We start from the raw sequence: 55,662 nt of genomic DNA, 5'->3' as shown, positions 1-55,662 counted from the left end.
CGGTGCCGGTCGCCATGTGCAGGGAGCCGTTCGCGCGGGCCTCGGCGATCTGCTGGAGGCTGAAGTTCCCGGCGACCACGTAGAGGCCGATCACCGCGGCCAGCATGATCAGGCCGCCGGCGAGGTTGTAGAGGAGGAACTTCACCGCGGCGTACGACCGCTGGGTGGCCGCGGTCTCCTCGCCGTGCTCGTGGGCACGGTCCCCGAAGCCGCCGATGAGGAAGTACATCGGGATGAGCATGGCTTCGAAGAAGATGTAGAAGAGGAAGACGTCGGTGGCCTCGAAGGAGATGATCACCATCGCCTCGACCGCCAGGATCAGCGCGAAGAAGCCCTGCGTGGGCCGCCAGCGGCGGCTGCCGGTCTCCAGCGGGTCGGCGTCGTGCCAGCCGGCGAGGATGATGAACGGCATCAGCAGGGCGGTCAGCGCGAGCAGCGCCACCCCGATGCCGTCGACGCCCAGCTCGTACCTGACCCCGAAGTCCGCGATCCAGGCGTGGTTCTCGGTGAGTTGGTAGCGGGCGCCGTCCGGGTCGAAGCGGACCAGGACGGTGACCGCCAGGGCGAGCGTGGCGAGCGAGACGACCAGCGCCAGCCACTTGGCGGCGGTGCGCCGGGCGGCCGGTACGGCGGCCGTGGCGACGGCCCCGAGGGCCGGGAGCACCGCCGTCGCTGTCAGCAGGGGAAAGGACATCGGTATCAGACCGCCCTCATCAGCAGGGTCGCGGCGACCAGGAGCGCCGCACCGCCGAACATCGAGACCGCGTAGGAGCGGGCGAAGCCGTTCTGGAGCCGGCGCAGTCGTCCGGAGAGGCCGCCGAACCCGGCCGCGGTGCCGTTGACGACGCCGTCGACCAGGGTGTGGTCGACGTACACCAGGGAGCGCGTCAGATGCTCGCCGCCGCGCACCAGGACCACGTGGTTGAAGTCGTCCTGGAGCAGGTCGCGGCGGGCCGCGCGGGTGAGCAGCGAGCCGCGCGGGGCGACCGCCGGGACGGACTTGCGGCCGTACTGGGCCCAGGCGATGGCGACCCCGACGACGAGGCAGACCATGGTCGCCCCGGTGACGGTCGCCGCGCTGAGCGGGGAGTCGCCCTCGCTGTGGCCCGTGACGGGCTCCAGCCAGTGCAGGAACCGGTCGCCGATGCTGAAGAAGCCTCCGCCGAAGACGGAGCCGACGGCCAGCACGATCATGGGGATGGTCATGACCTTCGGGGACTCGTGCGGGTGCGGCTCGGTGTGCTCGCCGTCCGTCTCGGCGGCGGGCTCGGCGCTCGGCCCCTGCGGGGAGCGGGTGGGCCGGTTCCGCCAGCGCTCCTCGCCGAAGAACGTCATCAGCATCACGCGCGTCATGTAGAACGCGGTGATGGCCGCGCCCAGCAGGGCCGCGCCGCCGAGGATCCAGCCCTCGGTGCCGCCCTTGGCGAACGCCGCCTCGATGATCTTGTCCTTGGAGAAGAAGCCGGACAGGCCCGGGAAGCCGATGATGGCGAGGTAGCCGAGGCCGAAGGTGACGAACGTGACCGGCATGTACTTGCGCAGGCCGCCGTAGCGGCGCATGTCGACCTCGTCGTTCATGCCGTGCATCACGGAACCCGCGCCGAGGAACAGCCCGGCCTTGAAGAAGCCGTGCGTCACCAGGTGCATGATCGCGAAGACGTAGCCGATGGGGCCGAGACCGGCGGCCAGGACCATGTAGCCGATCTGCGACATGGTGGAGCCGGCCAGCGCCTTCTTGATGTCGTCCTTGGCGCAACCGACGATCGCACCGAAGAGCAGCGTGACCGCGCCCACCACGGTGACGGCCAGCTGGGCGTCGGGGGCGGCGTTGAAGACGGCGGCGGAGCGGACGATCAGGTAGACGCCCGCGGTCACCATCGTCGCGGCGTGGATCAGGGCCGAGACCGGGGTCGGGCCCTCCATGGCGTCCCCGAGCCAGGACTGGAGCGGCACCTGGGCGGACTTGCCGCAGGCGGCGAGGAGCAGCATCAGGCCGATCGCGGTGAGCCTGCCCTCGGAGGCGTCACCGGTGTGGGTGAGGACCGGGCCGAAGGCGAAGCTGCCGAACGTGGTGAACATCAGCATGATCGCGATCGACAGGCCCATGTCGCCGACGCGGTTGACCAGGAAGGCCTTCTTCGCGGCCGTGGCGGCGCTGGGCTTGTGCTGCCAGAAGCCGATCAGCAGGTACGAGGCGAGACCGACGCCTTCCCAGCCGACGTACAGCAGCAGGTAGTTGTCGGCGAGGACGAGCAGCAGCATCGCCGCGAGGAACAGGTTCAGGTAGCCGAAGAAGCGGCGGCGGCGCTCGTCGTGCTCCATGTACCCGACCGAGTACAGGTGGATCAGTGAGCCGACGCCCGTGATCAGCAGGACGAACGTCATGGACAGCTGGTCGAGGCGGAAGGTGACGTCCGCCTGGAAGCCGGCCACCGGGATCCAGGTGAACAGGTGCTTGACCAGGGTGCGGTGTTCGGCGTTCCGGCCGAGCAGGTCGGCGAAGAGGATCAGGCCGAACACGAAGGAGGCGGTCGACAGCAGCGTGCCGACCCAGTGGCCGACGCGGTCCAGGCGCCGGCCGCCGACCAGGAGGACGGCCGCTCCGAGCAGGGGCGCCGCGATGAGCGGCGCGATCAGGTTCTCCACGATTCTTCCGACCCCTTACAGCTTCATCAGGCTGGCGTCGTCGACCGAGGCCGAGTGGCGGGTACGGAACAGCGACACGATGATCGCGAGGCCCACCACGACCTCCGCGGCGGCGACGACCATCGTGAAGAAGGCGATGATCTGGCCGTCGAGGTTGCCGTGCATCCGGGAGAAGGTGACGAACGCGAGGTTGCAGGCGTTCAGCATCAGCTCGACGCACATGAAGACCACGATGGCGTTGCGCCGGATGAGGACGCCGGTCGCGCCGATCGTGAACAGCAGGGCGGCGAGGTAGAGGTAGTTGACCGGGTTCACTTCGACGCCTCCTCGGGCCGCTTGAACGTCTCCGGCTCGACCGCCCGGCGCTCCAGGCGCTCCTCGGCGCGCTGCTCCAGCGCCCGCAGGTCGTTGAGCGCCTCGGTGGACACGTCGCGGATCTGGCCCCGGTCGCGCAGCGTCTTGCTGACCGTCAGCTCGGCGGGGGTGCCGTCGGGCAGCAGGCCCGCGATGTCCACGGCGTTGTGCCGGGCGTAGACACCGGGGGCGGGCAGCGGCGGGACGTGGCGGCCCTCGCGGACGCGCTGTTCGGCCAGTTCGCGCTGGGTCTTGGCGCGCTCGGTGCGCTCGCGGTGGGTGAGCACCATGGCGCCGACGGCGGCCGTGATCAGCAGCGCGCCGGTGATCTCGAAGGCGAAGACGTACTTGGTGAAGATGAGGGCCGCCAGACCCTCGACGTTGCCGTTGGCGTTGGCCTGGCCGATGCCGTCGAAGTCCTTCAGGGAGGCGTTCGCGATGCCGGCGAACAGCAGGACGCCGAAGCCGACGCCGCACAGCAGGGCCAGCCAGCGCTGGCCCCTGATGGTCTCCTTCAGGGAGTCCGCGGCCGTGACGCCGACGAGCATCACCACGAACAGGAACAGCATCATGATCGCGCCGGTGTAGACGACGATCTGCACGATCCCGAGGAAGTAGGCGCCGTTGGCGAGGTAGAACACCGCCAGGACGATCATGGTGCCGGCGAGGCAGAGCGCGCTGTGCACGGCCTTCCTCATGAAGACGGTGCACAGGGCGCCGATCACCGCGATCGTGCCGAGGACCCAGAACTGGAAGGCCTCACCGGTGGAGGTGGTGTAGGCGGCGAGGGCCGGCGCGTTCATCGGCCGATCACCTCCTCCGAGGCCGGCTCGTCCTCGCCGGTGGTGGCGGCCGCCTCCTGCGGGGCCTCGCCCTTGGAGACGGCGGTCTGCCGGACGGTGCCGGGCGCGGCCTGGGTCACCAGCCCGCGGTAGTAGTCCTGCTCGTCGGTGCCCGGGAAGATCGCGTGCGGTGTGTCGACCATGCCCTCTTCGAGGCCGGCGAGCAGCTGCTCCTTGGTGTAGATGAGGTTGGCGCGGCTGGAGTCCGCCAGCTCGAACTCGTTCGTCATCGTCAGCGCGCGCGTGGGGCACGCCTCGATGCACAGCCCGCACAGGATGCAGCGGGCGTAGTTGATCTGGTAGACGCGGCCGTACCGCTCGCCCGGCGAGTAGCGCTCCTCGTCGGTGTTGTCGGCGCCCTCCACGTAGATGGCGTCGGCGGGGCAGGCCCAGGCGCACAGCTCGCAGCCGACGCACTTCTCCAGGCCGTCCGGATGGCGGTTGAGCTGGTGCCGTCCGTGGAACCGCGGAGCCGTGGTCTTCTTCTGCTCCGGGTACTGCTCGGTCAGCCGCTTCTTGAACATGGCCTTGAAGGTCACGCCGAAGCCGGCCACGGGGTTCTGGAAGCCGGGCTTGATCTGCCCGGACTCCTGAGGCTCCTCAGCCATCGGACGACTCCTTTCCATCCGAAGTTCCGTCACTGACAGTGTCCGGCCCGCCACTGACAATCAGCTCCCGCTCGCGGCGGGGGCGGCGCCTCGGCGCCGCCGGCAGCTCCTGCCCGGGCAGCGGCGGCACGGGGAACCCGCCCGCCATCGGGTCGAAGTCCGGCTGCCGGGCGGCGGGCTGCTCGGCCGCCCTCCCCTTCTCGCGGAACAGGTCGGCGACGAAGGAGATCAGCAGCAGGGCGAGAACGCCGCCGCCGACGTAGAGGGCGATGTCGGCGAAGTCGTAGTTCTCGTTGCGCAGGGCGCGGACGGTCGCGACCAGCATCAGCCAGGTCACGGAGACCGGGATGAGGACCTTCCAGCCGAGCTTCATCAGCTGGTCGTAGCGGACGCGGGGGAGCGTGCCGCGCAGCCAGATGAAGAAGAACAGCAGCAGCTGCACCTTGATGACGAACCAGAGCAGCGGCCACCAGCCGTGGTTGGCGCCTTCCCAGAAGCCGCTGACCGGCCAGGGGGCGCGCCAGCCGCCGAGGAACAGGGTGGTCGACACGGCCGAGACGGTCACCATGTTGACGTACTCGGCGAGCATGAACATCGCGAACTTGATCGACGAGTACTCGGTGTTGAAGCCGCCGACCAGGTCGCCCTCGGACTCCGGCATGTCGAAGGGGGCGCGGTTGGTCTCGCCGACCATCGTGACGATGTACAGGATGAAGGAGACCGGCAGCAGCAGGATGTACCAGCGGTCGTGCTGCTGCTCGACGATCGTGGACGTCGACATCGACCCCGAGTAGAGGAACACGGAGGCGAACGCGGCGCCCATGGCGATCTCGTAGGAGATCATCTGCGCGCAGGAGCGCAGGCCGCCCAGGAGCGGATAGGTGGATCCGGAGCTCCAGCCCGCCAGCACGATGCCGTAGATGCCGACGGAGGCGACCGCGAGGATGTAGAGCATCGCGATCGGCAGGTCGGTGAGCTGCATGGTGGTGCGGTGGCCGAAGATCGAGATCTCGTTGCCGGCCGGTCCGAACGGGATCACCGCGATCGCCATGAAGGCCGGGATGGCCGCGACGATCGGCGCGAGGACGTAGACCGCCTTGTCCGCGCGCTTGACGACGAGGTCTTCCTTGAGCATCAGCTTCACGCCGTCGGCGAGCGACTGGAGCATGCCCCAGGGGCCGTGCCGGTTGGGGCCGATGCGCAACTGCATCCAGGCGACGACCTTGCGCTCCCAGACGATGGAGAACAGCACGGTCACCATCAGGAAGGCGAAGCAGAACACCGCCTTGACGACGACCAGCCACCAGGGGTCGCGGCCGAACAGCGAGAGGTCTTCAGCGGCGAGGTACACGCTCATGCCTCCACCTCCTTGGGCTCCTTGGGGGCCTCCTCGGCGACTGCCGCCGGGCCGATGCGGACGAGGGAGCCGGGCCGCGCCCCGGTGTCGGAGGCGACGCCGGTGCCCGCGGAGTTCAGCGGGAGCCAGACGACCCGGTCGGGCATGTCGGTCACCGCCAGCGGCAGTTCGACCGTGCCGGCGGGACCGCTGACGGCCAGGGTGCCGCCGTCCGGGACGCCCGCCTCGGCGGCCGTGGCGGCGGACACGCGCGCGCGTGCGGCGTGCCGGGTCCCGGCGAGCGCCTCGTCGCCCTCCTGGAGGACGCCCTGGTCGAGCAGGAGCCGGTGTCCGGCGAGTACGGCCTCGCCCGCGGCCGGGCGGGGCAGTGCGCCCGCGGACTCCATGGGCCCGGAGGCGCGGGGGCCGTCCCAGGGGCCGAGCCGGTCGATCTCCGCGCGCGTGGTGCGCAGATCCGGCAGCCCCAGGTGGACGTCCATGGCGTCGGCGAGCATCTGGAGCACGCGGGTGTCGGTCGGCGGGAGCCGGCGGGTCATCTGGTCCGGCTTGAGCGCGGCCTCGAAGGAGCGCGCGCGCCCTTCCCAGTTGAGGAAGGTGCCCGCCTTCTCGGCGACCGCGGCGACCGGCAGGACGACGTCGGCGCGGTCGGTGACCTCGCCGGGCCGCAGCTCCAGCGAGACCAGGAAGCCGACCCTGTCCAGGGCCTCCCGCGCGCGTGCCGGGTCGGGCAGGTCGGCGACCTCCACCCCGGCGACGACCAGCGCGGAGAGTGCACCGTCCGCGGCGGCCTCGACGATTCCCCGGGTGTCGCGGCCGTGGCCCGCCGGGAGTCCGGCGACGCCCCAGGCGGCGGCGACCTCCGCACGCGCGCGCGGGTCGGTCGCCGGGCGGCCTCCGGGCAGCAGCGTGGGCAGCGCGCCCGCCTCGACGGCGCCGCGCTCACCGGCCCTGCGGGGGATCCACACCAGCTGGGCGCCGGTCGCGGTGGCGGCGCGCACGGCGGCGGTGAGGCCGCCCGCGACTCCGGCCAGCCGCTCGCCGACGATGATGACGGCGCCTTCGGCACGCAGGGCCTCGGCGGCGTGCGTGCCCGGCTCCTCCAGGCCGACGCCGCCGGCGAGGGCGTCCAGCCACTCGGTCTCGGTGCCGGGAGCGGCCGGCAGCAGTGTGCCGCCGGTCTTCTCCAGGCCCCGGGTGGCGTGCGTGGCCAGGGCGAACACCCGCTGCTTGTGCTTGCGCCAGGCCTTGCGAAGCCGCAGGAAGACGCCGGGGGCCTCCTCCTCCGACTCGAAGCCGACCAGCAGGACGGCGGGCGCCTTCTCCAGGGAGGTGTACGTCACGCCCGTACCTCCCCCAGACTCCGTCCGGGGGGACCCCCAGACGTCACGGCCGTGGCCGGCCACCCGGGCCGCCAGGAACTCGGCCTCCTCGGCGCTGTGCACGCGCGCGCGGAAGTCGATGTCGTTGGTGTCCAGCGCCACGCGCGCGAACTTGCCGTACGCGTAGGCGTCCTCGACGGTGAGCCGGCCGCCGACGAGGACCCCGGTCCGGGCGCGGGCGGCGGTCAGTCCGCGGGCGGCCGCCTCCAGCGCCTCGGGCCAGGAGGCGGGCTCCAGGACGCCGTCGGCGTTGCGCACGAGCGGGGTGTCGAGGCGGTCCTTGAGCTGCGCGTACCGGAACCCGAAGCGGCCCTTGTCGCAGATCCACTCCTCGTTGACCTCGGGGTCGTCGGCGGCGAGCCGCCGCATGACCTTGCCGCGCCGGTGGTCGGTGCGGGTGGCGCAGCCGCCGGCGCAGTGTTCGCACACCGACGGCGAGGAGACGAGGTCGAAGGGGCGGGAGCGGAAGCGGTAGGCGGCCGAGGTGAGCGCGCCGACCGGGCAGATCTGGATGGTGTTGCCGGAGAAGTACGACTCGAACGGGTCGCCCTCGCCGGTGCCGACCTGCTGGAGCGCGCCCCGCTCGATCAGCTCGATCATGGGATCGCCGGCGACCTGGTTGGAGAACCGGGTGCAGCGGGCGCACAGCACGCACCGCTCGCGGTCCAGCAGCACCTGCGGGGAGATCGCGACGGGCTTCTCGTACGTGCGCTTGCGGCCCTCGAAGCGGGACTCGGCATTGCCGTGCGACATAGCCTGGTTCTGCAACGGGCACTCGCCGCCCTTGTCGCAGACCGGGCAGTCCAGCGGGTGGTTGATGAGCAGCAGCTCCATCACGCCGTGCTGGGCCTTCTCGGCGACCGGGGAGGTGAGGTGGGTTTTCACGACCATGCCGTCCGTGCACGTGATCGTGCAGGACGCCATCGGCTTGCGCTGGCCCTCGACCTCGACGATGCACTGGCGGCAGGCGCCGGCCGGGTCGAGGAGGGGGTGGTCGCAGAAGCGGGGGATCTCGATGCCGAGCTGTTCGGCGGCGCGGATCACCAGGGTGCCCTTGGGCACGCTGATCTCGACGCCGTCGATCGTCAGCGTGACGAGGTTCTCCGGCGGGACCGCCGCCTCTCCCCCTCCCGCGGGGGCGCTCGTGGTCACGGTCATGCGTTCACCTCCGGGCGGTCCGCCCAGGCCGTCGACTTGGCCGGGTCGAAGGGGCAGCCCCGGCCCGTGATGTGCTGCTCGTACTCCTCGCGGAAGTACTTCAGCGAGGAGAAGATCGGGGACGCGGCGCCGTCGCCCAGGGCGCAGAAGGACTTGCCGTTGATGTTGTCGGCGATGTCGGCGAGCTTGTCGAGGTCGGACATGACGCCCTTGCCGGCCTCGATGTCGCGGAGCAACTGCACCAGCCAGTAGGTGCCTTCGCGACAGGGGGTGCACTTGCCGCAGGACTCGTGGGCGTAGAACTCGGTCCAGCGGGTGACGGCCCGCACCACGCAGGTGGTCTCGTCGAAGCACTGGAGCGCCTTGGTGCCGAGCATGGAGCCGGCGGCGCCGACGCCCTCGTAGTCCAGGGGCACGTCGAGGTGGTCGGCGGTGAACATCGGCGTCGAGGAGCCGCCCGGGGTCCAGAACTTCAGGCGGTGGCCCGCCCGCATGCCGCCGCTCATGTCGAGGAGCTGGCGCAGGGTGATGCCGAGCGGCGCCTCGTACTGGCCGGGGCTCGTGACGTGGCCGCTGAGCGAGTACAGCGTGAAGCCCGGGGACTTCTCGCTGCCCATCGACCTGAACCAGTCCTTGCCGTTCTTCAGGATCGCGGGAACCGACGCGATCGACTCGACGTTGTTCACCACAGTGGGGCAGGCGTAGAGGCCCTCCACGGCGGGGAAGGGGGGACGGAGCCGCGGTTGACCACGGCGGCCTTCGAGCGAGTCGAGCAGTGCGGTCTCCTCACCGCAGATGTACGCGCCCGCGCCGGCGTGCACGGTGAGCTGGAGGTCGAGGCCGCTGCCCAGGATGTTCTCGCCGAGATAGCCCGCCTCGTAGGCCTCGCGCACGGCCTCGTGCAACCGCCGCAGGACGGGGACGACCTCACCCCGCAGATAGATGAAGGCGTGCGACGACCTGATGGCGTAGCACGCGATCACGATGCCCTCGATGAGGCTGTGCGGATTCGCGAAGAGGAGCGGGATGTCCTTGCAGGTGCCCGGTTCCGATTCGTCGGCGTTGACAACCAGATAGTGCGGTTTTCCATCCCCCTGGGGAATGAACTGCCACTTCATTCCGGTCGGGAATCCCGCGCCGCCCCGGCCGCGCAGCCCGGAGTCCTTGACGTACGCGATCAGGTCGTCCGGTGACATGGCGAGCGCCTTGCGGAGCCCCTCGTACCCTTCGTGCCTCCGGTAGACCTCCAGGGACCAGGACCGGTCCTCGTCCCAGAAGGCCGACAGCACGGGTGCGAGCAGCTTCTCGGGGCTGGAGTCCTTGAGTTCGGCTGCCACGGTCATCACTCCCCCTCCTTCGCGGTGGGCCCCGCGGGGTGCGAGGGATCGGAGGCCGAGGTCTCCTGCGGCGCGTCGTGGGAGCTGAGGTGTTCGGCCGGCGACGGCTCGTGCACCCGGTCCTGCCCTTCCCCCTGCGGACCTCCGCGCGGATGGACCACGCGCGCGGGTGCGGTCTCTCCCTTGGCCAGGCGGAGGCCCACCAGCGACGCGGGTCCCGCGCTGCCGCCCTCCTCGACGGCCGCGGGCCGCTCGTCGGGGAAGCCGGCCAGGATGCGCGCGGTCTCCTTGAAGGTGCACAGCCGGGCCCCGCGCGTGGGCTGGACGGGCTGTCCCGCGCGCAGGTCGTCGACCAGGCGCCTGGCGCTCGCCGGGGTCTGGTTGTCGAAGAACTCCCAGTTGACCATCACGACCGGCGCGTAGTCGCAGGCCGCGTTGCACTCGATGTGCTCCAGGGTGACCTTGCCGTCGTCGGTGGTCTCGCCGTTGCCGACGCCCAGGTGCTCCTGGAGGGTCTCGAAGATGGCGTCGCCGCCCATCACCGCGCAGAGCGTGTTGGTGCACACGCCGACCTGGTAGTCGCCGGAGGGCCGCCGCCGGTACATGGTGTAGAAGGTGGCGACCGCGGTGACCTCGGCCGTGGTCAGGCCGAGCACGTCCGCGCAGAACCGCATGCCGGTGCGCGTGACATGGCCTTCCTCGGCCTGCACGAGGTGGAGCAGCGGGAGGAGGGCGGACCGGGAGTCCGGGTAGCGCGCGATCACTTCCCGGGCGTCCGCCTCCAGCCGGGCCCGGACGTCGTCCGGGTAGGCGGGTGCGGGCAGTTCGGGCATGCCCAGGCTGATGCCCCGCTCCGAAGACGAGGTGGTCACCGGTCGACGCCTCCCATCACGGGGTCGATGGACGCGACGGCGACGATGACGTCGGCGACCTGGCCGCCCTCGCACATCGCCGCCATGGCCTGAAGGTTGGTGAAGGACGGGTCGCGGAAGTGGACCCGGTAGGGGCGGGTGCCGCCGTCGGAGACGGCGTGCACGCCGAGTTCGCCCTTGGGTGACTCGACGGCCGCGTACGCCTGTCCCGGCGGGACGCGGAAGCCCTCGGTGACCAGCTTGAAGTGGTGGATCAGGGCCTCCATGGAGGTGCCCATGATCTTCTTGATGTGGTCGAGGGAGTTGCCGAGTCCGTCGGGTCCCAGGGCCAGCTGGGCGGGCCAGGCGATCTTCTTGTCGGCGACCATGACCGGGCCGGGCTGGAGCCGGTCGAGGCACTGCTCGACGATCCTGAGCGACTGGCGCATCTCCTCCAGGCGGACCAGGAAGCGGCCGTAGGCGTCGCAGCTGTCGGCGGTGGGGACGTCGAAGTCGTACGTCTCGTAGCCGCAGTACGGCTGGGTCTTGCGCAGGTCGTGCGGGAGGCCGGTGGAACGCAGGATGGGGCCGGTGGCGCCGAGGGCCATGCAGCCGGCCAGGTCGAGGTAGCCGATGTCCTGCATACGGGCCTTGAAGATGGGGTTCCCGGTGGCGAGCTTGTCGTACTCCGGGAGGTTCTTCTTCATCTTCTTCACGAACTCGCGGATCTGGTCCACCGCGCCGGGCGGCAGGTCCTGGGCGAGTCCGCCGGGCCGGATGTACGCGTGGTTCATGCGCAGGCCCGTGACCAGCTCGTAGATGTCGAGGATCATTTCCCGATCACGGAATCCGTAGATCATGATCGTGGTGGCGCCCAGCTCCATGCCGCCGGTGGCGATGCACACCAGGTGGGAGGAGATCCGGTTCAGCTCCATCAGGAGCACCCGGATGATCTCGGCGCGGTCGGTGATCTGGTCCTCGATGCCGAGGAGCTTCTCGACGGCGAGACAGTAGGCGGTCTCGTTGAAGAAGGACGTCAGGTAGTCCATGCGCGTGACGAAGGTGGTGCCCTGCGTCCACGTGCGGTACTCGAGGTTCTTCTCGATGCCGGTGTGGAGGTAGCCGATGCCGCAGCGGGCCTCGGTGACCGTCTCGCCCTCGATCTCCAGGATCAGGCGGAGCACCCCGTGGGTGGACGGGTGCTGGGGCCCCATGTTGACGACGATGCGTTCGTCGTCGGCGCGGGCCGCGGACTGGACGACCTCGTCCCAGTCGCCACCGGTGACCGTGTAGACGGTGCCCTCGGTGGTCTCGCGTGCGGACGCGGCCGACGCGGCGGATGCTGACTGCCTGCTCACGAGTACGACCTCCGCTGGTCCGGAGCCGGGATCTGGGCGCCCTTGTACTCGACGGGGATGCCGCCGAGGGGGTAGTCCTTGCGCTGCGGGTGGCCCTGCCAGTCGTCCGGCATCATGATCCGCGTCAGGGCCGGGTGACCGTCGAAGACGATGCCGAAGAAGTCGTACGTCTCGCGCTCGTGCCAGTCGTTGGTCGGGTAGACGGCGACCAGGGAGGGGACGCGTGGGTCGCTGTCGGGGGCGCTGACTTCGAGGCGGATCAGCCGGTTGTGGGTGATCGAGCGCAGGTGGTAGACGGCGTGCAGCTCGCGGCCCCTGTCGTGCGGGTAGTGGACGCCGCTGACGCCGGTGCACAGCTCGAAGCGCAGGGCCGGGTCGTCGCGCAGGGTGCGGGCGACGGCGAGCAGGTGCGCGCGTTCGATGTGGAAGGTCAGTTCGTCGCGGTCGACGACCGTCTTCTCGATGACGTTCTCGGGGACGAGGCCCTGTTCCTCCAGGGCGCCCTCCAGTTCGTCGGCGACCTCGTCGAACCAACCGCCGTAGGGGCGGGTCGCCGGTCCGGGGAGCCGGACCGAGCGGACGAGGCCGCCGTAGCCGGAGGTGTCGCCGCCGCCCGCGGCGCCGAACATGCCGCGCTGGACGCGGATCTCCTCGCCGCCCTGGCCGCGCTGGCCGGGGAGGTTGGAGGCGGCGAGGTCCTTCTCGGGGTTGACCCCGTTCGCGGGGCGGTCGGCCCCGTTCGCGGAGCCCTTCGCCCCGCTCGCGCCGTTGGTGCCGTTCGCGTCGGTCACCGCAGCAGCCCCTTCATCTCGATCGTGGGCAGGGCCTTGAGCGCCGCCTCCTCCGCCTCGCGGGCCGCTTCCTCGGCGTTCACGCCGAGCTTGGAGGACTGGATCTTCTGGTGGAGCTTGAGGATGGCGTCCATGAGCATCTCGGGCCGGGGCGGGCAGCCGGGGAGATAGATGTCGACCGGGACGATGTGGTCGACGCCCTGGACGATCGCGTAGTTGTTGAACATGCCGCCCGAGGAGGCGCAGACACCCATGGAGATCACCCACTTGGGGCTGGGCATCTGGTCGTAGACCTGCCGCAGGACGGGCGCCATCTTCTGGCTGACCCGGCCGGCGACGATCATCAGGTCGGCCTGGCGCGGCGAGCCGCGGAAGACCTCCATGCCGAAGCGGGCGAGGTCGTAGCGGCCGGCGCCGGTGGTCATCATCTCGATGGCGCAGCAGGCGAGGCCGAAGGTCGCCGGGAAGACGGACGCCTTGCGCACCCAGCCCGCGGCCTGCTCGACGGTGGTGAGCAGGAAACCGCTCGGCAGCTTTTCTTCGAGTCCCATGTCGTTAAAGGCCCCTCAGTCCCATTCCAGGCCGCCGCGCCGCCATACGTACGCGTACGCGACGAAGACGGTGAGCACGAAGAGCAGCATCTCCACGAGCCCGAAGATCCCCAGGGAGTCGAAGGTGACGGCCCAGGGGTAGAGGAAGACGATCTCGATGTCGAAGACGATGAAGAGCATCGCCGTCAGGTAGTACTTGATGGGGAAGCGCCCGCCGCCGGCCGGCGTGGGGGTCGGCTCGATGCCGCACTCGTATGCCTCGAGCTTGGCGCGGTTGTACCGCTTCGGACCGATCAGCGTGGCCATGACCACGGAGAAGATCGCAAAGCCTGCCCCGAGGGCTCCCAGTACGAGGATGGGCGCATAAGCGTTCACCGCTCCTCGCTCCTCTCAGTCGGCGCTGACTGCTGGCGGTAGGGGCTCACATCCGCCTCACCGGTCCCACGAGCCCCGCTCATCCCGGCGAAGATCGAGAACATGTGAAGCAGGTCACAAGCCCAACTGCTCCGCATCTTATGCCTGCCGCTCTGTGATCTGCGACACGGGGTATTGCACAAGCTTTGTGATCTCCACCACCTGACGAAGGATCATGAAGTCGGATGATGGGTGATCTTCACACAGGAAGCGTTCAGTTGATCACCAGAAGTGACAATCCCGCCCGTCATCGCAGGCCGGAAGGGTCGTCTCAATATCAAGAAACTTCCCTCGCATGCAAATTCGTGCTGGACGCAAGGGCCTGGTAGTGGGAGCCGTTCACATGCCGAGGGGGCGGCCGGAGCGGATGTGAACGCACTCGGAGCGCGTGCGCGCGTTCACGATCTCCGCACGCGCGGGACGCCGGGGTTCCGGTAACCGTTCCGTGACCTCCGCCACATCGATGAGAAGCCGATGAGAACCGGGCTTGGCCAACGACCGCAACCAGTGGTAAGCGGGGGGCAATCCGGACGTAATGATCAAAGACCGTGATCAAGGGCTTGATCACGACCGTCCGCAATGTCCGTTACGGCGTCAATAAGGAGCGACACGCCCGGGATTCCGATACTCGGCTGAACAAGTGTGGCGCAGGACACGTTTCTTGAAGATATGAAGGAGCCCCTGGTACCGGTTGTTCTCATGTCCCACACCGCTCACATACGCAGCCACCGGAAGCCCCGCCGGAACGCGCCGGCCCTCGCCGTGCGGGCCGGAGTCGCCGGTGGCGTCCTCGGCACCCTGGCAGTCGCCGGGGCGGCTGGTTCGGCGAACGCTGCCGAGCCGGTGACGCAGACCCTCGAACTGCCCACCCTGACGGCCGACCTGGCCGCCCAGGCGGCCCAGTCCGCGGACGCCACCGAGCAGGCCGCCGCGAACTACCAGCTGCAAGCAGAGCGTGACGCGGCCGCCGCGAAGGCCGCGAAGCAGGCGGAGGCCGACCTCGCCGAGGCCAAGAAGAAGGCGGCCGAGGCCAAGAAGAAGGCCGAGCAGGAGGCCCGCAAGGAGGCCGCCGCCCGCGCCTCGCGCGCCGCCGAGCGGACCACGCTGTCCACCACGGCGGACTCCACGTCCGCCTCCACCACCTCCACGGCGCCCTCCACCTCGACGTCCACCGGCAGCTCCACCGCCACCGGTTCGGTCGCCTCGATCGTGAACTTCGTGAAGGCACAGGTCGGCAAGGCGTACGTCCCCGGCGCCACCGGCCCCTCCGCCTACGACTGCTCCGGCCTGGTGCAGACGGCCTTCAAGCAGGTCAACATCAGCCTGCCGCGCGTCTCCCAGGACCAGTCCACCGCCGGCACCCAGGTCTCGCTGAACAACCTCCAGCCGGGCGACATCCTGTACTGGGGCAGCGCGGGCAGCGCGTACCACGTGGCGGTGTACGTCGGCGGCGGTATGTTCGTCGGCGCGCAGAACTCCTCCACCGGCGTCGTGGAGCGTCCGCTGTCGTACGACCCGCCCACGGGCGCGGTGCGGGTGCTCTGAGAGCCACCGCGCACCTCTCACGCGTGTAGGGCCGCTGCCGCTCGGGGGCAGCGGCCCTCGCGCTTTCCCGGCGCCCCGCGAAACGCCCCCGCCCCCGACGGGGGGCACGCCTCGGGACCGCCTTGGTAATGCCGCGTTAGCAGGCATACTGAGAAGACTTCGAGCGGATGATCGAGTGGAGCGAGGGCGGCAGGCTCGACATCGTGTACGCGTGGGCATCCACGCGCCTGCAACGAGACATCGCCGGCAGATCGCACAGCGGACGCGCGCCGCCGTCGAACGGGCGGCACCGCTCTGTGGATCGAGCGCGGCCCCTGAATCTGGTGGGCGGCGTGGTCTCGACTACCAGCATCACCAGCAATGACCAAGGCTTTCTCGGTCTCCAGACCGGCGCCGGCGGATGGGCGAGCTACCTCGATCACCGCGTCGTCTTCCACACCCGGCAGGCCACGGCGATCGATCGGTTCGACATCGCCCGGGCCTGGTCGCCTACGCACAGTCTGTGGAAGACGACGACATCGGCATCGAGGTCGGCACGGAGACCTCGGGAGTCCTGCGGGATCGGCTCTACCGCCGGTACGACCAGCCACGCATACGCGAACTGGACGGCACGCCAGAACACCTACCAGACCAGCCCGTCGGCCTTGCGCCTGCGGGCGGGTGCACCTTTGTCGTCACGCCGCAGCGACAAGCTCGCGAGCGCGCTCGTTGAAGTCCGCGACGAGTCGATGGGTACCGTAGGGCTGCATCCGCCGCTGCAAGTCCTGCACCGCCTCGACGCAGCGCGAGCTCTTCACCTGACGCGACAGGGACAACGTCCGCAAACCGGCGGAGTGCGCGGCCTCCAGGTCCCGGCGCTGCAAATGCGAGACCGCGAGCGCAGCCTGCGACATCGCCCCCCGCCGCGCGCGCCGCTGCCTGCGCGCATGGTCGATGGACTGGCGCGCGTATTCTGCGGCGTTCGCCGGATCGTCGATGTCCCGGAACGTGTTCGCGTGTTCGCCGTGCAAATACGCGGGGTCGATGAACGTCGCCCACTCCGGTTCCTTCTCCGGGCGTACTCGACTGAACGCGGTCTCCGATTGGGCCACGGCATGAGCTGCCGCGGTCTTGTCGCCGAGCTTGGCGAGTGCCCGCGCTTCCAGTGCCCACAAGTCGGCCAGACAAGCAGGCGAGCCCCCGTTACCGAGACCGGCGCGGCCGGCCTGCGCGAGCCGGCGCCCTTCCTCCGGGTGGCCGAGCAACGTCGCTTGATCGGCCATGCCGGCAAGCACGTGCGCGCCGAGCGCGGCGTTCGTCGACTCCTCGGCAAGTCGTAGCGACTGGATGAGGTATCGCTGCGCCGTTCCGTGCTCGCCGTTGTCGTACGCCATCCATCCCAGCAAGTACGTCTGCTCGGCCGCCGCCTCGCACAGCGCCCGCCGCACTTCCTCGGTATAAGTACGGCGCAGCAGCGGATAGACATGCTGGTTCATGTACTCGGCGAGGATGAGTCGGCCTGAGCCGCCGCCTTGTAGAACGTCCATCTTCTGGAACTCACTGAACATGTTCCGGACCGCCGTCACGTCCTCAAGACGCACCCGCGGCCCCGGTTCCGGCTGCTGGTCAAGCGTGTTGAGCAGCCAGTCGCGGGATGGCCCGACGGCCGCCACAGCGGCGAACGGCGCTGCGGCCAAGAAGTTGCGACGGTCCACGTCCGCCCTCCCCAAGTCGGTCACTGCTTCCACGGTAACCGCGAAGGACGAGCTGTAAATGAGCAAGCGTTCGACTGTCTGACCCTCACCGAGCCCGAGATCTTACGTTGTGACCCGGTATGCGAAGTGCGCCGAGAAGACGTCGGCGAGGATCTCGGGCACGGGCGGGCGCGGCTGATCGCCGGCCAGCCAACGCCGTACGGTCGTCGCGTCCGGCGTGATGTGCGCCTGTCCCCGCGTCTGAGCTGCGGATTTCACGCGACGCGCGAGTTCCTTGCGACTCATGCCTGACCGCGTGAGCCAGTGTTCGAGATCCTCGTTCGGATTCTTCATGGCGAACCCTTACCCCTCGGTCATGAGTGGTAGCTGAGTGACACCTTCCGCCACCCCTGCTGACGGTACCGCTCTGCACGCTGCCGCGGTTGCCTGTACGACGAACCAAGCACCAAGCGGCGGGAGTTCAGCAATGGCGCACGACGTCGACGTCGATACCGCGCGTGACGCCGACCAGGCTCGGCCGAGGGCGCGGGAGGAACGGGGCTCATCCCCATTGGCCTGCGCTACAGCGCCGCATCGCGCAGCGACAGGAGGTGCCTCGTGCCCGAGATGACACGCTGGTTCCCCTGCGATGCCCGCGCCGTTCCGCAGGCCCGTACGTTCGCGCGGGCCACGCTCAAGGCGTGGTTTATCACGGCCTCGGACCAGGTCGACGACGTTCTGCTCGGTGTCTCCGAACCCGCCACCAACGCCTCGACCAACTCGTGCTGTGCACCACGCTCGCGAAGGACCAGGCCTCCCTTTCGACGTCTTCGGCACCCGCCGCATCATCGCCCACCCCTGCGGGCGGGGGTCGACACCGCCGCGCTTCCGCTTCCAGATGGAGGACTCATGCCCGAACTGATCGCCAGCCCGTTCCTCGACGAGTACCTCGTCTTACGTCCCGGCGACGACAACAGCGTGCAGATTCCGTTCGCTCGGTACCTGGAATTGAGCAAGGTCGCGAGCACGGGCGCCGAGGCGCCGCACTGGCTCATCGACGGCGCACGCCAGGCATGGGGGCTCGAACTCCCCGCACGACGCTCCCTGCGCGACAGCGTCCTTGTGCGCGCCCCCTCCCCGTATGGCATGGCCCGCGCGTCTTACGAGATCAACAAGGGCTGCGACTACGACTGCCCGCACTGCTACCTCGGATTGAAGCGGTTCGAGGGGATGCCTTGGGCGGACAAGGTCCGGCTGCTCGACATCATGCATGACGCTGGCGTGCTGTGGCTTCAGATCACGGGCGGCGAGCCACTGATCGACCGCGATTTCCCCGAGGCGTACTCGTACGCCTATGACCTCGGCATCATGCTGACGATCTCCACCAACGGATCACAGCTCCACAAGCCGAAGATCCTGGAGACCCTCACCGAACGCCCGCCCCATCACCTGTCCCTCAGCGTCTATGGCGCGGCGGAGGAAACCTACGACGGATTCACCCGCAACCGAGGAGCGTTCGGCCGCTTCATCCGTGGACTCGACGCCGCCCGCGAGGCTGGTCTGCGCTTGCAGTTGAACATCGTCATCACCAAGGACAACGCAGACGAGTTCGCCGCCATGGAACAGCTCGCCGAGCGGTACGGCCAGGTGTTCGTGTTCACCAACATGTCGCCCACCATCCAGGGCGACGCGACCCCGATCCCCGAACAGGCCGCCAAGTACCTCCGTAAACGGAAGCCGTTCACCGGCTGCAACGCCGGACACACGTTCTTTCACGCCGACCCGTTCGGCCACGCGTCCATATGCAAGATCGGCCGCGACCCACACATCCCGCTGATGCAGGAAGGCATCGAGGGACTCAAACGCCTCGGCGGCATCGCCGACGGCCTACAGCTTCGCACCGGGGGCTGCGCCGGCTGCACGTTCGGCCAGAAAGACGCCGACGGCAATCCGGGCGGCTGCACCACCTGCCGCCCCATGGCCAAGCTCTACCAGGAGGCGAAGGCACCACGAAATATGTACTGCCAGCATCCCGACCCCGAACCAGTGAGGTGAACCATGGCAACCGTCATCGAGCCCCGCACCACGGAACAGGCCCCGCCCGCCGCCCCGGGCCCCGTCCTCGTCGCGATCTCCCCCCGGCCGACCGCCACCCCCGCACCGCTCCCGGTCGCGATCACGTCCCGGCCGATCGCTGACGACGAGTTCCGGATCACCAAGGAGATCGGCACGTTCTCCGAGAGCCTCGGCTGCTCGTGCCAGGCCGACGACGACCAGCCTTACTAAAAACCGCACTCACCATGGGGCCGCCCCCGCCCGCGTAGGGTCGGGGGCGGCTCGCCCGTCCACCCCCAGGAACCCGACATGCCAGTAGACCGCATCCACTGGGATGACCTACCGCTCGCCGCACGCGCCGCCGTCGAGCAGCACACCGGCCCGGTAGTGCGCGCCCAGACCGCCGACGCGGGCGCCAATTCCGGCATCGCCGCCACTGTTCAGACCGCTGACGCGACCTTGTTCGTCAAGGGCGTGCCCACCGATCACCCCCAGGCTCGGACACAGCAGCGCGAGGCCACGATCAACCCCTACCTACCGCCGTCGTGTCCCCGGCTGCTGTGGCACGTCCAAGCCGCCGGCTGGGACCTGATCGGTTACGAGCGCATCGCCGGTCGCCACGCCGACTACACCCCTGGTTCGTCCGACCTGCCGCTCGTCGCCCGTGCGCTGGTGGAGCTACAGAACACCCCGTGCCCTGACATCGAGCTCAAGCGCGCCGAGGACAGATGGAGCGGATACGCAGGCCCTGCCGGCGTCGAGCGACTCGTCGGCGACACCTTGCTTCACACGGACCTCGCGCCGCACAACATGCTCATCACGACGCGTGCGCACCTCATCGACTGGGCATGGCCGACCCGCGGAGCGGCATGGATCGACCCTGCTGTCCTCATCCTGCGCCTGATGGAAGCCGGACACTCCGCGCCTTCGGCGGACGCGTGGGCGCGCGATCGCTTCCCCTCGTGGGCAACGGCGCCCGACGCGTCGGTGCGGGTGTTCTCCGAGGCGAACGCCCACGCGTGGAACGAGATCGCCAGCACCGATCCCCAGACGTGGAAAAAGAACATGTCCCGCCTGGCCCACGATTGGCTGGACTACTGGCAGTCAGGCAAGTAGAGCCGCGCTGGTCGCTGCCCTCCCCCGACCGGTTGACAACGAACGATCCCCGTTGCGGCACAGGATGCACGTACCCCTTGTCGCGCAGGTGCGCCACGGCCGCGCGGGCGGTGTCCCCAGCGACGCCGAAGCGCTGCACGAGCGCGGATTCCGATGGGGTGCGACGACCCGACCGGGATCTCGCCCCGTTCGATGCCCTGCTCGGCCCCACGCGGCCCGGACGCCACAGCGTCGCATACCTCTTCCCCACCCCGCCGCGCCCCGCCTCGCGACCGTCACACAACGAGCGGCCCCTACCGCCGCACGTCGTCGAGCGGCTACGTCCGCTCGACGACGAGCAGGTCGCCCTCGTTCGCCCGAGCGTGACCGTCTAAGCCTGTCTCGACTGCGCTCCCCAGGCCGCCCCGGGGCCGCTCCGGGGCCGCCGGGACGAGCTGACCCTTCGATAGCGGACCCTGAAACGCCGAATCCGCCCGGCGGTTGCTCACGCCTTCGGGGCCACCTTGCTCAGGCCGTTGATGATGCGGTCCATCGCGTCGCCGCCCGTGGGGTCGGTGAGGTTCGCGAGGAGCTTGAGGGTGAACTTCATCAGCATCGGGTGGGTCAGACCGCGCTGGGCGGCGATCTGCATGACCTTCGGGTTGCCGATGAGCTTCACGAAGGCGCGGCCGAGCGTGTAGTAGCCGCCGTAGGTGTCCTTGAGGACGCGCGGGTAGCGCTGGAGGGCGATCTCGCGCTGGGCGGGCGTGGCGCGCGCGTGGGCCTGCACGATGACGTCGGCGGCGAGCTGGCCGGACTCCATGGCGTAGGCGATGCCCTCGCCGTTGAACGGGTTCACCAGGCCGCCGGCGTCGCCGACGAGCAGCAGCCCGCGCGTGTAGTGCGGCTGGCGGTTGAAGGCCATCGGGAGCGCGGCGCCGCGGATCGGGCCGGTCATGTTCTCCGGTGTGTAGCCCCAGTCCTCGGGCATGGAGGCGCACCACGCCTTGAGGATCTCGCGCCAGTCCAGCTCCTTGAAGGCCGCGGAGGTGTTCAGCACCCCGAGGCCGACGTTCGACGTACCGTCCCCCATGCCGAAGATCCAGCCGTAGCCGGGCAGCAGGCGGTCCTGGGGGCCGCGGCGGTCCCACAGTTCGAGCCAGGACTCCAGGTAGTCGTCGTCGTGGCGGGGGCTCTCGAAGTAGGTGCGGACCGCGACGCCCATGGGGCGGTCCTCGCGCCGGTGCAGGCCCATGGCGAGGGACAGCCGGGTGGAGTTGCCGTCGGCGGCGACGACGAGCGGCGCGTGGAAGGTGACTTCGCGCTTCTCCTCGCCGAGCTTGGCGGTGACGCCGGTGATGCGGCCGGTGCGGTCGTCGACGACGGGGCCGGAGACGTTGCAGCGCTCGAACAGGCGGGCGCCGGCCTTCTGGGCGTTGCGGGCGAGCTGCTCGTCGAAGTCGTCGCGCTTGCGCACCAGTCCGTAGTTCGGGTACGCGGCCAGGTCCGGCCAGTCGAGCTGGAGGCGGACGCCGCCGCCGATGATCCGCAGGCCCTTGTTGCGCAGCCAGCCGGCCTCTTCGGAGATGTCGATCCCCATGGCGACGAGCTGCTTGACCGCGCGCGGGGTGAGGCCGTCGCCGCACACCTTCTCGCGCGGGAATTCGGTCTTCTCCAGGAGCAGGACGTCGAGACCGGCCTTGGCGAGGTGGTACGCGGTCGTGGAGCCGGCCGGCCCCGCGCCCACGACGATCACGTCGGCGGTGTTCTCGGAGAGGGGCTCGCTGGCGACGGTCACGACGGGATCTCCCCAAGGTCGAAATCTGTGTGCCGACCGGCACTGGACATGGGCAGTCTATTCAGCAGAATTGATCACCCGGCTGAAGGGCTGCCCTGTGAAGAGACCTCTCCCCGCGGTACGGCTGCGCGTTCCCACGCACGAGGACGCGGTCGCCTGGCACCGGATCTTCGCCGACCCGGAGGTCATGGAGTTCCACGGCGGCCGGCCGGCGGCGCTGTCGGACTACGAGGAACTCACCGCGCGCCAGCGGCGGCACGACGCCGAGCGCGGCTTCTGCCTGTGGACCCTGCTGGACGGGTCCGGGGAGGTCGTCGGCTTCACCGGGGCGCAGCCGTGGCGGCCGGACTGGGGGCCGGTGGGCGAGATCGAGATCGGCTGGCGGCTCGGGCGGGCGCACTGGGGCCGGGGGTACGCCACCGCGGCGGCGCGGGAGGCCGTGGCGCGGGTGCGGGCGGCCGGGGTGCCCGGAGTGGTGGCGATGGTCCGGGAGGGCAACGCGCGGTCGATGGCGGTGGCCAGGCGGCTCGGCATGGAGCGGGCGGAGAGCTACCCGCACCCCACGCTGGGCGGGTCCGCGCTCTGCTTCCGGCTCAACGTCGGTGACTCTGTGTAGCCATCTGTCACGGAAAGACACCGACGCCTTCCGGGTGGGCCGCGCCGGAGTTACCCTTCCTGTACCGCTGGGGGTGACATCTGTGCGTATAACACCCAAAACACCCGAAGTGCGTGTCCCGCGTCTGGTCGGTCTGATGGCCGTGGACGCGCGCGCGACGGCCCAGGCGTGGGGTCTGCTGCTCCGGGCGCCGGACCGGCCGGACTTCCACCTCGCCGTCGTCGACTACGTCGTACGCCAGTACCCACAGCCCGGTACCGAGGTGCCGCGGGAGTCGGTGGTGTCCGTGTGGTTCGACTTCGGCGACGGCGAGGGCGGCGGGGGCGTGCGCGAGCCGCGCGTCCCCGGGCCGCCGCGCGGAGGAGTGCGGCGGGAGCTGGAGCAGCCCGAGGACCCGCGCCCGGTGGGCGGTCTCAGCACTCCGTGAGCCGCGCTCCCGGCTCTCCGTGGAACCGCGCCCCTCAGCTCTCCTTGAAGCCCCGGTGCAGCGCGACCACGCCGCCGGTGAGGTTCCGCCACGCCACCTTCGACCAGCCCGCCCCGCGCAGCCGTTCGGCCAGTCCGGGCTGGTCGGGCCAGGCCCGGATGGACTCGGCGAGGTAGACGTACGCGTCCGGGTTGGAGGACACCGCGCGCGCGACCGGCGGCAGCGCCCGCATCAGGTACTCGGTGTAGACGGTGCGGAACGGCGTCCAGGTCGGGTGGGAGAACTCGCAGATCACCACGCGCCCGCCGGGGCGGGTGACCCGGTACATCTCCCGCAGGGCCGCGTCCGTGTCCTGCACGTTGCGCAGCCCGAAGGAGATGGTCACCGCGTCGAAGGTGTCGTCCTTGAAGGGCAGCCGGGTCGCGTCGCCCGCCGTGAACGGCATCCAGGTGTGCCGCTTCTTGCCGACCTGGAGCATGCCGAGGGAGAAGTCGCAGGGGACGACGTACGCGCCCGTCCGCGCGAAGGGCAGCGAGGAGGTGGCCGTGCCGGCGGCGAGGTCCAGGACCTTCTGCGCGGGGCGCGCGTCGACCGCCCGCGCCACCTCCTTGCGCCAGCGCCGGTCCTGGCCGAGTGACAGCACGTCGTTCGTCAGGTCGTACCGTTCCGCCACGTCGTCGAACATCGAGGCGACTTCGTGCGGCTGCTTGTTCAGGGAGGCGCGGGTCACCCGCCCATTCTTGCAGCCCGGTCTCCCGGCGGGGCCCCCGGCTCCCCGCGCCGCCCAGACCCCTGAGGCCCGCTCAGCGGCGCCGGAAGACCAGCCGTCCGGCCACCACCGTCGCCACGCACGTCGCCGTCCCGCGCTCCAGCAGTTCGGCCTCGTCGGTCACGTCGAAGACCGCGAAGCGGGCCGCGGAGCCCGGTTCACGCGGCGGCGGCTGTTCGGGGGGCGGGCCGGCGGCCAGGGGGTCGAGGGAGGGGGTGCCGCCGGGCCGGCCCAGGCGGCCCACGATGCCCAGCCCGGTGCGGCGCACGGCGTCGCGCACCGCGCGGTTGCGCAGGGGCTCGCAGGCCGCCGCGACCGTGCCGTGGGCGAGCATGCGCTGCACCCCGCGCCGGGCGCTCGCGCCCCAGCGGGCGTCGTCGAGGGCGAGCGCGGTGAGCGCGTCGCCGGTCAGCGGCTCGGTGCCGAGGGCGTCGGCCTCCCGGGGGTCCGGGTGGTAGGTCTCCTCCAGCAGTTCGGTGCCGTGGAGGTTGACGAACCCGGGCGTGAGGATGCCGGGCCAGGCGCGCACGCGGGCGTGCGGGTGCGCGGCGGCCAGTTCCTCCAGGGGGCCGACGGCCTCGGTCCACTCGCCCTTGACGAGGAGTGCGTGGCCCCGGGAGTCCGCGTGGATCGTCAGCACGGCGGCCCTAGTTCGACGCGAGCAGCTTCAGTTCGGGGTGGGCGGTGCCGCCGTCGATGGCGGTGGAGGAGATGTGCGAGACCACGCGGTCGTCGACGGGGTCCTGGGCCGGGTCCTCGTGGACGACGAGGTGCTCGTACGTCGTGGAGCGCTGCGCCGGGACCCGGTCCGCCCGGCGGATCAGGTCGATGATCTCCAGCCGGTTGGAGCGGTGCTTGGCGCCGGCCGAGGAGACCACGTTCTCCTCCAGCATGATCGAGCCCAGGTCGTCCGCGCCGTAGTGCAGGGAGAGCTGGCCGACCTCCTTGCCGGTGGTGAGCCAGGAGCCCTGGATGTGCCGGACGTTGTCGAGGAAGAGGCGGGCGATGGCGATCATCCGGAGGTACTCGAAGATCGTGGCCTGCGTACGGCCCTTCAGGTGGTTGTTCTCGGGCTGGTAGGTGTACGGGATGAAGGCGCGGAAGCCGCCCGTGCGGTCCTGTACGTCCCGGATCATCCGCAGGTGCTCGATGCGCTCGGCGTTGGTCTCGCCGGTGCCCATGAGCATGGTGGAGGTGGACTCCACGCCCAGCCGGTGCGCGGTCTCCATGATCTCCAGCCAGCGCTCGCCGCTCTCCTTCAGGGGCGCGATGGCCTTGCGGGGGCGCTCGGGCAGGAGTTCGGCGCCGGCGCCGGCGAAGGAGTCCAGACCCGCCTCGTGGATGCGGGTGATGGCCTCCTCGACCGAGACCCCGCTGATCCGGGCCATGTGCTCGACCTCGGAGGCACCCAGCGAGTGGATGACCAGCTGCGGGAAGGCGTCCTTGATGGCCTTGAAGTGCTTCTCGTAGTACTCGACGCCGTAGTCCGGGTGGTGGCCGCCCTGGAACATGATCTGGGTGCCGCCCAGTTCGACGGTCTCCGCGCAGCGGCGCAGGATGTCGTCGAGGTCGCGGGTCCAGCCCTTGTCCTTGTCCTTGGGGGCCGCGTAGAAGGCGCAGAACTTGCACGCCGTGACGCACACGTTCGTGTAGTTGATGTTCCGCTCGATGATGTACGTGGCGATGTGCTCGATGCCCGCGTACTTGCGCCGGCGTACGGCGTCGGCGGCGGCGCCCAGGGCGTGCAGGGGCGCGTCGCGGTAGAGGTCGAGCGCCTCTTCGGGAGTGATGCGTCCGCCCGCCGCGGCTCGGTCGAGCACGGACTGGAGGTCGGCCTTCTCGGTCACCGGGCGTCCCTTTCGTCAAGTTCGTCAAGCACTGGGGGCAGACCGAACCAGCCTACGCCAGCCGTTTCGGGCGAAAGACCTCAGGCCGCGTAGGCGCCGGCCAGCAGCCCGGCGAGGGTCCCGGCGAGGAGGAACGGGCCGAAGGGCACGGCCGTCTTGCGGTCCGCCCGCCGGGCGAGGACGAGGGCGCCGCCGTAGAGCGCGCCGAGCAGGAACGCGGCGAAGGTGCCGAGCAGCACGGTGGGCCAGCCGTACCAGCCGAGTACGGCGCCCGCGCCGACGGCCAGTTTCACGTCCCCGAAGCCCATGCCGCCCGGGTTGACGAGGTACAGCACCCAGTAGCCGGCGCCGAGCGCGAGGGCGGCGCCGAGGGCGGTCGGCCAGTGGCCGGCGTGTTCGGGGAGCAGGGCGGCGAGGCCGAGCAGGGCGAGGGCGCCCGCGGCGAGCGGGAGGGTCAGCGGGTCGGGCAGCCGCCGCACCCGGATGTCCACGGCGGCGAGCAGGACGCCGACGGGCGCGAGCGGCAGCCAGACCGCGAGTTCGGGCCGGGTGCCGGTGGCGGCGGCGAGGAGGGCGCAGACGAGGGCGGTCGCGGCGGCGAGCAGGACGGCGGAGGGACGGTACGGCGCCGGGGGGACGCCCGGGAGGGACTCCCCGAGGTCCCGCGCGCCACGCAAGTCCGGTGAGCCCGGCGCGTCCTGTGCGCCCGGCGCGTCCTGTGCGTCCTGGGGGCCCCGTGCGCCATGTGCGCCCCGGCCCGCCCCCGCGCCCGTGCCCGCGCACGCCGCGCACCCCGCCCAGCCCAGCCACCCGCGGACCGGGTGGCCGTCGGGGCACCGGTCGCGCCAGGGCTCGCCGGACGGGACGGCGAAGCGGTAGGCGGCGCGCGGCAGCAGGGCGCCCGCCAGCGCGCCCCACACCGCCGCGACGAGCACCACCAGCCCCGTGGTCACCCCGCCCACGCTCCCCACCCCCGTCGCCCCGTCACCCCGTTGCCCCGTCGCCCCGTCACCGTCTCCTCGACGGCCGCGACCCGCCGTCCCCGGTGTGCCTACCCGTTCCGGACGGCGGACACCGTACGGCGGGCACCGCGCGGGCCGTGCCCTCCGCCGACCGCCGCCGACCCCGCCGACCGTCGCAGACCGCCGGGAGCGGTCAGGGCCGCAGCAGTTCCACCCGGACGTCGGCCGGGAAGCCCGTCGTCGGGCCGACCCGGCGGGCGAACTCGGCGACGGCCTCCAGCTGCGGGGCGCCGAAGCTGAAGTCGAGGGTGGTGAAGTACCGGGCCAGGGTGTCCTCGTCGAACGCCTCCCAGCGGGCGGCCTGTTCGGCGACCTTGGTGACCTCTTCGAGGGAGAGGTCGCGGGAGGCGAGGAACGCCTCGTGGACCTGGCGGGTGATGACCGGCTCGCGCTCGGCGTAGTCCCGGCGGGCCGCCCAGACCGCGAAGACGAACGGCAGGCCGGTCCACTCCTTCCAGAGCGCGCCGAGGTCGTGCACCTCCAGGCCGTAGCGCGGGCCGTCGAGGAGGTTGGCGCGCAGGGCGGCGTCACCGATCAGGACGGCCGCCTCCGCCTCCTGCATCATCAGGCTGAGGTCGGGCGGGCAGGTGTAGTAGTCCGGCCGGACGCCGTACCGCTCGGCGAGCAGCAGCTGGGCGAGGCGGACCGAGGTGCGGGAGGTGGAGCCGAGGGCGACCCGGGCACCGTCGAGCCGGTCGAGGGGCACCTGGGAGACGATCACACAGGACATCACCGGGCCGTCGCAGCCGACGGCGATGTCCGGGAAGGCGACGAGGTCGTCGGCGTTGCGGAGGAATTCGACCAGGGTGACGGGGCCGATGTCGAGGTCACCGCGCACGAGCTGCTCGCTGAGCTTCTCCGGGGTGTCCTTGGTCAGCTCGAAGTCCAGAAGCGTGCCGGTTCTCGCGAGGCCCCAGTACAGGGGCAGGCAGTTCAGGAACTGGATGTGGCCGACGCGCGGCCGGGTGCGAGAATTGTCCACATCGCGAGACTAGCCCCCTCGCGGTACGGTCCCAGGACCGGCCCCGCCCCCGAACGGGCTAACGGATGTTCAAACATCCGGGTGAAGTGATCTTGACCCCTATTGCTTTCGGCTGCCCGCGTGCTAGGCTCGCCGCAAGTTGCAGTTTGGTTTCCCTTGCAGTACAGAGCCTGCGGAGCATGTGACCGCGGGCTCTCGTCGTTTTCAGACATATGCAGTTGTGCAGCACCGTTTCACACTTGCAGGTTCTGGAGCAGGGCAACCCTTTGTGAGCCCAAGGAGGGCTTATATGGCTACCGGAACCGTTAAGTGGTTCAACGCCGAAAAGGGCTTTGGCTTCATCGCCCAGGAAGGCGGCGGCCCCGACGTCTTCGTTCACTACTCCGCGATCAACGCCACCGGCTTCCGCTCCCTCGAGGAGAACCAGCAGGTGTCCTTCGACGTGACCCAGGGCCCGAAGGGTCCGCAGGCGGAGAACGTCACCCCCGTCTGATCACTGCCTGATCGCAGAACCTGAGAGCAGTACCCAAGGAGCCCCGCGCCGCACGGCGACGGGGCTCCTGCCTTTCCCCGCCCCCGCCGTCAGACGTGCTGCATGACCAGCACGAGCCTGGTCCCGGCGGCCAGCGCCTCGTACGAGTGAGGCACGTCACCCCGGTACGACATGTAGTCCCCCGGCCCCAGCTCGGCGGTCCCCCCGTGCGGCCCCGCCCGCACCGCGCCCTCGCTCACCACGACGTGCTCCACGGTGCCCGGGATGTGGGGCGCGGAGTCCCGCACGGTGCCGGGCTCCAGCCAGACGACGTACAGATCGCGGCGGACCCCAGGCGGGCAGGCGGAAAGCAGCGACGCCAGATAGTCGGCCCGCTCGGAGTGGACCGCGGGCCCCCGGCCCGCCCGGATCACCTGGACCGCCGGCGCGGGCGGCTCGACGAGCGCGCTGAAGGGCACGCCGAGCGCCACCGCGAGCGCCCAGATCGTCTCCATGCTCGGGTTGCCGCCCGCCGCCTCCAGCTGGGACAGCGTGGACTTGGCGACACCGGCGCGCTTGGCCAGCTCGGACAGGGACAGGCCGGCACGGCCGCGCTCCCGCTTCAGGGACGCGGCGATCCACTCCATGGGCAGCCGGGCGGGGGCGGGCTCGGACATGTCGTTCGCTCCATCGGTACGTTTGTTCGTCTTGACGAACAAGTGGTCGCTGTTCATTCTAGAGAACATGCGTTCGGCACAGCGAACAACCAGCGCGGCCGGGGACCGTTCCCTGCTCCGCGACAGCTCGCTCGTCTGGCTGGCCGGCGGCATCGTCGGCGTCTCCTTCGGCGCCGTGTCCGTCGCGGGCGGACTCCCGGTGTGGGTACCGGTGCTGATGTCCCTGGTGGTGTACGCCGGATCGGCCCAGTTCAGCGCGGTCGGCGTACTCCTCGCCGGGGGCGGTCCGGCCGCGGCCGTGGCCACCGGGCTGCTGCTCAACACACGGACGGCGGCCTTCAGCCTGGCCGTGGCCGAGATCATCGGCTCCGGCCGCGCCGCCCGCTTCCTGGGCGCGCACCTGGTCACCGACGAGACGGTCGCCTTCGCCCTCGCCCAGCCCGAGCCGGCCCTGCGGCGGCGCGCGTTCTGGATATCCGGGCTCGGCCTGTTCGCCGTGTGGAACACCGGCGTGCTGGCCGGCGCCCTCGCGGGCAGCGCGCTCGGCGACACCACCCGCTACGGCCTGGACGCCGCCTTCCCGGCCGTCCTGGTCGCCCTGGTCCTGCCCGCCCTGCGCGCGGACGCGGCGGTACGGCGGTGCGCCCTGCTCGGCGCCGCGCTCGCCCTGGCGGTCACGCCCGCCGTGCCGGCCGGGGTCCCGGTGCTGCTCGCCCTCGCCGGGCTCCTCCTCCACCGCCGTCCGGCCGCTCCGGGGGCCGCCGCGTGAACGCGACCGTCGCCGTGATCCTCGCCCTGGCCGTGGGGACGTACGCCTTCCGGCTGGTCGGCCCGGTCCTGCACGGCCGGGTCACGGTCCCGCCCCGGGTCCAGGAGCTGGCCTCGGCGGGCGCGGTGGTCCTGCTGGTCGCCCTGCTGGCCACGGGTGCCCTGACCGAGTCCGGCGGCTTCGCGGGCTGGGCCCGCCCCGCCGGGGTCCTGGTCGGCGCGGCCCTGGCCTGGCGCCGGGCCCCGTTCGCCGTGGTGGTCCTGGCCGCGGCGGCCACAACGGGACTGCTGCGGCTGGCCGGGGTGGGCTAGGGCCGCCCGTCCGGGAGCCGTCCGGGGGCGGGCGGATGATTCTTCTTAATACAGCTACAGATAAGCCCTACCGATACCTGAACAAGGTGTTTGTCCGGCTAATCCTTCACCCGTTCGCCGCGCATCCATCATCGAATGGCGCAAGTTATCCGCAGCATGACGAAGCAATCGCGGGGGCGGGCAGTCGAATCTCTCTCCGAACGACCGTATTCGACTGCACGGCGACCGATGCGGCTCGGTTCCCACACATACCTGCCCGCTCAGAACAGCGCCGGTCGCGGCAAGGGGGTCCTGGCGAAGGGCGGCCTCCTCGTCACCCTCGAGGTGACCGAGGAGATCCTCCAGGAATTCATGGATGCGATGAACTGCCTGGAGCGACACGCATCGAAACGCTGGGCCGGCTCGGACACGCGGCTCTGCGGCGCACCGGCGGAATGAGCGGACCGGTCATGCATCCCGATTACCTGGGATATTACCCAGATCCCCCCATCGAGTACCCCGGCGTCCGGCAGGACGGCGAGGAGCGCCACCGGGCGCCCGCCGACGCCTTCCGCTACCCGCCCCTCATCCCGCCGGACTCGGCCTGGGACCCCGCGGAAGAGCTGGCCTTCATGCTGCGCGACGCCGTCGAGCAGCAGCCGAGGGTCCCGGCCGCGCACGACGAGGAGCCGCCCGCGGCGCCGGACGGCGACAGTCATCGCGACGCCCTGGTGGAAATCACCGCGGAGCTTCCCCCGATGCAGGCGGCTCACCGGGGACATCGCAAAGTCCGAACCCGGCGGCATACGAACATGATTCGTGTCGCCAGCTATTCGTCCGCGGCAATAGTGACCGTCATCGCCTCCGCCGTCAGCATCTTCGGCGGACTGATCGCCTATGACCCGCTGCGATTCATCGCGGCATCACGCGCGCACACCGGCGCGGTCTCCTGGTGGCCCCTTCTGGTGTTCGGTCCCTGGCTGGTGGCGTCGCTCTCCATTCTGCGGGCATCGTTGCACCAGCGCCGGGCCTTCCATTCCTGGTCGGTACTGCTGATCTTCTCGGCCATCGCCATGACGCTGTGCGTCGCGCAGGCGCCGAGAAATATGATCGACACCGCCGCCGCGGCCCTGCCGAGTTTCGCCTCCCTGGCCTGTTTCCAGCAGGTGGTGCGCCAGATCACCCTCACCAGGCCGCCCCGGAGGTCGCTGCCCCGGCACCGGATGCAGGCCGCGGAGCCCCCCGTCGGCGGGGCGAGGCACGGTGTGCCGTCGGCCGGTGGCCCGCCGGACCGGGCGAGGGCGGTTTGAGACCGGCGGAGTCCGCCGTCCCTTCGTGCCGGCCCCTCCCCGACGTGGCCGTGCTCCGGCCCCGCCAGCAGATGGCGATCGAATGCGCCCTGTGCGCCCGCCCGCTCGGCACCAGCGGGCGGGTGCTGGGCGAGGTACGGCACCGGGGGCTGCCGTTCCGGCTCTGGGCCTGCGCCACCGGCTGCCCGGCGGCGGAGCCGGCCTTCACCACCTCCCTGGATCGTCCGATGTGACGGGGAACGGGTGACGCGAAGGGTCAGACCGCGTTCCGCCAGACCGTCAGGTCTCCCTGGACGAAGGCAAGGTCGGGCAGCGCGGTCGACTTGGTCTGGATCACGAACAGCGCGATGTCGCCCGACGGGTGCTTGATGCAGATCTCGCTGCCGGCCGCCGCCGCGGCCAGTTTCCACGTGTGGTACTTGCCGCTCCCGAGCATCAGACGGCACTCGTCCAGCGTCGTGCCGTGCCCGCCCATGATCTGGACGAACGCGCTCGCGTCGCTCTTCAGCTCGCAGCCGACGGACTCGCAACCGAAGCGGATGTCGCCCTTGCCGTTCCTGGGCTTGCCCCACGGGTCCTCGATGCTCAGCGGGTTCCGCGCGTCCACCGTCAGAGGGGCGTACACGTCGGCCCGTGGCCGCGTCGGCGTCGCCGAGGGGGACCGCTCCGCTCCCGGCGCGGCGGCACCGGACCCCGGGGCCGAGGAGCCGGAGGAGTCCGACGAGTCCGACGCCGACGACCGGTCGGCTGCCGGCCCTGTCGCGGACGTCCCGGAACCGGCCGCGGCCCGGCCGGCGGCCCCGCCGGACGTGTCCATGACCCACCAGGCCCCGGCCGCCACCAGCAGCGCGCCGCCCGCCACACCGGCCGCCGAGACCAGCGCGGTGCGCCGTCTGCGCGCCCTGCGCTGCTCCGCCGTCGGCTGCGGCCACCCGGCCGTGGGCCCGGGGTACCCGATCAGGGGCTGCGGGACCACGGGAGTCGGGTCGGGCACCGGTGCCGGGACCACGGCCTCCGGTCCGGTGATCTCCCGCCACACGGCCGGTCCCCCGCCCGCGTCGGCGTCCGCGCCCAGCCGCCGCCGGCACCACTCCACGACCTCCGCCGGGGTGGCCCGCTCTGCCGGGTCGGCGGCCAGGCACCGGGCGAGCAGCGGACGCAGCGGCTCGGGCAGCAGGGACAGGTCGGGTGCGGTGTGCACGATCCGGTACAGCACGTTCAAGGCCGAGCCCTCGCCGTACAGCGGTCTGCCGAGTGCCGCGAACGCGGCCGTCTGCCCGAGCGCGAAGACGTCGGTCGCCGCCGTCACCTCGTCCCCGGACGCCTGCTCCGGGGCCATGAACGCGGGCGTGCCTATGGTGCCGCCGGTCGCCGTGTACGACGTCCCGTCGGCGGCCAGCGCGATCCCGAAGTCGATCACCCGTGGGCCGTCGGCGGCCAGCAGCACGTTCGACGGCTTCAGATCCCGGTGCACGATCCCCTCGGTGTGGATCGCCTGCAACGCCTCGGCCACCCCCGCCATCAGCCACAACACGGCGGGCACCGGCAGCGGCCCGCGCCGGACCACCGCGTCCGTCAGGGACGGCCCGGGCACGTACAGCGTCGCCAGCCACGGCGGCACGCCGTCCGCGTCCGCGTCGATCAGCTCGGCCGTGTACGCGCCCCGGACCCGCCGGGCCGCCGTGATCTCCCGCCGGAACCGCCGCCGGAAGTCCGGGTCGTCCGCCAGTTCCGGCCGTACGACCTTGAGCGCGACGGGACGGCCGCCCTGGGTGTGCGACAGATAGACCCGGCCCATGCCGCCCGCGCCGAGCCGGGCCGCCAGCCGGTAACCGGCCACCACGGGCGGGTCGTCGGCCTGGAGCGGCTGGAAGACCTCCGACGCCTGGTTCATCGCCCCTGCACTCCCCCGATGTGATGCGTTGGCCGAGGGAAGCAGCCTAAAGGGCCGGTCGCCGGGGCCCGCTAGGGTCCCTCCCCAGAAGAAAGGCCGACCAGGCGGCGGGCGCCACGGTGAAGTGAGCGGCGGCGGGCTGCTTGGAGTCCCGGACGTGGATCGCGGCGGGGTGGGCGGCGACCTCGACGCACTCGCCGCCCTCGCCGTCGCTGTAGCTGGACTTACGCCAGTGGTAGGCGAGTTCGACGCAATCGCCGCCTTCACCATCGCTGTGACTGGACTTGAACCAAGCCAGGTCCTCGGTGCTCATCGCTTCTCCAGCTTCTTCTCGCCCAGAAGAAAGGCCGACCAGGCGCCGGGCGCCACGGTGAAGTGAGCGGCGGCGGGCCGCTTGGAGTCCCGGACGTGGATCGCGGCGGGGTGGGCAGCGACCTCGACGCACTCGCCACCCTCGCCGCCACTGTGGCTGGACTTACGCCAGTGATAGGCGAGTTCGACGCAGTCACCACCTTCACCGCCGCTGTGACTGGACTTGAACCAAGCCAGGTCCCCGGTGCTCATCGCTTCTCCAGCCTCTTCTCGCCCAGAAGAAAGGCTGACCAGGCGGCGGGCGCCACGGTGAAGTGAGCGGCGGCGGGCCGCTTGGAGTCCCGGACGTGGATCGCGGCGGGGTGGGCGGCGACCTCGACGCACTCGCCACCCTCGCCACTGCTGTAACTGGACTTGCGCCAGTTGTAGGCGAGTTCGACGCAGTCGCCTCCCTCACCGCTGCTGTAACTGGACTTGAACCAAGCCATGTCCTCGGTGCTCATCGCTTCTCCAGCTTCTGCTTGATCAGAGACCGGGTCTCAATGGGGCTGAGTGCCATGGCGCGCATGGTCCCATAGCGGTCGGCGATCTTTCGAACCTCCTCCCGGTCCGTGATGAGCCGGGGAAAGCTTTGCGCCTCGATGTACGCCACCTGCGTCTGCCCCTTGGGCACCAACAGGTTGAACGCACTGTCCAGACTGGGGTGTTCCTCCGTCCGCGTCGGCATCACCTGCATCTCGACGTTCGTCATACTGCCGACCTCCAGCAGACGGCGCAGTTGCTCGGCGTGCACGCGCGGCCCGCCGATCGGCCGGTCGAGCACCACCTCTTCGAGCACGTAGCTGGCGACAGGGGGCGGCAGGCGCTCGAACACCTGCTGTCGCGAGAGACGATCGGCCACTCGCTTCTCGATCGTCTCCTCGCTGAGGAACGGACGTCGTTTGGCGAACACCGCCCGCGCGTACGACTCGGTCTGCAACAGGCCCTGTACGGCGTGGTTGGAGTAGTGGTGCAGCTCCACCGCCTCCGCCTCCATCGACGCATAGCTCCGGTACCACTCCGGATGCCGTGTCCGCGCCCGCGACATCGCCTCCTCCACCTGGGGGATGACCTCGATGAACAGCCCGTCCGCACCGAAGATCTCGTCCGCCTTGCGCAGGAACTCCGGCCGCGGTGTCCGTACGCCCCTCTCCATCGCCGAGATCTGATCCGGGCCGTACCCGACCAGGACGCCGAACTCCCGCTGGTTGAGCCCCGCTTTCTCCCTCAGCAGCCTCAGCTGCTTGCCCAGCACGACGAAGACCGTCGCCGCGCCGTTCAGCTCCGCCGGAGTCTCCGGCCGCCGCTCCTCCATCACACCACCTCCGACACCCGCACACAGACGTTCCGCACGCGTACGACTACGGACAGTCGCCGCGTCGTCCCTGGTCAGAGTAGAGAGAAGTGGCCACGCTCGGTGATGTGAACGTAGAAATCTCCACCCCCACGACTTCACCCGCCGCACTCGTCCAACGGCTGAGTGCCACTCCGCGCGGTGCCCGTCTGGCCCGGCGGCTCACCGGAACCACGCTCGCCACCTGGGGTTATCCGCTCGACGGCGATTTCAGCCAGAGCGCCCAGCTGGTCGTGGCCGAACTCGCCGCCAACGCCGTCACCCACGGTCGCGTCCCGGGACGGGACTTCGAGTTGCGGCTGCGGCTGCTGCCGGCGGAGGACACCCTGCGCATCGAGGTCAGCGACGCCCGCGGCGACCGCGCGCCACGGTTCCCCGACGGGCGGCCGGAGGACGAGCGCGGGCGCGGCCTCGTGATCGTGCGGGCGCTCGCGAAGCTCTGGGGCGTCTCCGAGCGGGACGTCGGCAAGACGGTCTGGGCGGAGCTGCCGCTCGACTCGCGGCAGCCGGCCGGTGGTTCGCGGGCGCCCGAGCCGGAGGGCTGAGCGCGCGGCCCGGCGGCGGACCGCCGCCCGCTACCGCTCGTACAGGCTCTCCACCTGCTCCGCGAAGTCGCGCAGGATGTGCTCGCGGCGGAGCTTCATCGACGGGGTGAGGTGGCCCGCCGCCTCCGTGAAGTCGACCGGCAGCACGACGAACCTGCGGATGGATTCGGGGCGGGAGACCAGCTTGTTGGCCTCGTCCAGCGCCCGCTGGAGGACCTCCGTCAGCTCGGGGTCGTCGGTCAGCAGCTCCGGCGGCACCGGGTGCTTGCCGATCATCCGGCGCCAGTGGGTGGTGCCGGCGAGGTCCAGGGTGATGAGCGCGGAGACGTACGGACGGCCGTCGCCCACCAGCATCACCTGGGAGATCAGCGGGTGCTGGCGCAGCCAGTTCTCCAGCGGGGCCGGGGCCACCGACTTGCCGCCCGCCGTGATCAGCAGTTCCTTCTTGCGGCCGGTGATGGTCAGATAGCCGTCTTCGTCCAGTTCGCCGAGGTCGCCGGTGGACAGCCAGCCGTCGCGGGTGGCGGGGACGACGCCGCCCGCCGCCGGGTCCCAGTAGCCGCGCAGCACGTGGTCCCCGGCGACGAGGATCTCGCCGTCCGCCGCGATCCGCACCCGGGTGCCGGGCAGCGGCCAGCCGACCGTGCCCAGCCGGGGTCTGAGGGGCGGGGTGACCGTGGAGGCACCGGTGGTCTCCGTGAGGCCGTAGCCCTCGAAGATCTCGATGCCCGCGCCCGCGTAGAACGCGGCGAGGCGGCGGCCGAGCGGGGAGCCGCCGCAGATGACGTACCGGACGCGGCCTCCCATGGCGGCGCGGATGCGCCGGTAGACCAGCGGGTCGTAGAGGGCGCGCTGGGTCTTCAGGGCGCGGCTCGGGCCGCTGCCGGTGCCGGTCTGGTGGGCCTCCGTCGCCTCGCCGTAGCGCTGGGCCACGGCCGCCGCCCGGTCGAAGACCGACGACCGGCCGCCCGCCTCCGACCTGGCGCGCGCGGTGTTGTAGACCTTCTCCAGCATGTACGGGATGGTGAGCAGCGCGGTCGGCTGGAAGCCGGCCAGGTCCGGCAGCAGGTCGTCCGCCGCCAGGCTCGGCGCGTGGCCGAGGCGGACCCGGGCGCGGACGCAGGCGATGGCCACCATCCGGCCGAAGACGTGCGACATGGGCAGGAAGAGCAGGACCGACGGCCGTTCGTCGCGCGCCTTGAAGACCGGGTGGAGGAGTTCGATCGCGTTGTCGACCTCGGCGAAGAAGTTGCCGTGCGACAGGGCGCAGCCCTTGGGGCGGCCGGTGGTGCCGGAGGTGTAGATCAGGGTGGCGAGGGTGTCGGGGCCGAGCATGCCCCGGCGTACGCCCACCTCGGCGTCCGGTATCGCGACGCCCGCGTCGGCGAGCCGGGCCACGTGCTCCTTCTCCATCACCCAGACGTGGCGCACGTCGGGCAGGTGCGGGAGTTCGGGGCCGATGGCGGCGGCCTGGGCGGCGGTCTCGGTGACCAGGGCGACCGCGCCGCTGTCGTGCAGGATCCAGCGGGTCTGGAAGACGGAGGAGGTCGGGTAGACCGGGACGGTGACCAGGCCGGCCGCCCAGGCGGCGAAGTCGAGCAGGGTCCAGTCGTAGGTGGTGCGGGCCATGACGGCGATCCGGTCGCCGGGCACCAGGCCCTCGGCGATCAGGCCCTTGGCCACCGCCTGCACCTCGGCGGCGAACCGGGCGGCCGTGACGTCGGTCCAGCGCCCGCCGGACAGCTTGCGGCTGAGGACCACCGCTTCGGGGTCCTTCTCGGCGTTCTGGTACGGCAGGTCGGCGAGGGAGCCGCGGGTGACCGGGGGTGCGAACGGTGGCACCGCCACCTCGCGCACCGCGCCGTCCAGCCGCCGGACCTCGGGTTCCACCAGGACCGGCCGGCCTTCGTAGTCGGTGGCGAAGACGGGGACGCCGGAGGAGAGGGGGGTGTTCGGGTAGGACGTGGACACGGGTGCGGCTCCTCTGGCGTTCGGGCACCGGCGGCGGGCCCCGGCGGAGAGGGGTTACCGCTGGTCAGGCAGGAGATGGTACGGCTCCGCTGTGCGGGGGTTGTGCGGGTTCGGGAATGATCCGGGGCCGGGGGTGTGCAGCATCGCGGGTTATGTGAGGGATGCTCACCTTCGTCCGGGGCATACCGGACCGGAGGTGGCGCGATCGCCGTCACCCGTTGCGCCCCATGCTCTTACCTCCAGTAACATTACTCAAGAGTAAGGACTTCGGACCGAGTCACCGAGTCGCGCGGGAGCGTTGCCCATGGCCGACCGCCAGCTGAACTCGTCGCCCGCGCTGGGGCCGCTGCTGCTCCGGGGCGCGCTGCGGTCCCCCTTCAAACGACCGGCCCCGGGCGCCGGGTTCCCGCGCACCCGGCTGCTGCTGCCGGGCCTGCGGATCGACCTCGCGCGGCTCGCCGCGTACGAACGGGTCTGCGGCTTCCCGACCGGGGAGCCGGACCTCCCGGTCACCTACCCGCACGTCCTCGGATTCCCGCTCGCCATGCGGCTGATGAGCCGCCGGGACTTCCCGCTGCCGCTACTGGGCCTGGTGCACACGTCGCTCTCGATCGAGCGGGCCGCCGCGCTGCGGGCCGACGGGGAGTACGACCTGTCCGTGTGGATCGAGGGGCTGACCGCGCACCGGCGGGGCACCGAGGCGACGGTGGCGACCGCGCTGCGGCGGGACGGCGGGCTGGTGTGGTCCTCCCGCAGCACATACCTGGCCCGGCACGGCACGGCCCCCGGCCGGCCGGACGGCGACCGGCACGCGGCTTCACCCCGCACCCCGGACGACGGCACCGGGGGCGCCGACGGCGACCCGGTGATGCCCGTCGTCGCCGAGTGGGCGATCGGCGCGGACGTCGGGCGGCGGTACGGCGCCGCCTCCGGGGACCGCAACCCGATCCACCTGCACCCGCTCACCGCCCGGCTGTTCGGCTTCCCCCGGGCCGTCGCGCACGGCATGTGGACCGTCGCCCGGTGCCTGGCCGCCCACGGGACCCCGGACGCGGCCGAGGTGCGGGCCCGCTTCCGGGCGCCCGTGCCGCTGCCGGGCACGGTCGCGTACGGCGCGGACGGCGACGGGCGCTTCGCGCTGCGGGGCCCGGACGGCGGACTCCACCTGTCCGGCGAGGTACGACCGCTGCCCGTGCGCAACTTCCTCGCGCAAAACCAGAGTTGACCCGCCCCAGGAGCCGTACGCTGCCTGGCGTGACGAGACGTGTGCCGACGGGGACGCCGACCGCCGTACTGACGGCGGTACTGCTGGGAGCGCTTGCCGCGTGCGGCGGGAGCGACGGGCCGAGCGCGCTGGAGAAGGAACTGGGCCGCAAGTGCGAGGGGCGGGTGTCCGCCGACAGCGTGGACGTGAGGCTGCCCGAGGGAGCGACCGCCAAGGTCATCTCCACCTGGCACCGGGACGGCCGGGGCCAGTGCTGGGTGGCCGCGAAGAGCAAGAGCGGCGAGTTCGAGCCGTTCGCACTGGAGGTCATCGCCGCCGCCGACGCCGAGGCCGCCGAGAAGTCGCGGCAGGACGACTGCACACGCGCCCGCACCGACTCCCGGCGGCACACGCTCTACTCGGCGAAGCGGGACTACTGCTCGTCCTACTCGCTGAGCACCGGCCGGTACGAGGCGCACGGCGCGATCGGCCGCTACGACGTCGGGATCTACCTCCTCGGGGCACGCCCCGTCGAGGGCGTCGACGCCCCCCTGAAGAAGGCACGCGCGGAGATCGACCAGGTGATGGACGACCTGCGCGCGCACTACCGGAAGCGCTGAACGCCGGGAGTCGCTCGAACGTCCGGAGTCGCTAGGGGGTCTCGTCCTCGGCCGGCGGGGTCCACGTCCGCCCGGACATCAGGCTGCCCAGGCCCGACCAGGCGAAGTCCATCAGGGTGGCCGCCGCCTGCCGGGCGGTGACCCCCGGGGTGGCGTTGGCCCAGGTGGCGAGCGACTCCGCCGCGCCGACCAGGGCCTCGGCGAGCCCGGCCACCTCGCGCTCGGGCAGACCGGGATCGCGGTGCGCCTCCCGGGCCGCCACCGCGACCAGCCGGGTGACGAACGCGACGATCTCCGCACGCATCGCGGCGGCCTCGGAGACGAAGGGCTCCCCGTGCGTACGCGCTTGGAGGTGCAGCACCGACCAGCCGTCCGGGTGCTCGGCGGTGTGCGCGAAGAACGCCCGCAGGCCCGTCCACAGCCGCCGGTCGGCGGGCAGCCCCTGCCCGACGCCCGCGCGGACGGCCGCCGTCAGCGCGGCGGCCTCACGGCGGATGCAGGCGGTGAAGAGGTCTTCCTTGGAGTTCAGGTACAGGTAGACCAACGGCTTGGAGACGCCCGCGAGTTCGGCGATCTCGTCCATCGAGGCGGCCATGTACCCGCGCTGCCCGAAGATCCGCACGGCGGCGTCGAGCATCTGCTGCTCCCGCACCGCCCTCGGCATCCGTTTGGTCTTGACGGCACCCATGGGGCAAGGGTAATTGGCTCCCGGGGCCCGACCCGCCGGACGCCGCGCCCCTAGGCGCGCGACGCCTCGTCGACCACGTCCTCCTGGCTGCGGTTGGCATCCAGGTTGGCCTTCATCCGGTCGACCCGCTGCACGATCCGCACCGAGGCCCGGTCGCGCTCCTTGCGCAGCACCACCCAGCTGATCGGCGCCGACAGGACCAGGGAGAGCAGCAGCACCCAGAGGAGGTTGGAGTCGCCGAAGCCGCGCGGGAAGGCGCCCGAGTAGACGGCAGCCCAGACGACCACGAGGCAGCCCGCGAAGATACCGAGGCGCATCAGCGTGTAGCGGAGCATCTCAATCCACTCGTCCGATTCCAAAAGGGGTCATCGTCCAGTGAAGCACGACCGCCGGGCGGCCGTGCACGGGGGTCAGCCGAGCGGCAGCAGCATGACGACCTCGTCGCGGTCGTCGCCGGGCGCGACCCGGATGGCGTCCGGGACGCGGCCGACCTCCTTGTAGCCGCAGGAGGCGTAGAACCGCTCCAGGCCGTGTCCGCCCCGGCAGGTCAGCCGGACCGCCTCGACACCGTCCATCCCGCGGGCCGCGTCCGCGGCGGCGGCCAGCAGCTCACGGCCGTACCCCCGGCCCTGGAGGTCCGGGTGGACCATCACCGTGTAGAGCCACACCCAGTGGGTCATCAGCCGGTGGGTGTTGCGGGTGAGGAAGGCGGCCGCGGCCAGCCGCCCGTCCTCGTCGTGCCCGACCAGCAGCCGGGTGCGGCCCTCGGCCATCTGCACGAAGTGCCGCACCAGTTCCGGGCGCACCTCGGCACGGCTCACCGGGGGCACGAAGCCGACGGCGCCGTCCGCGTTCGAGACGTCCGTCCACAGATCGAGGACGGAGTCGCGCAGCGCCGGGGTGATGGCGGGGTCCAGGGTGAAGGTAAGAGGCACGGGGGCAGTGTATCCATTACCGGCACCTGCCCCGCCCGGGGGTCCGGGGAACGGAACGGCCCCTCCCCGCCTGAGCGGGGAGGGGCCGTCTCGGACCGTCGTCGGACGCGGACTCAGACCCGCATCGGCTGGGGCAGGTCGCGGCGGCCCGGGTCGGCGCCCTCGTACTCGCGGATGATCTCGTAGCGCGTGTTGCGCTCCACCGGGCGGAAGCCCGCGTCACGGATCAGTTCCAGCAGGTCCTCACGGGTCAGCTTGTTCGGCGTGCCGTAGTTGTCCGCGTCGTGCGTGATCTTGTACTCGACGACCGAGCCGTCCATGTCGTCCGCGCCGTGCTGGAGGGCGAGCTGGGCGGTCTGCACGCCGTGCATCACCCAGAAGACCTTCACGTGCGGCACGTTGTCGAAGAGCAGACGGGAGACGGCGAAGGTCTTCAGCGCCTCCGCGCCGGTCGCCATCCGCGTGCGCGCCTGGAGCGTGTTGCGGACCTTGCCGTCCTTCACGTCCACGAAGTCGTGCTGGTAGCGCAGCGGGATGAAGACCTGGAAGCCGTTCGTCTCGTCCTGGAGCTCGCGCAGCCGCAGGACGTGGTCCACCCGGTGGCGGGGCTCCTCGATGTGGCCGTACAGCATGGTGCACGGGGTCTTCAGACCCTTCTCGTGCGCCAGGCGGTGGATGCGGGACCAGTCCTCCCAGTGGGTCCGGTGGTCCACGATGTGCCGGCGGACCTCCCAGTCGAAGATCTCCGCGCCGCCGCCGGTCAGCGACTCCAGGCCAGCGTCGATCAGCTCGTCCAGGATCTCGGAGGCGGTCAGACCGGAGATCGTCTCGAAGTGGTGGATCTCCGTCGCCGTGAACGCCTTCAGGGAGACGTGCGGCAGGGCCTTCTTCAGCTCCCTGAGCGAGCGCGGGTAGTAGCGCCACGGCAGGTTCGGGTGCAGGCCGTTGACGATGTGCAGCTCGGTGAGGTTCTCCGACTCCATCGCCTTGGCGAGCTTGACGGCCTCCTCGATGCGCATCGTGTACGCGTCCTTCTCGCCCGGCTTGCGCTGGAACGAGCAGTAGGCGCACGACGCGGTGCACACGTTCGTCATGTTGAGGTGACGGTTGACGTTGAAGTGGACCACGTCACCGTTCTTGCGGGTCCGCACCTCGTGGGCGAGACCGCCCAGCCACGCCAGATCGTCCGACTCGTAGAGGGCGATGCCGTCCTCGCGGGTCAGCCGCTCACCGGAGCGGACCTTCTCCTCCAGCTCGCGCTTGAGCCCGAGATCCATGCCAACACCTTTCTACGACAGCCCGACCAACGGTATCCCTAGACCTCTTCGGGCAGCTCCCCGACCCGGTTCTCCCACTTCGTGGAGAGCACGATCGTGGTACGGGTCCGGGAGACGCCCTTGGTGCCGCTGAGCCGGCGGATGGTCTTCTCCAGACCGTCCACGTCACTGGAGCGCACCTTGAGCATGAACGAGTCGTCGCCGGCGATGAACCAGCAGTCCTCGATCTCCGACAGGTCGCGCAGCCGCTGCGCGACGTCCTCGTGGTCGGCCGCGTCGGACAGCGAGATGCCGATCAGCGCGGTGACACCGAGGCCGAGGGAGGCCGCGTCCACCGTCGCGCGGTACCCGGTGATGACACCGGCCGCCTCCAGCCGGTTGATGCGGTCCGTCACACTGGGGCCCGACAGGCCGACAAGGCGCCCCAGCTCCGCGTACGAGGCCCGGCCGTTCTCCCTCAGTGCCTGGATGAGCTGCCTGTCCACCGCGTCCATGCGATCGAAGCCTTCCGGTGAAAGTTCCTGAAGTCCCTGGAGCCCCCGGAATTCCCGGAGTTCCGGGAGTCCCTGGGGTGATGAGAGGTACTGCTACGTGTCCCGCGGGTCCGCCGTGCCGCCGCCCAGCTCGCCCCGCCAGCGCCGGTACAGGCCGTGCCCGACCCCCGCCGCGTCCAGCACCCGGCCGGCGACGAAGTCCACCAGGTCCTGGATGTGGGTGGCGCCCGCGTAGAAGGCCGGGGAGGCCGGCACGACCGAGGCGCCGGCGTCGTCCAGCGCGAGAAGGTGCCGCAGCGTCTGCCCGTTCAACGGGGTCTCCCGGACGGCCACGACCAGCGTGCGGCGCTCCTTCAGCGTGACGCTCGCCGTGCGCTGGAGCAGGTCCTTGGACAGGCCGAGCGCCACACCGGCCACACAGGCGGTGGAGGCGGGCACGATCAGCATCCCCTTCGCCGGGTACGACCCCGAGGACGGGCCGGCCGCGAGATCGCCCGCGCTCCAGTACCGCACCCCGCTGACGTCCACGTCGAAGGTGCCGGGCTTGCCGTCGGCGCCCAGGGCCAGCCACCGGCCCAGGTCGTCCTGCCAGTGGGCGTCCCGGAACGAGATGCCCGTCTCGTCCAGCAGCGTCAGCCGCGAGGCCCGGCTGACCACCAGGTCCACCGCCTCCCCGGCCGCGAGCAGCGCCCGCAGCACGGCAGCCGCGTACGGCGTGCCGGAAGCTCCGGACACCCCCACGATCCAAGGTACGCGCTGCGTTTCTCCTGCGTTCACACCTTGAGCGTACCGGCGGGGTGGACCGTACTCAGGCCCGGAGGGGGCGTGGGGCCCGCCGTCGGACGGTCGGACCCCGACCGGTCAGACGGTCAGACCCCGGACCAGGAGGTCCAGCAGGGCACACACGAACAGGGCAATGCCGATGAAGCCGTTGACGCTGAAGAAGGCCCGGTTCAGCCGGGACAGGTCATGGGGGCGGACGATGCGGTGCTCGTAGACGAAGGCACCCGCGACGATCAGCAGGCCCAGCCAGAAGAACGCGCCGGCATGGGTGGCCAGGGCATACCAGACGAACAGCGCCGTGGTCACGGTGTGACAGGCGCGCGCGCCCCAGATCGCGGCCGGGATGCCGAACCGGGCCGGCACCGACATCACGCCGATCTCCCGGTCGGTCTCCACGTCCTGGCAGGCGTAGATCAGGTCGAAGCCGCCGATCCAGATGCCGACGGCGAGACCGAGGATCACCGCCGTCCAGGACCACTCGCCGCTGATCGCCAGCCAGCCGCCGATCGGCCCCATGGCCTGGGCGAGCCCCAGGATGGCCTGCGGGAAGTTGGTGAACCGCTTCCCGTAGGGGTAGACCACCATCGGGATCACCGCGACCGGCGCCAGGGCCAGGCAGAGCGGGTTCAGCAGGGCCGCCGCGCCGAGGAAGACCACCAGGGCGACCAGGGCGCCGGTCCAGGCGTGCCGCACCGACATCGCGCCGGTCACCAGCTCGCGGTGGGCCGTGCGCGGGTTGCGGGCGTCGATCTCGCGGTCGATGATCCGGTTGACCGCCATCGCGAACGTGCGCAGGCCGACCATGCAGACGGTGACCAGCAGCAGCCGGCCCCAGTGGATGTTCCCGTCCCACTCGTACATCGCCGTCAGCGCGGCGATGTAGGCGAAGGGCAGCGCGAAGACCGAGTGCTCGATCATCACCAGGCGCAGGAACGCCTTGGTGCGTCCTGGCTGGGGGATGGCGGCGGACGCGGAACTCACAGTCCGTACTCCTTCCAGCGGCGGTCCACCAGGGCCGCCGTATCGGGGTCGGAGAGGACCATCTCCGGCCAGCCCCCGTCCCGGGTGTAACCCTCCTCGGGCCACTTCCTCGTGGCGTCGATGCCCGCCTTGCCACCCCAGAACTGCTGGTAGGAGGCGTGGTCGAGGTGGTCGACGGGGCCTTCGACGACCGTCAGGTCACGGCCGTAGTCGGTGTTGCCGAGGGCCCGCCAGGCCACCTCGTGCAGATCGTGCACATCGCAGTCGGAGTCCACGACCACGATCAGCTTGGTGAGGGACATCATGTGCGCCCCCCAGATCGCGTGCATCACCTTCTGGGCGTGCTTCGGGTACTTCTTGTCGATCGAGACGATCGCGCAGTTGTGGAAGCCGCCGGCCTCGGGCAGGTGGTAGTCCACGATGTCCGGGACGATGATCTTCAGCAGGGGCAGGAAGAAGCGTTCCGTGGCGCGGCCGAGCGGACCGTCCTCGGTCGGCGGGCGGCCGACCACGATCGACTGGAGCAGCGGGCGCCTGCGCATGGTGACGCAGTCGATCCTCAGCGCCGGGAAGGGCTCCTGCGGGGTGTAGAAGCCGGTGTGGTCGCCGAAGGGGCCCTCGGGGAGCATCTCGCCGGGCTCCAGCCAGCCCTCCAGGACGACCTCGGCGTTGGCCGGCACCTGGAGCGGGACCGTCTTGCAGTCGATCATCTCGATCCGCTTGCCTGCGAGGAACCCGGCGAAGAGGTACTCGTCGATGTCACCGGGCAGCGGGGCGGTGGAGGCGTAGGTGACGGCCGGCGGGCAGCCGAAGGCGATGGCGACCGGCAGGCGCTCGCCCCTGCGCGCCGCCACCTGGTAGTGGTTCCGGCTGTCCTTGTGGATCTGCCAGTGCATGCCGATCGTGCGCCGGTCGTGGCGCTGGAGGCGGTACAGGCCCAGGTTGCGGACGCCGGTCTCGGGATCCTTGGTGTGGGTCAGGCCCAGGTTGAAGAAGGAACCGCCGTCCTGCGGCCAGGTGAAGAGGGCCGGGAGCCGGTCCAGGTCGACGTCGTCGCCGTGCAGGACGACCTCCTGCGCCGGCGCCTCCTTGACCTTCCTCGGCGGGACGTGGGTCATCGCGCCCAGCTTCCCGAACGCCTCCCGCACCCCGACGAAGCCGTGCGGCAGCTCCGGCCGCAGCAGACCGCCGATCTTCTCGGAGATCTCGCCGTACGACTTCAGGCCCAGCGCCTTCAGCAGCCGGCGGTCGGTGCCGAACACGTTCATGGCGAGGGGCATGTCGGAGCCGCGCACGTTCTCGAAGAGCAGCGCCGGACCGCCGGACTTCTGCACCCGGTCGACGATCTCCCCGACCTCCAGGTACGGGTCGACCTCGGCCTTGATGCGCTTGAGGTCTCCCTCTCGCTCCAGCGCCCGGAGCAGGGAGCGAAGATCGTCGTAAGCCATGCGCCCCAGTATCGCCGACGTCCCGCTTTGTCCACGCGCCCACCCCCGGTCCGGGCGGCCCCGGACGGCGCTGAGGGGTTCCCGGCGGGGGTCCGGGGGCTCCCGGCCGGTCACCGTCGGTCAATCACTTCCGCGTTCGGCCTGCCACCCGTTCCGTTGAAATGAACCGGACGGGCATGTCCCGGCCGCGTCCCACGGCATTGCCTTGTCAGGGGGCCCGCGTCCGGGCCCCTCCTGCGATGGGAGAGGCGTGCGAATCACTGACATCCAGCGCTGCGAGGTCCGGCCGGGGCGGCTCGTCGAATGGACGCTGAGCCCGGCGACCGTGGCGGCGGCGACGGCGCTCCCCGAGGATTCCCGGCCACCCGCCTACATCCAGGAGTCGCACATCCGGACCGCCCGGTCCGTCCGGGAGGACGGGCTGTTCGTGCCGACCTGGCTCGGCGCCGCCTTCGACCTGCCCGGCCCGGTCGACCTGGACGCGCTGGAGCGGGCCCTGCGCGCCTGGACCGTACGGCACGAGACGCTGCGCAGCGGCTTCCGGTGGGCCGGTGACGAGCTGCGCCGGTTCACGCTGGACGCGGCCGACGTGTCGCTGCGCCGGGAGGAGGCGGGGCACTTCGCCGACGCCGACACCCTCGTACGGCACCTCCAGGACCGCTTCGACACGGTCGCGGACGCGCTGCGCTGGCCGAACCTCATCTACGCGGCGGTCGTCCGGGACGACGGCGCGAGCGTGTACCTCGCCTTCGACCACAGCAACGTCGACGCCTACTCCGTGCAGCGCATCCCCGCCGAGATCCACGACCTGTACGCGGCGGACCCGGCCCAGACCGCACCCGCCGCCGGTGAGCCGCCCGCCAGTTACGTCGACTTCTGCCGGCTGGAGCGGGCCCACGCCGACGGCATCGACGGCCGGCACGCGGTCGTCGACCGCTGGCGGGACTTCATCCGCCGCTGCGACGGCACGCTGCCGAACTTCCCCGTCGACCTGGGCCTGGAGCCGGACGGCCCGCTGCCCCGGCAGCGGATGCTGTGCGAGCCGCTGGCGGACGCGGACGCGGCGGCGGCGTTCGAGGCGTACTGCCGGCCCTACGGCGGCAGCCTGGCCGGGGTGCTGGCGGCGACCGCGCTCATCGTGCACGAGCTGGGCGGGCGGCCGGTGTACCGGACGGTGGTGCCCTTCCACACCCGGGTGAAGTCGCGGTGGGCCGAGTCGGTGGGCTGGTACGTGGGCGGCGCCCCCGTCGAGGTGCCCGTGGACCGCCTGCACGGCTTCCCGGAGGCGCTGCGCGCGGTACGGGCGGAGCTGCGGGCGAACCGGACGCTGGCCCGGATGCCGCTGCCGCGGGTGCTGGACCTGCTCGGCGCCGACTTCCGGCCGTCCTCGCCGGACCTGTACTCGATCGTCTCCTACGTCGACACGCGCGCCCTGCCTGGTGCCGGGCGGTGGGCGGAGCTGAAGGCGTACGGACTGCTGCGGGTGTCGTACGGGGACCAGGTGTGCGTGTGGGTGAACCGGCTGCCCGAGGGGCTGTGGCTGGCGAGCCGCTACCCGGACACGGACGTGGCCGCGAAGACCATGCGGCTGTACGCGGAGCGGCTGCGCGACCGGATCGCCTCGGTGGCCCACGGCAGCCTGTCCGCCGTCTCCTGAGCCCGGCGCCGGACGGCCACCGGGCACACGGAGCCCTGCCGGGTCCGGGCCCCATCGGATTCGGGCCCGGCCGGGTCTAGCGGGGCTGTGCCAAGTGCTCGATCAGGCGCTCGAACCTGTCCCGCCAGCGCTGCTCCGACTCCTCCTCGCCCTGGAACTCGTGCGTGAAGCGGAGCGCGCTGCCGTCCTCCCCGTCCCGCTCCAGGTGGAACCGGATGCGGCCGCCGTCCTCCAGCGTGTACTCGGCGACCCGGTCCACGTCCCACGCGGTGACCTCGCCGCCGCCCAGCCCGCGCAGGCTGACCGCACCGCCGAGCCGGGGTTCGAGCACCTCGGCGGCGGTGAACCAGGCCGCCAGCCCGCCGGGCGTGGACACCGCGGGCCAGACCTCCTCCATCCGCCGCGGGAGCCGCACCGTGAAGTGCAGGATGTGCGTGTTCCCGTGGGTCTGGCTGGTGCCCTGTGCGATGGAACCGCTCATGACACCAGCCTGACCCCGGGGCCGGGCGCGCGCACCCGGCCGGCGCTCACACGCCCGCGTAGGAGTGCTTGCCGGTGACGAAGATGTTGACGCCGTAGTAGTTGAACAGCCAGCAGGCGAACGCGATCAGCGCCAGGTAGGCGGCCTTGCGGCCCTTCCAGCCGGCCGTGGCCCGCGCGTGCAGGTAGCCGGCGTAGGCGACCCAGGTGATGAAGGACCAGGTCTCCTTCGGGTCCCAGTTCCAGTACCGGCCCCAGGCGTCGCCCGCCCAGATCGCGCCCGCGATGATCGTGAACGTCCACAGCGGGAAGACGGCGGCGTTGACCCGGTAGGAGAACTTGTCCAGGGACGCCGAGGCGGGCAGCCGCTCCAGCACCGAGGTCGCGAACCCGCCCGGCCGGCCGCCGCTCTGGAGCTTGTTCTCGTAGGCGTCCTTGAACAGGTACAGGATCGTGGTGACCGCGCCGACGTAGAACACCGCGCCGCAGAAGATCGCGGTGGAGACGTGGATGTACAGCCAGTACGAGTGCAGCGCCGGCACCAGCTGGTCGCTGGCCGTGTACAGCACGGTGACCGCGAGACCCAGGTCCAGCAGCACGGTCGTGGTGAGGAACAGCCCGAGCCAGCGCACGTTCTTCCTCAGCGCCAGCAGCACGAGGTACACGCCGACGGCGACCGTGGAGAAGGTGATGTTGAACTCGTACATGTTGCCCCACGGCGCCCGCTCCACGGAGGCCGCGCGGGCGATGACACCGCCCAGCTCCACCAGGAAGGCGAGCACGGTGAGGGAGACGGCGATCCGCCCGTACAGGTCGCCCTGCTCGTCGCCGCCGTGCGCGCCGGGGCCGTCCGGCACGTCCCGCGCGCCGGCCGCCGAGCGGACGACGACCTTGGGCCGCTCCAGCACGGCGGTGCCGCCGGCCTGCCGCACCGTGACGGCGGGGGCCGCGGCGGAGCCGGTGTCGGCCGTGAGCGCGGCGGCCGTGCGGGCGACCTTGCTGCGGCTGCCGAACAGCCACTCGGCGATGTAGGCGAAGAAGGCCAGGGTGTAGACGGCCATCGACGAGTAGATCAGCGTGTTGCTGATGCTCGCGAGATGTTCGTTGGTGGCGGCGGCGAGAGTCACTTCTCAGCCCCTTCGGCAGGTACGGCTTGAGGGTCGGGGGTTGCTGCGGGTGTGTCGCCGGGGTCGGGGGCCCCCGGCGCCTGGTCGTAGAGGTGGCCGGCGAGGTCGCCCAGTTCCTCGGGGACCTTCGCGGACTCGCTGCGGCCGAGACCGGCCATCTCGACCACCGTGACGCCGTCGGCACCGCGCACCGCGCGCACCCACACGCGGCGGCGCTGGATGAACAGGGAGGCGGCCAGGCCGAAGATCGCGGCGAGGGCGCCGGCCAGCGCCCAGCCGCTGCCCGGCTCCTGGACGATCTCGAAGCCGGCCCACTCCTTGACGTCCTTCTCGAAGGTGATCGATCCGGCGCCGTCCGGCAGCGTCATGGTGTCGCCCGGCTTCAGCAGCTTCTTCAGCAGCTGGCCCTTGGCGTCCTTGAACGCCTTCATGTGCTTCTTGTCGAGCTGGTACACGCTCTGCGGGATGCCCGAGTTCACACCCAGGTCGCCGTGGTAGGCGTTCACCGCCAGCAGCGGGTTCACCAGCGCCGGGAACTGCGAGAGCATCGTGCCGCTCTTCGGGTCGAACGTCGGCACGAAGAACGCCTGGAAGCCGAGCTGGTCCTTGCGGCCCTTCGCGTCCCGGTAGCCGTCCATCACCTTGACCACGCCGTTGGAGCTGACGTTGCCGTCGAGCGGCAGCAGCGGTACGGCGTCGTGGTAGACGACCGCGCCCTTGCCGTCCCGGACCGTGACGACGGGCGCGTAGCCGTGGCTGACCAGGTAGACCTTGGAGTCGCCGATCTTCAGCGGCTCGTTGACCTTGATGGTGGTCGGCTTCTCCTTGCCGTAGGCGCCCTCGCTGTAGCGGATCTTCGCCTCATAGGTGCGCGGGGTGCCCCGGTTCGGGCCGCTGACCTCGTAGGTGCCCCTGAAGTCCTTGAGGTCGAAGCTGAACGGGACCAGGTCGTCCGTCCGGAACAGGGTGCCGGACTTGAAGTCGTCGTACATCGGCAGCGCGTTGGAGAAGCCGTCGCCCTCCACCATCAGCTTGGTGCCGTCCGACTTGTACAGCTGGCCGGAGGCGAAGGCGACCAGCAGCACGATCAGGGCGACGTGGAAGACCAGGTTGCCCACCTCGCGCAGGTAGCCCTTCTCGGCGGCGACGGCGTCACCGGCGACGTGCGCCCGGAAGCGGCGCTTGCGCAGCAGCGCGAGCGCGGCCTCGCGGACCTGCTCCGGCTCGGCCTCCGTGCGCCAGGTCGTGTAGGCGGGCAGCCGGGTCAGCCGCTTGGGCGCGGCCGGCGGACGGCCGCGCAACTGGCCGACGAACTGCCAGGTGCGGGGCACGATGCAGCCGATGAGGGAGACGAACAGCAGGATGTAGATCGCGGAGAACCACACCGAGCTGTACACGTGGAACAGCCCGAGCTTGTCGTAGACGGGTGCCAGCGTCCGGTGGGCCGCGCGGAAGTCCTCGACCTTGCTCGCGTCCGCGCCGGTCTGCGGGATCAGCGAGCCGGGGATCGCGCCGAGCGAGAGCAGCAGGAGCAGCAGCAGCGCGACCCGCATGGAGGTCAGCTGCCGCCAGCACCAGCGCGCCCAGCCGACGACACCGAGGCCCGGCAGGCTCACCGGCTCCTCCTGCGGGGCGGTGGACAGCCGGGAACCGGCGGCTCCCAGCTCCTCCTGCTCCCGGCTGTTGTCGGTGTCGGTCTTGCTCATCGGTCAGATCCCCACATTGAAACCGTCGGACCAGGTCTGCATCTGCTGGATCAGGCCGCTCCAGGCACCGGTCAGCAGCAGCACACCGGTCACGATCATCATCGAGCCGCCGATGCGCATCACCCACACATAGTGGCGCTTGACCCAGGCGAAGGCGCCGAGCGCCTTGCGGAAGCCGATCGCGGTGAGGACGAAGGGCACGCCGAGGCCGAGGCAGTAGACGACCATCAACAGGGAGCCGCGCGCGGCGCTCGACTCGTTGATGGAGAGGATGTTCACCGAGGAGAGCGTCGGGCCCATGCAGGGCGTCCAGCCGACGCCGAAGAGGGCGCCGAGCAGGGGCGCGCCGAGCAGGCCGCCCGTCGGCCGCTTGTGGAAGCGGAACTCGCGCATGGTGAACCAGGGCAGCAGCCCCATGAAGAACACGCCCATGACGATCATGACCGCGCCGAGCACCCGGGTGAGGGTGGACTGGTAGTCGACCAGGCTGGCGCCGAAGTAGCCGAAGAGCGCCCCGCTGGAGACGAACACGGCGCTGAAGCCGAGCACGAACAGGGAGGCCCCGGCGACCATCCGCCCCCGTCTGGCCTCGGCCAGGTCGGTGCCCGCGACGCCGGTCACATAGGAGAGGTAGCCGGGGACCAGCGGCAGCACACAGGGCGAGAAGAAGGAGACGAGCCCCGCGATCAGCGCGATCGGCAGGGCGACCGGCAGAGCGCCGTGCAGGACCGTCTGGTTGCGGCCCGTCTCCGCGGCCAGCGTCAGCAGTGCGCTCACGTCACTTCTCCGCGAGGACCGGCTTGAGCATCTCCAGCAGCCCGGTGTCGTCGAGCGCCTCCAGGGCCCGCGCGGCGACCTTGCCGTGCCGGTCGATGACGAGCGTGGAGGGGACGAGCTGCGGGTTGAGGGTGCCCTTCTTGAAGCGGAGCATCAGCTTGCCCGTGGGGTCGTACAGGCTCGGGTACCCGACGCCGTGCTCCTTCTCGAAGGCGACCGCGGGGGTGGTGCTGGAGTCCCGGGTGTTGATGCCGACGAACTGGACACCCTTGCCCTCGTACTGCTTGGAGACCTTGGCGAAGTACTGCGCCTCGCTGCGGCACGGCCCGCACCAGGAGCCCCAGACGTTGACGACGACGACCTGGCCCTTGTAGTCGGCGACGTCGAGGGTCTTGCCGTCGATGGTCCTGCCCGACAGGTCCGGGGCCGCGGCGCGCTTGGCGGCCGGGACGGTGTCGATGCCGTTGCTGCCGGTGACGAAGTGGGTGTCGCCACCGCCGCCGGAGATGCCGCCCTTGCCGCACGCGGACAGGGACAGGGCCGCGGCGGCGGCCACAGCGGTGAGCAGGACGGCGCGGCTACGGGTACTCATGTGAAAAGTTTCGCATGCCTGTTCCGGGGATCTCGCGCACCCCCCTGCCGGGCGGAAAACCGCATTTCAGGGCGTATTTACACGGGACATTTCAGACACCGACCCCCGCCCGGGTCCGTCAGGGGCCCCTGCGGCCTTCCCCTCAAGGCCCGCTCGGACCCCACCCGGACACCACCCGGCCCCCGCCCGGGACCCGCTCAGGCCGCGTCGGAGGAGGCGGAACCGGTCGCGCGCAGGAACTCCTTCCAGCCCCCGGTGGGCTGCTGCCCGACACCCAGCGAGCGCAGCTTGGCGAGCACCTCGGGCTTCTGCGCGTCCATCCAGTCCACGAACTGCCGGAAGGAGACCAGCCGGACGTCGGCGCCCTTCTCCTTCTCCCGCGCGATGTGCGTGAAGGCCTCCTCGACGGAGTCCATGTAGATGCCGCCGTTCCACTGCTCGAAGTGGTTGCCGACGAAGAACGGCGCCCGGTTCGTCTCGTACGCCCGCTGGAATCCCTGGATGTACGCCTGCGCCGACTGCTTGCGCCATCCCGGGTAGTTGTACGCGGGCGCCTTGGTCGAGTTCACCGACTGGTTGGCGAGCATGTTGTAGTCCATGGACAGGACCTCGAAGGAACGTCCGGGGAAAGGTATCTGCTGCAAGGGCAGGTCCCATATGCCCAGGCGCTTGTCCGGCCACACCTGGCGGCCGCCCGGCGAGGAGGCGTCGTAGCGCCAGCCCAGCTCCCGGGCCTTGGGCAGCAGGTTGTTCTGGCCCAGCAGACAGGGCGTACGGCCGCCGGCCAGCTCCTTGTCGTAGTCGAACGGCAGCGAGGGCAGGTCGGTCCAGCCGGTGTTGGTCCGCCACTCCTTCACGAACGCCTTGGCCTGCTGGATCTCGCTCCCCCACTGCTCCGGGGTCCAGTTGCCGACGGTGCCCGTGCCGGCGCAGAAGTGCCCGTTGAAGTGGGTGCCGATCTCATGCCCCTCCAGCCAGGCCCGGCGCACGTTCTCCAGCGTGGCCTTGATGTGGTCGTCGGTGAGGTAGCCGATGTCGGAGGCGCCGCGCGGGTTGTTCGGGGGGTCGTAGAGCCGCTTCTTCGACTCGGGCAGCAGGTACAGCCCCGAGAGGAAGAAGGTCATGCTCGCGCCGTGCTCCTTGGCCAGGTCCAGGAAGCGCGGGAAGAGGCCGTTGCCGACCTCGCCGGCGCCGTCCCAGGAGAAGACCACGAACTGGGGCGGGGTCTGCCCCGGCTCCAGCGGCTCCGGCTTGGCCGGCTGGTGCGGCTGCGCGCCGGTGAAGGACGTGGAGCCGTCGCCGATGGGCCGCGCCGGACGCGTCCCGTCCCCCTTGCTCCCCTGCCGGGTGCTGGAACCGTCCGGACGCCCGGCGCCGTCCGAGGACGTGGAACCGCCGCAGCCGGCGAGCGAGGCGGCGGCCGCCGCGCCCGCGCCGAGGCCGAGTACTCCCCTCCGGGAGAAGGTCCGGGAAGAGCTGCGCATGGAAAACCCCGATCGTTACGCCTGCTGGTCGACACCCAGTCAGAGGTAATGATGATCGGGGAGGTTCCGTTTGTTTATGTGATTTTCGTGACGGATATCGAAAGAATGCGCTAAGCCACGCCAAACGGACCGTCAGTGACGACCGGTCAGGCGCCGAACGCCTTGCCCTGGGCCGTGCCGCCGCCCTTCTGGGGCTTGGCGCCGGCCCGCAGGTGGGCCGGGACGAGATCGATGGCGGGCTCGCTGTACCCCACGGACACGATCTTGTCACCGAGGTAGGTGAAGGTCGTCAGGGAGGCCAGCGTGCACTGCCGCTTGCGCGGATCGTGCCACAGCCGCCGCCGCTCGACGTACGACCGCACGATCCAGATCGGCAGCTGATGGCTGACCAGCACCGCCTCGTGCCCGCGCGCCTGGTCCTTGGCCGCGTTCAGCGCGCCCATCATCCGCACGACCTGGTCCACGTACGGCTCGCCCCAGGACGGCCGGAACGGGTTGACGAGGTGCTTCCAGTTGTCCGGGTTGCGCAGCGCGCCGTCCCCGACGCCGAACGTCTTGCCCTGGAACACGTTCTCGGCCTCGATCAGCCGCTCGTCGGTGGCCAGGTCCAGACCGTGCGCCTTGGCGATGGGGGTGGCGGTCTCCTGCGCCCGCTCCAGCGGGGAGGCGCACACATGGGTGACGTCCCGCGAGGCCAGGTGCTCGGCCACCCGGTCGGCCATCCGCCGGCCCAGCTCGGACAGGTGGTAGCCGGGCAGCCGCCCGTACAGGATGCCGTCCGGGTTCTCGACCTCGCCGTGCCGCATCAGGTGGACGACGGTGATGTCCTTGTCCTTGTCCGTGCCGCTCATTCCGCCGTGGCCTCCGCAGCCGCCCGGGCCGCCGCCGGAAGGGCGTCGGCGATCCTCTGGATGGCCCGCTCGTCGTGGGCCGTGGACACGAACCAGGACTCGAAGGACGACGGCGGCAGGTAGACGCCGTTCGCCAGCAGCGAGTGGAAGAACGCGGTGTAGCGGTACGACTCCTGCCGCTTGGCGTCCTCGTAGGTGCGCACCTTCCGGTCCGTGAAGAACACGGAGAACATGTTGGAGGCGGTCTGCACCCGGTGCGCGACACCCTCCTTGGCCAGCGCCTCGCCGACCAGCGCACGGATCTGCTCCGAGACGGCGTCGACCTTGTCGTACGCGGCGTCGTCGAGCAGCCGCAGCTGGGCGAGCCCGGCGGCGGTGGCGACCGGGTTCCCGGACAGGGTGCCGGCCTGGTACACGGGCCCGGCGGGCGCGAGGTGCGCCATCACGTCGGCACGGCCGCCGAACGCCGCGGCCGGGAACCCGCCGCCCATGACCTTGCCGAAGGTCATGAGGTCGGGCTTGACGCCCTCCACGCCGTACCACCCGGCGCGGCTGGTGCGGAAGCCGGTCATGACCTCGTCGGAGATGAAGAGGGCGCCGTTCTCCCGGCAGGCGTCCCTCAGCCCCTGGTTGAACCCGGGGTCCGGCGGCACGACGCCCATGTTGCCCGGCGAGGCCTCCGTGATCACGCACGCGATCTCACCGGGGTGCCGGTGGAACGCCTCCTGCACGGCCTCCAGGTCGTTGTACGGCAGCACGATCGTGTCGCCGGCCTGGGCGCCGGTGACACCGGGCGTGTCGGGCAGCGCGAAGGTGGCGACCCCGCTGCCGGCCGCGGCGAGCAGCGAGTCCACGTGCCCGTGGTAGCAGCCGGCGAACTTGATCACCTTGGACCGCCGGGTGAACCCGCGGGCCAGCCGGATCGCGGACATGGTCGCCTCGGTGCCGCTGCTGACGAGCCGCACCTGCTCCACGGGCTCGACCCGGGCGACGATCTCCTCGGCGAGCGCGACCTCCCCCTCACCGGGCGTGCCGAAGGACGTGCCCCGGGCGACGGCCTCCTGCACGGCGGCGATGACCTCGGGGTGCGAGTGCCCGAGGATCATGGGCCCCCAGGAGCAGACCAGGTCGACGTAGTCGCGCCCGTCGGCGTCGGTGAGGTAGGCCCCCTTGCCGGACACCATGAAGCGGGGCGTACCGCCGACGGCACGGAAGGCGCGCACCGGCGAGTTCACCCCGCCCGGCGTCACGACGGAGGCGCGGTCGAAGAGCGCCTGTGAGGCGGGCGCGTCGTAGGGATAGGGCGTTTCGCTCGTGGCACTCATACGTGCGGCTTCTCCGGCTTCTCGGACTCCGGTTGCGGGGTGACCCCCTCAGGGTAGGCCGCGAGCCGGCCGGACTGCGGTCGGGCCGGGGTCACGTCGGGGTGGGGGGCCTGGGGGCGCGTCGG

At 70.9% G+C, this 55,662-nt stretch carries 58 protein-coding genes and 1 pseudogene (1 of these 59 only partly in view); 16 read left to right on the top strand and 43 right to left on the bottom strand.

The window, feature by feature from the left end; genetic code table 11:
* The 13 genes in view from IF37_RS0117130 to IF37_RS0117070 are tightly spaced (at most 15 nt apart) and all read right to left on the bottom strand, a layout consistent with a single transcriptional unit that may run on beyond the window.
* Window positions 1-694: the start of an NADH-quinone oxidoreductase subunit M gene (locus IF37_RS0117130; protein WP_030742986.1), read on the bottom strand. The gene continues 878 nt to the left of window position 1, outside the view; 694 of the gene's 1,572 nt are visible here — the first part of the coding sequence; its start codon is at window positions 692-694; the stop codon falls past the left edge of the window.
* A 5-nt stretch (window positions 695-699) separates the two neighbouring features.
* Window positions 700-2,646, bottom strand: coding sequence for an NADH-quinone oxidoreductase subunit L (gene nuoL / locus IF37_RS0117125; RefSeq protein ID WP_030742984.1), 1,947 nt, complete (start codon window positions 2,644-2,646; stop codon window positions 700-702).
* Window positions 2,647-2,661: 15 nt separating this feature from the next.
* Window positions 2,662-2,961, bottom strand: a complete 300-nt coding sequence (nuoK, locus tag IF37_RS0117120; RefSeq protein WP_030742982.1) for an NADH-quinone oxidoreductase subunit NuoK — start codon at window positions 2,959-2,961, stop codon at window positions 2,662-2,664.
* Complete coding sequence (locus IF37_RS0117115) at window positions 2,958-3,803, bottom strand: NADH-quinone oxidoreductase subunit J (RefSeq protein ID WP_030742980.1); 846 nt, start codon at window positions 3,801-3,803, stop codon at window positions 2,958-2,960. The genes nuoK and IF37_RS0117115 overlap by 4 nt, the downstream gene beginning before the upstream one ends.
* Window positions 3,800-4,450 (bottom strand): NADH-quinone oxidoreductase subunit NuoI, encoded by a 651-nt coding sequence (nuoI, locus tag IF37_RS0117110; protein ID WP_030742978.1) that lies wholly within the window; start codon window positions 4,448-4,450, stop codon window positions 3,800-3,802. The genes IF37_RS0117115 and nuoI overlap by 4 nt, the downstream gene beginning before the upstream one ends.
* Entirely contained in the window at window positions 4,443-5,807 is a 1,365-nt protein-coding gene (nuoH, locus tag IF37_RS0117105; protein WP_030742976.1) for an NADH-quinone oxidoreductase subunit NuoH, read from the bottom strand. Before nuoH ends, nuoI begins: the two co-directional genes overlap by 8 nt.
* On the bottom strand, window positions 5,804-8,344 hold the full coding sequence (locus tag IF37_RS0117100; protein ID WP_030742974.1) for an NADH-quinone oxidoreductase subunit G: 2,541 nt from the start codon (window positions 8,342-8,344) through the stop codon (window positions 5,804-5,806). Before IF37_RS0117100 ends, nuoH begins: the two co-directional genes overlap by 4 nt.
* Window positions 8,341-9,690, bottom strand: coding sequence for an NADH-quinone oxidoreductase subunit NuoF (gene nuoF / locus IF37_RS0117095; protein WP_173456872.1), 1,350 nt, complete (start codon window positions 9,688-9,690; stop codon window positions 8,341-8,343). The genes IF37_RS0117100 and nuoF overlap by 4 nt, the downstream gene beginning before the upstream one ends.
* Window positions 9,687-10,553: an NADH-quinone oxidoreductase subunit NuoE gene (nuoE, locus tag IF37_RS0117090; protein ID WP_030742969.1), complete on the bottom strand. Its 867-nt coding sequence runs from the start codon at window positions 10,551-10,553 to the stop codon at window positions 9,687-9,689. Before nuoE ends, nuoF begins: the two co-directional genes overlap by 4 nt.
* Entirely contained in the window at window positions 10,550-11,890 is a 1,341-nt protein-coding gene (locus IF37_RS0117085) for an NADH-quinone oxidoreductase subunit D (protein ID WP_030742966.1), read from the bottom strand. Before IF37_RS0117085 ends, nuoE begins: the two co-directional genes overlap by 4 nt.
* The gene (locus IF37_RS0117080) at window positions 11,887-12,681 is read right to left on the bottom strand and encodes an NADH-quinone oxidoreductase subunit C (protein ID WP_030742963.1); all 795 of its coding nucleotides are present in this window, start codon (window positions 12,679-12,681) and stop codon (window positions 11,887-11,889) included. Before IF37_RS0117080 ends, IF37_RS0117085 begins: the two co-directional genes overlap by 4 nt.
* Window positions 12,678-13,232, bottom strand: a complete 555-nt coding sequence (locus tag IF37_RS0117075; RefSeq protein ID WP_030742960.1) for an NADH-quinone oxidoreductase subunit B family protein — start codon at window positions 13,230-13,232, stop codon at window positions 12,678-12,680. Before IF37_RS0117075 ends, IF37_RS0117080 begins: the two co-directional genes overlap by 4 nt.
* Before the next feature lie 15 nt (window positions 13,233-13,247).
* Window positions 13,248-13,607, bottom strand: coding sequence for an NADH-quinone oxidoreductase subunit A (locus IF37_RS0117070; protein WP_030379754.1), 360 nt, complete (start codon window positions 13,605-13,607; stop codon window positions 13,248-13,250).
* Window positions 13,608-14,345: 738 nt separating this feature from the next.
* Between IF37_RS0117070 and IF37_RS0117060 the strand changes: the two genes are divergently transcribed.
* Window positions 14,346-15,191, top strand: a complete 846-nt coding sequence (locus IF37_RS0117060; protein ID WP_030742957.1) for a C40 family peptidase — start codon at window positions 14,346-14,348, stop codon at window positions 15,189-15,191.
* Window positions 15,192-15,865: 674 nt separating this feature from the next.
* On the opposite strand, the pseudogene IF37_RS39475 reads toward IF37_RS0117060, so the two are convergent.
* Window positions 15,866-17,218, bottom strand: a pseudogene (locus IF37_RS39475) (transcriptional regulator).
* A gap of 555 nt (window positions 17,219-17,773) precedes the next feature.
* Here IF37_RS39475 and IF37_RS0117045 point away from each other — a divergent pair.
* From IF37_RS0117045 to IF37_RS0117035, 3 genes are all read left to right on the top strand, one after another.
* Window positions 17,774-18,919: a radical SAM protein gene (locus IF37_RS0117045; protein ID WP_030742952.1), complete on the top strand. Its 1,146-nt coding sequence runs from the start codon at window positions 17,774-17,776 to the stop codon at window positions 18,917-18,919.
* A 3-nt stretch (window positions 18,920-18,922) separates the two neighbouring features.
* Window positions 18,923-19,150: a hypothetical protein gene (locus tag IF37_RS0117040; RefSeq protein WP_052845223.1), complete on the top strand. Its 228-nt coding sequence runs from the start codon at window positions 18,923-18,925 to the stop codon at window positions 19,148-19,150.
* Window positions 19,151-19,228: 78 nt separating this feature from the next.
* Window positions 19,229-20,035: a hypothetical protein gene (locus IF37_RS0117035; protein ID WP_030742947.1), complete on the top strand. Its 807-nt coding sequence runs from the start codon at window positions 19,229-19,231 to the stop codon at window positions 20,033-20,035.
* 484 nt (window positions 20,036-20,519) lie between these two features.
* Here the strand turns inward: IF37_RS0117035 and IF37_RS0117030 are convergent, their stop codons facing one another.
* A complete protein-coding gene (locus IF37_RS0117030; RefSeq protein WP_030742945.1) occupies window positions 20,520-21,812 on the bottom strand; it encodes a geranylgeranyl reductase family protein in 1,293 nt (430 codons plus the stop codon).
* A 97-nt stretch (window positions 21,813-21,909) separates the two neighbouring features.
* On the opposite strand from IF37_RS0117030, the gene IF37_RS0117025 reads away from it, so the two are divergent.
* Both IF37_RS0117025 and IF37_RS0117020 read left to right on the top strand, forming a co-directional pair.
* Window positions 21,910-22,428, top strand: coding sequence for a GNAT family N-acetyltransferase (locus tag IF37_RS0117025; protein ID WP_030742942.1), 519 nt, complete (start codon window positions 21,910-21,912; stop codon window positions 22,426-22,428).
* A 109-nt stretch (window positions 22,429-22,537) separates the two neighbouring features.
* A complete protein-coding gene (locus tag IF37_RS0117020) occupies window positions 22,538-22,855 on the top strand; it encodes a PASTA domain-containing protein (RefSeq protein WP_037856665.1) in 318 nt (105 codons plus the stop codon).
* A 34-nt stretch (window positions 22,856-22,889) separates the two neighbouring features.
* Here the strand turns inward: IF37_RS0117020 and IF37_RS0117015 are convergent, their stop codons facing one another.
* From IF37_RS0117015 to IF37_RS0116995, 5 genes are all read right to left on the bottom strand, one after another.
* Complete coding sequence (locus IF37_RS0117015; RefSeq protein WP_030742937.1) at window positions 22,890-23,585, bottom strand: demethylmenaquinone methyltransferase; 696 nt, start codon at window positions 23,583-23,585, stop codon at window positions 22,890-22,892.
* Window positions 23,586-23,658: 73 nt separating this feature from the next.
* A complete protein-coding gene (locus IF37_RS0117010; protein ID WP_030742933.1) occupies window positions 23,659-24,264 on the bottom strand; it encodes a hypothetical protein in 606 nt (201 codons plus the stop codon).
* A gap of 7 nt (window positions 24,265-24,271) precedes the next feature.
* Entirely contained in the window at window positions 24,272-25,471 is a 1,200-nt protein-coding gene (mqnC, locus tag IF37_RS0117005) for a cyclic dehypoxanthinyl futalosine synthase (RefSeq protein ID WP_030742930.1), read from the bottom strand.
* Between the two features lie 80 nt (window positions 25,472-25,551).
* The gene (locus IF37_RS0117000) at window positions 25,552-26,424 is read right to left on the bottom strand and encodes a prepilin peptidase (RefSeq protein WP_030742928.1); all 873 of its coding nucleotides are present in this window, start codon (window positions 26,422-26,424) and stop codon (window positions 25,552-25,554) included.
* A gap of 202 nt (window positions 26,425-26,626) precedes the next feature.
* The gene (locus IF37_RS0116995) at window positions 26,627-27,475 is read right to left on the bottom strand and encodes a menaquinone biosynthetic enzyme MqnA/MqnD family protein (protein ID WP_030742925.1); all 849 of its coding nucleotides are present in this window, start codon (window positions 27,473-27,475) and stop codon (window positions 26,627-26,629) included.
* A gap of 289 nt (window positions 27,476-27,764) precedes the next feature.
* Between IF37_RS0116995 and IF37_RS0116990 the strand changes: the two genes are divergently transcribed.
* Complete coding sequence (locus IF37_RS0116990; protein WP_004984723.1) at window positions 27,765-27,968, top strand: cold-shock protein; 204 nt, start codon at window positions 27,765-27,767, stop codon at window positions 27,966-27,968.
* A gap of 89 nt (window positions 27,969-28,057) precedes the next feature.
* On the opposite strand, the gene IF37_RS0116985 is transcribed toward IF37_RS0116990, so the two are convergent.
* Window positions 28,058-28,624 carry a helix-turn-helix domain-containing protein gene (locus IF37_RS0116985; RefSeq protein WP_030742922.1) on the bottom strand — a complete coding sequence of 189 codons (567 nt, stop codon included), beginning with the start codon at window positions 28,622-28,624 and terminating at the stop codon, window positions 28,058-28,060.
* A 67-nt stretch (window positions 28,625-28,691) separates the two neighbouring features.
* On the opposite strand from IF37_RS0116985, the gene IF37_RS0116980 reads away from it, so the two are divergent.
* The 5 genes from IF37_RS0116980 to IF37_RS0116960 all read left to right on the top strand — a co-directional run bounded on the left by IF37_RS0116980 (window position 28,692) and on the right by IF37_RS0116960 (window position 31,226).
* Entirely contained in the window at window positions 28,692-29,393 is a 702-nt protein-coding gene (locus IF37_RS0116980; protein WP_030742919.1) for an AzlC family ABC transporter permease, read from the top strand.
* Window positions 29,390-29,704, top strand: coding sequence for an AzlD domain-containing protein (locus IF37_RS0116975; RefSeq protein ID WP_030742915.1), 315 nt, complete (start codon window positions 29,390-29,392; stop codon window positions 29,702-29,704). The genes IF37_RS0116980 and IF37_RS0116975 overlap by 4 nt, the downstream gene beginning before the upstream one ends.
* A gap of 156 nt (window positions 29,705-29,860) precedes the next feature.
* A complete protein-coding gene (locus IF37_RS0116970) occupies window positions 29,861-30,142 on the top strand; it encodes a hypothetical protein (protein ID WP_158727350.1) in 282 nt (93 codons plus the stop codon).
* An 11-nt stretch (window positions 30,143-30,153) separates the two neighbouring features.
* Complete coding sequence (locus IF37_RS39470) at window positions 30,154-30,993, top strand: hypothetical protein (protein ID WP_052845222.1); 840 nt, start codon at window positions 30,154-30,156, stop codon at window positions 30,991-30,993.
* Window positions 30,994-31,037: 44 nt separating this feature from the next.
* Window positions 31,038-31,226 carry a hypothetical protein gene (locus tag IF37_RS0116960; protein WP_030742907.1) on the top strand — a complete coding sequence of 63 codons (189 nt, stop codon included), beginning with the start codon at window positions 31,038-31,040 and terminating at the stop codon, window positions 31,224-31,226.
* A gap of 23 nt (window positions 31,227-31,249) precedes the next feature.
* On the opposite strand, the gene IF37_RS0116955 is transcribed toward IF37_RS0116960, so the two are convergent.
* Genes IF37_RS0116955 through IF37_RS0116935 form a run of 5 tightly spaced genes read right to left on the bottom strand, consistent with a single transcriptional unit; the run spans window position 31,250 to window position 34,553 of the window.
* A complete protein-coding gene (locus tag IF37_RS0116955; RefSeq protein WP_030742905.1) occupies window positions 31,250-32,887 on the bottom strand; it encodes a serine/threonine-protein kinase in 1,638 nt (545 codons plus the stop codon).
* Window positions 32,888-32,933: 46 nt separating this feature from the next.
* Entirely contained in the window at window positions 32,934-33,200 is a 267-nt protein-coding gene (locus tag IF37_RS0116950) for a DUF397 domain-containing protein (RefSeq protein ID WP_037856662.1), read from the bottom strand.
* Window positions 33,197-33,451: a DUF397 domain-containing protein gene (locus IF37_RS0116945; RefSeq protein WP_030742899.1), complete on the bottom strand. Its 255-nt coding sequence runs from the start codon at window positions 33,449-33,451 to the stop codon at window positions 33,197-33,199. The genes IF37_RS0116950 and IF37_RS0116945 overlap by 4 nt, the downstream gene beginning before the upstream one ends.
* A complete protein-coding gene (locus IF37_RS0116940) occupies window positions 33,448-33,702 on the bottom strand; it encodes a DUF397 domain-containing protein (RefSeq protein WP_030742897.1) in 255 nt (84 codons plus the stop codon). Before IF37_RS0116940 ends, IF37_RS0116945 begins: the two co-directional genes overlap by 4 nt.
* Complete coding sequence (locus tag IF37_RS0116935; RefSeq protein WP_030742894.1) at window positions 33,699-34,553, bottom strand: helix-turn-helix transcriptional regulator; 855 nt, start codon at window positions 34,551-34,553, stop codon at window positions 33,699-33,701. Before IF37_RS0116935 ends, IF37_RS0116940 begins: the two co-directional genes overlap by 4 nt.
* Before the next feature lie 107 nt (window positions 34,554-34,660).
* Here IF37_RS0116935 and IF37_RS0116930 point away from each other — a divergent pair, with 107 nt between their 5' ends.
* Window positions 34,661-35,137 carry an ATP-binding protein gene (locus tag IF37_RS0116930; RefSeq protein WP_173456869.1) on the top strand — a complete coding sequence of 159 codons (477 nt, stop codon included), beginning with the start codon at window positions 34,661-34,663 and terminating at the stop codon, window positions 35,135-35,137.
* 30 nt (window positions 35,138-35,167) lie between these two features.
* On the opposite strand, the gene IF37_RS0116925 is transcribed toward IF37_RS0116930, so the two are convergent.
* On the bottom strand, window positions 35,168-37,108 hold the full coding sequence (locus IF37_RS0116925) for a long-chain fatty acid--CoA ligase (RefSeq protein ID WP_030742890.1): 1,941 nt from the start codon (window positions 37,106-37,108) through the stop codon (window positions 35,168-35,170).
* Between the two features lie 304 nt (window positions 37,109-37,412).
* Here IF37_RS0116925 and IF37_RS0116920 point away from each other — a divergent pair, with 304 nt between their 5' ends.
* Window positions 37,413-38,333: a MaoC/PaaZ C-terminal domain-containing protein gene (locus IF37_RS0116920; protein ID WP_030742887.1), complete on the top strand. Its 921-nt coding sequence runs from the start codon at window positions 37,413-37,415 to the stop codon at window positions 38,331-38,333.
* Window positions 38,334-38,362: 29 nt separating this feature from the next.
* The gene (locus IF37_RS0116915; RefSeq protein ID WP_158727349.1) at window positions 38,363-38,932 is read left to right on the top strand and encodes a hypothetical protein; all 570 of its coding nucleotides are present in this window, start codon (window positions 38,363-38,365) and stop codon (window positions 38,930-38,932) included.
* Window positions 38,933-38,963: 31 nt separating this feature from the next.
* Here IF37_RS0116915 and IF37_RS0116910 read toward each other — a convergent pair whose 3' ends face one another.
* The 8 genes from IF37_RS0116910 to IF37_RS0116870 all read right to left on the bottom strand — a co-directional run bounded on the left by IF37_RS0116910 (window position 38,964) and on the right by IF37_RS0116870 (window position 45,538).
* A complete protein-coding gene (locus IF37_RS0116910) occupies window positions 38,964-39,620 on the bottom strand; it encodes a TetR/AcrR family transcriptional regulator (protein ID WP_030742881.1) in 657 nt (218 codons plus the stop codon).
* 50 nt (window positions 39,621-39,670) lie between these two features.
* Window positions 39,671-39,955, bottom strand: coding sequence for a DUF4229 domain-containing protein (locus IF37_RS0116905; protein ID WP_030742878.1), 285 nt, complete (start codon window positions 39,953-39,955; stop codon window positions 39,671-39,673).
* Window positions 39,956-40,030: 75 nt separating this feature from the next.
* The gene (locus tag IF37_RS0116900) at window positions 40,031-40,555 is read right to left on the bottom strand and encodes a GNAT family N-acetyltransferase (protein ID WP_030742876.1); all 525 of its coding nucleotides are present in this window, start codon (window positions 40,553-40,555) and stop codon (window positions 40,031-40,033) included.
* 113 nt (window positions 40,556-40,668) lie between these two features.
* Window positions 40,669-41,832: an aminofutalosine synthase MqnE gene (gene mqnE / locus IF37_RS0116895; RefSeq protein WP_030742873.1), complete on the bottom strand. Its 1,164-nt coding sequence runs from the start codon at window positions 41,830-41,832 to the stop codon at window positions 40,669-40,671.
* 38 nt (window positions 41,833-41,870) lie between these two features.
* Window positions 41,871-42,326: an Lrp/AsnC family transcriptional regulator gene (locus IF37_RS0116890; protein WP_030742870.1), complete on the bottom strand. Its 456-nt coding sequence runs from the start codon at window positions 42,324-42,326 to the stop codon at window positions 41,871-41,873.
* Between the two features lie 93 nt (window positions 42,327-42,419).
* On the bottom strand, window positions 42,420-43,103 hold the full coding sequence (locus tag IF37_RS0116880; protein WP_037856661.1) for a UbiX family flavin prenyltransferase: 684 nt from the start codon (window positions 43,101-43,103) through the stop codon (window positions 42,420-42,422).
* An 84-nt stretch (window positions 43,104-43,187) separates the two neighbouring features.
* Window positions 43,188-44,090 (bottom strand): menaquinone biosynthesis prenyltransferase MqnP, encoded by a 903-nt coding sequence (gene mqnP, locus IF37_RS0116875; RefSeq protein ID WP_030742865.1) that lies wholly within the window; start codon window positions 44,088-44,090, stop codon window positions 43,188-43,190.
* Window positions 44,087-45,538: a menaquinone biosynthesis decarboxylase gene (locus IF37_RS0116870; RefSeq protein ID WP_030742862.1), complete on the bottom strand. Its 1,452-nt coding sequence runs from the start codon at window positions 45,536-45,538 to the stop codon at window positions 44,087-44,089. Before IF37_RS0116870 ends, mqnP begins: the two co-directional genes overlap by 4 nt.
* Before the next feature lie 250 nt (window positions 45,539-45,788).
* On the opposite strand from IF37_RS0116870, the gene IF37_RS0116865 reads away from it, so the two are divergent.
* Window positions 45,789-47,195, top strand: coding sequence for a condensation domain-containing protein (locus tag IF37_RS0116865; RefSeq protein WP_030742861.1), 1,407 nt, complete (start codon window positions 45,789-45,791; stop codon window positions 47,193-47,195).
* Window positions 47,196-47,271: 76 nt separating this feature from the next.
* On the opposite strand, the gene IF37_RS0116860 is transcribed toward IF37_RS0116865, so the two are convergent.
* The 8 genes from IF37_RS0116860 to hemL form a co-directional block, all read right to left on the bottom strand.
* On the bottom strand, window positions 47,272-47,676 hold the full coding sequence (locus IF37_RS0116860; RefSeq protein ID WP_030742858.1) for an SRPBCC domain-containing protein: 405 nt from the start codon (window positions 47,674-47,676) through the stop codon (window positions 47,272-47,274).
* A 46-nt stretch (window positions 47,677-47,722) separates the two neighbouring features.
* Complete coding sequence (gene ccsB, locus IF37_RS0116855; RefSeq protein ID WP_030742856.1) at window positions 47,723-48,802, bottom strand: c-type cytochrome biogenesis protein CcsB; 1,080 nt, start codon at window positions 48,800-48,802, stop codon at window positions 47,723-47,725.
* Window positions 48,799-50,508, bottom strand: a complete 1,710-nt coding sequence (locus tag IF37_RS0116850) for a cytochrome c biogenesis protein ResB (RefSeq protein ID WP_030742854.1) — start codon at window positions 50,506-50,508, stop codon at window positions 48,799-48,801. The genes ccsB and IF37_RS0116850 overlap by 4 nt, the downstream gene beginning before the upstream one ends.
* Before the next feature lie 3 nt (window positions 50,509-50,511).
* Complete coding sequence (locus IF37_RS0116845) at window positions 50,512-51,285, bottom strand: cytochrome c biogenesis CcdA family protein (RefSeq protein ID WP_030742851.1); 774 nt, start codon at window positions 51,283-51,285, stop codon at window positions 50,512-50,514.
* A gap of 1 nt (window position 51,286) precedes the next feature.
* The gene (locus IF37_RS0116840; protein ID WP_173456867.1) at window positions 51,287-51,877 is read right to left on the bottom strand and encodes a TlpA disulfide reductase family protein; all 591 of its coding nucleotides are present in this window, start codon (window positions 51,875-51,877) and stop codon (window positions 51,287-51,289) included.
* Between the two features lie 197 nt (window positions 51,878-52,074).
* A complete protein-coding gene (locus IF37_RS0116835; RefSeq protein WP_030742846.1) occupies window positions 52,075-53,361 on the bottom strand; it encodes a hypothetical protein in 1,287 nt (428 codons plus the stop codon).
* Window positions 53,362-53,507: 146 nt separating this feature from the next.
* Window positions 53,508-54,212, bottom strand: a complete 705-nt coding sequence (locus IF37_RS0116830; RefSeq protein WP_030742843.1) for a histidine phosphatase family protein — start codon at window positions 54,210-54,212, stop codon at window positions 53,508-53,510.
* Complete coding sequence (gene hemL, locus IF37_RS0116825; protein ID WP_030742841.1) at window positions 54,209-55,537, bottom strand: glutamate-1-semialdehyde 2,1-aminomutase; 1,329 nt, start codon at window positions 55,535-55,537, stop codon at window positions 54,209-54,211. Before hemL ends, IF37_RS0116830 begins: the two co-directional genes overlap by 4 nt.
* Between the last annotated feature and the right edge of the window lie 125 nt (window positions 55,538-55,662).

Source organism: Streptomyces sp. NRRL S-31 (assembly GCF_000718775.1).
In the GTDB taxonomy this organism is placed as follows: Bacteria; Actinomycetota; Actinomycetes; order Streptomycetales; family Streptomycetaceae; genus Streptomyces.
Note: the sequence above shows the minus strand (reverse complement) of the source record. Positions and strands in the feature narration are given on the sequence as shown.

Excerpts from the sequence above, each read along its gene's own strand:
- IF37_RS0116980 (WP_030742919.1), top strand. The coding sequence starts at position 28,692 with ATGCGTTCGGCACAGCGAACAACCAGCGCGGCCGGGGACCGTTCCCTG.
- IF37_RS0116920 (WP_030742887.1), top strand. The coding sequence starts at position 37,413 with ATGGCCGACCGCCAGCTGAACTCGTCGCCCGCGCTGGGGCCGCTGCTG.
- IF37_RS0116985 (WP_030742922.1), bottom strand. The coding sequence starts at position 28,624 with ATGTCCGAGCCCGCCCCCGCCCGGCTGCCCATGGAGTGGATCGCCGCG.
- IF37_RS0117060 (WP_030742957.1), top strand. The coding sequence starts at position 14,346 with ATGTCCCACACCGCTCACATACGCAGCCACCGGAAGCCCCGCCGGAAC.
- IF37_RS0116955 (WP_030742905.1), bottom strand. The coding sequence starts at position 32,887 with ATGAACCAGGCGTCGGAGGTCTTCCAGCCGCTCCAGGCCGACGACCCG.
- IF37_RS0117040 (WP_052845223.1), top strand. The coding sequence starts at position 18,923 with ATGGCAACCGTCATCGAGCCCCGCACCACGGAACAGGCCCCGCCCGCC.
- nuoI (WP_030742978.1), bottom strand. The coding sequence starts at position 4,450 with ATGGCTGAGGAGCCTCAGGAGTCCGGGCAGATCAAGCCCGGCTTCCAG.
- IF37_RS39470 (WP_052845222.1), top strand. The coding sequence starts at position 30,154 with ATGCATCCCGATTACCTGGGATATTACCCAGATCCCCCCATCGAGTAC.
- IF37_RS0116840 (WP_173456867.1), bottom strand. The coding sequence starts at position 51,877 with ATGAGTACCCGTAGCCGCGCCGTCCTGCTCACCGCTGTGGCCGCCGCC.
- IF37_RS0116970 (WP_158727350.1), top strand. The coding sequence starts at position 29,861 with ATGACGAAGCAATCGCGGGGGCGGGCAGTCGAATCTCTCTCCGAACGA.
- IF37_RS0116905 (WP_030742878.1), bottom strand. The coding sequence starts at position 39,955 with ATGCTCCGCTACACGCTGATGCGCCTCGGTATCTTCGCGGGCTGCCTC.
- hemL (WP_030742841.1), bottom strand. The coding sequence starts at position 55,537 with ATGAGTGCCACGAGCGAAACGCCCTATCCCTACGACGCGCCCGCCTCA.
- IF37_RS0116850 (WP_030742854.1), bottom strand. The coding sequence starts at position 50,508 with ATGAGCAAGACCGACACCGACAACAGCCGGGAGCAGGAGGAGCTGGGA.
- IF37_RS0116935 (WP_030742894.1), bottom strand. The coding sequence starts at position 34,553 with ATGGAGGAGCGGCGGCCGGAGACTCCGGCGGAGCTGAACGGCGCGGCG.
- IF37_RS0117045 (WP_030742952.1), top strand. The coding sequence starts at position 17,774 with ATGCCCGAACTGATCGCCAGCCCGTTCCTCGACGAGTACCTCGTCTTA.
- IF37_RS0116950 (WP_037856662.1), bottom strand. The coding sequence starts at position 33,200 with ATGAGCACCGAGGACCTGGCTTGGTTCAAGTCCAGTCACAGCGATGGT.
- IF37_RS0116835 (WP_030742846.1), bottom strand. The coding sequence starts at position 53,361 with ATGCGCAGCTCTTCCCGGACCTTCTCCCGGAGGGGAGTACTCGGCCTC.
- IF37_RS0116990 (WP_004984723.1), top strand. The coding sequence starts at position 27,765 with ATGGCTACCGGAACCGTTAAGTGGTTCAACGCCGAAAAGGGCTTTGGC.
- IF37_RS0116870 (WP_030742862.1), bottom strand. The coding sequence starts at position 45,538 with ATGGCTTACGACGATCTTCGCTCCCTGCTCCGGGCGCTGGAGCGAGAG.
- IF37_RS0117075 (WP_030742960.1), bottom strand. The coding sequence starts at position 13,232 with ATGGGACTCGAAGAAAAGCTGCCGAGCGGTTTCCTGCTCACCACCGTC.
- IF37_RS0116910 (WP_030742881.1), bottom strand. The coding sequence starts at position 39,620 with ATGGGTGCCGTCAAGACCAAACGGATGCCGAGGGCGGTGCGGGAGCAG.
- IF37_RS0117035 (WP_030742947.1), top strand. The coding sequence starts at position 19,229 with ATGCCAGTAGACCGCATCCACTGGGATGACCTACCGCTCGCCGCACGC.
- IF37_RS0117100 (WP_030742974.1), bottom strand. The coding sequence starts at position 8,344 with ATGACCGTGACCACGAGCGCCCCCGCGGGAGGGGGAGAGGCGGCGGTC.
- mqnE (WP_030742873.1), bottom strand. The coding sequence starts at position 41,832 with ATGGATCTCGGGCTCAAGCGCGAGCTGGAGGAGAAGGTCCGCTCCGGT.
- IF37_RS0116890 (WP_030742870.1), bottom strand. The coding sequence starts at position 42,326 with ATGGACGCGGTGGACAGGCAGCTCATCCAGGCACTGAGGGAGAACGGC.
- nuoH (WP_030742976.1), bottom strand. The coding sequence starts at position 5,807 with ATGAGCGTGTACCTCGCCGCTGAAGACCTCTCGCTGTTCGGCCGCGAC.
- IF37_RS0116940 (WP_030742897.1), bottom strand. The coding sequence starts at position 33,702 with ATGAGCACCGAGGACATGGCTTGGTTCAAGTCCAGTTACAGCAGCGGT.
- IF37_RS0117115 (WP_030742980.1), bottom strand. The coding sequence starts at position 3,803 with ATGAACGCGCCGGCCCTCGCCGCCTACACCACCTCCACCGGTGAGGCC.
- IF37_RS0116830 (WP_030742843.1), bottom strand. The coding sequence starts at position 54,212 with ATGAGCGGCACGGACAAGGACAAGGACATCACCGTCGTCCACCTGATG.
- IF37_RS0116860 (WP_030742858.1), bottom strand. The coding sequence starts at position 47,676 with ATGAGCGGTTCCATCGCACAGGGCACCAGCCAGACCCACGGGAACACG.
- IF37_RS0116945 (WP_030742899.1), bottom strand. The coding sequence starts at position 33,451 with ATGAGCACCGGGGACCTGGCTTGGTTCAAGTCCAGTCACAGCGGCGGT.